Origin of the sequence: Nonomuraea sp. NPDC050478, assembly GCF_044458265.1 — a bacterium.
GTDB lineage: Bacteria > Actinomycetota > Actinomycetes > Streptosporangiales > Streptosporangiaceae > Nonomuraea > Nonomuraea ferruginea.
Genome location: NZ_JBITHT010000001.1, coordinates 1,096,615 through 1,150,931, shown reverse-complemented (window position 1 = coordinate 1,150,931; position 54,317 = coordinate 1,096,615). Strand labels below are relative to the sequence as shown.

At 71.1% G+C, this 54,317-nt stretch carries 59 protein-coding genes, 2 tRNA genes, 1 other RNA gene and 1 pseudogene (2 of these 63 only partly in view); 33 read left to right on the top strand and 30 right to left on the bottom strand.

Going from position 1 to position 54,317, the window contains the following annotated elements; all coding sequences use genetic code 11:
* Nucleotides 1-644 carry the 5' portion of a class I SAM-dependent methyltransferase gene (locus ACIBF7_RS05465; RefSeq protein WP_397196507.1) on the bottom strand. Its footprint begins 37 nt before the window's first position, so 644 of the gene's 681 nt are visible here — the first part of the coding sequence; the start codon lies at nt 642-644; its stop codon lies off the left edge, out of view.
* A gap of 275 nt (nt 645-919) precedes the next feature.
* Here ACIBF7_RS05465 and ACIBF7_RS05460 point away from each other — a divergent pair, with 275 nt between their 5' ends.
* On the top strand, nt 920-2,170 hold the full coding sequence (locus ACIBF7_RS05460; RefSeq protein WP_397196506.1) for an LCP family protein: 1,251 nt from the start codon (nt 920-922) through the stop codon (nt 2,168-2,170).
* A 3-nt stretch (nt 2,171-2,173) separates the two neighbouring features.
* Here the strand turns inward: ACIBF7_RS05460 and ACIBF7_RS05455 are convergent, their stop codons facing one another.
* The gene (locus ACIBF7_RS05455) at nt 2,174-2,635 is read right to left on the bottom strand and encodes an ATP-binding protein (RefSeq protein WP_397196505.1); all 462 of its coding nucleotides are present in this window, start codon (nt 2,633-2,635) and stop codon (nt 2,174-2,176) included.
* 323 nt (nt 2,636-2,958) lie between these two features.
* Between ACIBF7_RS05455 and ACIBF7_RS05450 the strand changes: the two genes are divergently transcribed.
* On the top strand, nt 2,959-3,888 hold the full coding sequence (locus ACIBF7_RS05450) for an ATP-binding protein (protein WP_397196504.1): 930 nt from the start codon (nt 2,959-2,961) through the stop codon (nt 3,886-3,888).
* Nucleotides 3,889-3,976: 88 nt separating this feature from the next.
* Nucleotides 3,977-4,363 carry an SCO5389 family protein gene (locus ACIBF7_RS05445; RefSeq protein WP_397196503.1) on the top strand — a complete coding sequence of 129 codons (387 nt, stop codon included), beginning with the start codon at nt 3,977-3,979 and terminating at the stop codon, nt 4,361-4,363.
* Nucleotides 4,364-4,391: 28 nt separating this feature from the next.
* Here the strand turns inward: ACIBF7_RS05445 and ACIBF7_RS05440 are convergent, their stop codons facing one another.
* Genes ACIBF7_RS05440 through ACIBF7_RS05430 form a run of 3 tightly spaced genes read right to left on the bottom strand, consistent with a single transcriptional unit; the run spans nt 4,392 to nt 7,019 of the window.
* Nucleotides 4,392-5,387, bottom strand: coding sequence for an LLM class flavin-dependent oxidoreductase (locus ACIBF7_RS05440; RefSeq protein ID WP_397196502.1), 996 nt, complete (start codon nt 5,385-5,387; stop codon nt 4,392-4,394).
* Between the two features lie 13 nt (nt 5,388-5,400).
* Entirely contained in the window at nt 5,401-6,072 is a 672-nt protein-coding gene (locus tag ACIBF7_RS05435) for a ribonuclease HII (protein ID WP_219549870.1), read from the bottom strand.
* Between the two features lie 11 nt (nt 6,073-6,083).
* The gene (locus ACIBF7_RS05430; RefSeq protein WP_148036014.1) at nt 6,084-7,019 is read right to left on the bottom strand and encodes a LysR family transcriptional regulator; all 936 of its coding nucleotides are present in this window, start codon (nt 7,017-7,019) and stop codon (nt 6,084-6,086) included.
* Nucleotides 7,020-7,098: 79 nt separating this feature from the next.
* On the opposite strand from ACIBF7_RS05430, the gene ACIBF7_RS05425 reads away from it, so the two are divergent.
* Both ACIBF7_RS05425 and ACIBF7_RS05420 read left to right on the top strand, forming a co-directional pair.
* The gene (locus ACIBF7_RS05425; protein WP_271277305.1) at nt 7,099-8,346 is read left to right on the top strand and encodes a pyridoxal phosphate-dependent aminotransferase; all 1,248 of its coding nucleotides are present in this window, start codon (nt 7,099-7,101) and stop codon (nt 8,344-8,346) included.
* A gap of 255 nt (nt 8,347-8,601) precedes the next feature.
* Nucleotides 8,602-11,622 carry an AfsR/SARP family transcriptional regulator gene (locus ACIBF7_RS05420; protein WP_271277306.1) on the top strand — a complete coding sequence of 1,007 codons (3,021 nt, stop codon included), beginning with the start codon at nt 8,602-8,604 and terminating at the stop codon, nt 11,620-11,622.
* Between the two features lie 300 nt (nt 11,623-11,922).
* Here ACIBF7_RS05420 and ACIBF7_RS05415 read toward each other — a convergent pair whose 3' ends face one another.
* Nucleotides 11,923-13,320, bottom strand: a complete 1,398-nt coding sequence (locus ACIBF7_RS05415; RefSeq protein WP_219549862.1) for a class I SAM-dependent methyltransferase — start codon at nt 13,318-13,320, stop codon at nt 11,923-11,925.
* Between the two features lie 154 nt (nt 13,321-13,474).
* Here ACIBF7_RS05415 and ACIBF7_RS05410 point away from each other — a divergent pair, with 154 nt between their 5' ends.
* Nucleotides 13,475-13,777, top strand: a complete 303-nt coding sequence (locus tag ACIBF7_RS05410; RefSeq protein WP_261808992.1) for a hypothetical protein — start codon at nt 13,475-13,477, stop codon at nt 13,775-13,777.
* 3 nt (nt 13,778-13,780) lie between these two features.
* Here the strand turns inward: ACIBF7_RS05410 and ACIBF7_RS05405 are convergent, their stop codons facing one another.
* Together ACIBF7_RS05405 and ACIBF7_RS05400 are read right to left on the bottom strand one after the other, a co-directional pair.
* A complete protein-coding gene (locus ACIBF7_RS05405; RefSeq protein WP_271277308.1) occupies nt 13,781-14,380 on the bottom strand; it encodes a TetR/AcrR family transcriptional regulator in 600 nt (199 codons plus the stop codon).
* On the bottom strand, nt 14,377-14,913 hold the full coding sequence (locus ACIBF7_RS05400) for a GNAT family N-acetyltransferase (RefSeq protein WP_271277309.1): 537 nt from the start codon (nt 14,911-14,913) through the stop codon (nt 14,377-14,379). Before ACIBF7_RS05400 ends, ACIBF7_RS05405 begins: the two co-directional genes overlap by 4 nt.
* Nucleotides 14,914-14,973: 60 nt before the next feature.
* On the opposite strand from ACIBF7_RS05400, the gene ACIBF7_RS05395 reads away from it, so the two are divergent.
* The 4 genes from ACIBF7_RS05395 (at nt 14,974) to ACIBF7_RS05380 (ending at nt 18,568) form a co-directional block, all read left to right on the top strand.
* Complete coding sequence (locus ACIBF7_RS05395) at nt 14,974-15,435, top strand: helix-turn-helix domain-containing protein (protein ID WP_364233838.1); 462 nt, start codon at nt 14,974-14,976, stop codon at nt 15,433-15,435.
* Between the two features lie 42 nt (nt 15,436-15,477).
* Nucleotides 15,478-16,266 carry an SURF1 family protein gene (locus tag ACIBF7_RS05390; RefSeq protein WP_148036007.1) on the top strand — a complete coding sequence of 263 codons (789 nt, stop codon included), beginning with the start codon at nt 15,478-15,480 and terminating at the stop codon, nt 16,264-16,266.
* A gap of 10 nt (nt 16,267-16,276) precedes the next feature.
* Nucleotides 16,277-17,005, top strand: coding sequence for a tyrosine-protein phosphatase (locus ACIBF7_RS05385; protein ID WP_364233842.1), 729 nt, complete (start codon nt 16,277-16,279; stop codon nt 17,003-17,005).
* A gap of 363 nt (nt 17,006-17,368) precedes the next feature.
* Nucleotides 17,369-18,568 carry an amidohydrolase family protein gene (locus ACIBF7_RS05380; protein WP_148036005.1) on the top strand — a complete coding sequence of 400 codons (1,200 nt, stop codon included), beginning with the start codon at nt 17,369-17,371 and terminating at the stop codon, nt 18,566-18,568.
* On the opposite strand, the gene ACIBF7_RS05375 is transcribed toward ACIBF7_RS05380, so the two are convergent.
* From ACIBF7_RS05375 to ACIBF7_RS05365, 3 genes are all read right to left on the bottom strand, one after another.
* Complete coding sequence (locus ACIBF7_RS05375; protein WP_397196501.1) at nt 18,565-18,927, bottom strand: YkvA family protein; 363 nt, start codon at nt 18,925-18,927, stop codon at nt 18,565-18,567. The two genes, ACIBF7_RS05380 and ACIBF7_RS05375, sit on opposite strands and share 4 nt — an antisense overlap.
* A gap of 62 nt (nt 18,928-18,989) precedes the next feature.
* Entirely contained in the window at nt 18,990-19,946 is a 957-nt protein-coding gene (locus ACIBF7_RS05370; RefSeq protein WP_148036003.1) for an LLM class F420-dependent oxidoreductase, read from the bottom strand.
* Between the two features lie 33 nt (nt 19,947-19,979).
* Nucleotides 19,980-20,648 carry a TetR/AcrR family transcriptional regulator gene (locus ACIBF7_RS05365; RefSeq protein WP_219549848.1) on the bottom strand — a complete coding sequence of 223 codons (669 nt, stop codon included), beginning with the start codon at nt 20,646-20,648 and terminating at the stop codon, nt 19,980-19,982.
* 284 nt (nt 20,649-20,932) lie between these two features.
* On the opposite strand from ACIBF7_RS05365, the gene ACIBF7_RS05360 reads away from it, so the two are divergent.
* A complete protein-coding gene (locus tag ACIBF7_RS05360) occupies nt 20,933-21,655 on the top strand; it encodes a hypothetical protein (protein WP_397196500.1) in 723 nt (240 codons plus the stop codon).
* 24 nt (nt 21,656-21,679) lie between these two features.
* On the opposite strand, the gene ACIBF7_RS05355 is transcribed toward ACIBF7_RS05360, so the two are convergent.
* The 5 genes from ACIBF7_RS05355 to ACIBF7_RS05335 form a co-directional block, all read right to left on the bottom strand.
* Complete coding sequence (locus tag ACIBF7_RS05355) at nt 21,680-22,738, bottom strand: aspartate-semialdehyde dehydrogenase (protein ID WP_364233852.1); 1,059 nt, start codon at nt 22,736-22,738, stop codon at nt 21,680-21,682.
* Nucleotides 22,735-24,009, bottom strand: coding sequence for an aspartate kinase (locus ACIBF7_RS05350; protein WP_148035999.1), 1,275 nt, complete (start codon nt 24,007-24,009; stop codon nt 22,735-22,737). The genes ACIBF7_RS05355 and ACIBF7_RS05350 overlap by 4 nt, the downstream gene beginning before the upstream one ends.
* 83 nt (nt 24,010-24,092) lie before the next feature.
* Nucleotides 24,093-24,623 carry a DUF5063 domain-containing protein gene (locus ACIBF7_RS05345; RefSeq protein WP_148035998.1) on the bottom strand — a complete coding sequence of 177 codons (531 nt, stop codon included), beginning with the start codon at nt 24,621-24,623 and terminating at the stop codon, nt 24,093-24,095.
* Entirely contained in the window at nt 24,616-25,215 is a 600-nt protein-coding gene (gene recR / locus ACIBF7_RS05340; protein WP_148035997.1) for a recombination mediator RecR, read from the bottom strand. Before recR ends, ACIBF7_RS05345 begins: the two co-directional genes overlap by 8 nt.
* 2 nt (nt 25,216-25,217) lie before the next feature.
* Nucleotides 25,218-25,568 (bottom strand): YbaB/EbfC family nucleoid-associated protein, encoded by a 351-nt coding sequence (locus ACIBF7_RS05335; protein WP_187281561.1) that lies wholly within the window; start codon nt 25,566-25,568, stop codon nt 25,218-25,220.
* 340 nt (nt 25,569-25,908) lie between these two features.
* On the opposite strand from ACIBF7_RS05335, the gene ACIBF7_RS05330 reads away from it, so the two are divergent.
* Nucleotides 25,909-27,348, top strand: coding sequence for a helix-turn-helix domain-containing protein (locus ACIBF7_RS05330; RefSeq protein ID WP_187281560.1), 1,440 nt, complete (start codon nt 25,909-25,911; stop codon nt 27,346-27,348).
* 1,584 nt (nt 27,349-28,932) lie between these two features.
* Here ACIBF7_RS05330 and ACIBF7_RS05325 read toward each other — a convergent pair.
* Nucleotides 28,933-30,912: pseudogene (locus ACIBF7_RS05325) on the bottom strand (DNA polymerase III subunit gamma and tau); the annotation flags it as partial.
* A 29-nt stretch (nt 30,913-30,941) separates the two neighbouring features.
* An RNA gene (gene ffs, locus ACIBF7_RS05320) (signal recognition particle sRNA small type) lies at nt 30,942-31,040 on the bottom strand.
* An 82-nt stretch (nt 31,041-31,122) separates the two neighbouring features.
* Between ffs and ACIBF7_RS05315 the strand changes: the two genes are divergently transcribed.
* Nucleotides 31,123-31,207 (top strand) — tRNA-Ser (locus ACIBF7_RS05315).
* Nucleotides 31,208-31,321: 114 nt separating this feature from the next.
* Here ACIBF7_RS05315 and ACIBF7_RS05310 read toward each other — a convergent pair.
* Nucleotides 31,322-31,867: a sigma factor-like helix-turn-helix DNA-binding protein gene (locus tag ACIBF7_RS05310; protein WP_397196499.1), complete on the bottom strand. Its 546-nt coding sequence runs from the start codon at nt 31,865-31,867 to the stop codon at nt 31,322-31,324.
* Between ACIBF7_RS05310 and ACIBF7_RS05305 the strand changes: the two genes are divergently transcribed.
* From ACIBF7_RS05305 to ACIBF7_RS05285, 5 genes are all read left to right on the top strand, one after another.
* The gene (locus ACIBF7_RS05305; RefSeq protein WP_397196498.1) at nt 31,855-32,502 is read left to right on the top strand and encodes an amidohydrolase family protein; all 648 of its coding nucleotides are present in this window, start codon (nt 31,855-31,857) and stop codon (nt 32,500-32,502) included. The two genes, ACIBF7_RS05310 and ACIBF7_RS05305, sit on opposite strands and share 13 nt — an antisense overlap.
* A gap of 51 nt (nt 32,503-32,553) precedes the next feature.
* Complete coding sequence (locus ACIBF7_RS05300) at nt 32,554-33,630, top strand: threonine aldolase family protein (RefSeq protein WP_397196497.1); 1,077 nt, start codon at nt 32,554-32,556, stop codon at nt 33,628-33,630.
* Nucleotides 33,631-33,688: 58 nt separating this feature from the next.
* Nucleotides 33,689-34,099, top strand: a complete 411-nt coding sequence (locus ACIBF7_RS05295; protein WP_219549836.1) for a VOC family protein — start codon at nt 33,689-33,691, stop codon at nt 34,097-34,099.
* Nucleotides 34,100-34,165: 66 nt separating this feature from the next.
* On the top strand, nt 34,166-36,550 hold the full coding sequence (locus ACIBF7_RS05290) for an excinuclease ABC subunit UvrA (RefSeq protein ID WP_271279877.1): 2,385 nt from the start codon (nt 34,166-34,168) through the stop codon (nt 36,548-36,550).
* A 46-nt stretch (nt 36,551-36,596) separates the two neighbouring features.
* Nucleotides 36,597-36,929, top strand: coding sequence for a YbaB/EbfC family nucleoid-associated protein (locus ACIBF7_RS05285; protein ID WP_148035991.1), 333 nt, complete (start codon nt 36,597-36,599; stop codon nt 36,927-36,929).
* On the opposite strand, the gene ACIBF7_RS05280 is transcribed toward ACIBF7_RS05285, so the two are convergent.
* The 4 genes from ACIBF7_RS05280 to ACIBF7_RS05265 form a co-directional block, all read right to left on the bottom strand.
* Complete coding sequence (locus ACIBF7_RS05280) at nt 36,922-37,875, bottom strand: hypothetical protein (protein ID WP_271279876.1); 954 nt, start codon at nt 37,873-37,875, stop codon at nt 36,922-36,924. The two genes, ACIBF7_RS05285 and ACIBF7_RS05280, sit on opposite strands and share 8 nt — an antisense overlap.
* Before the next feature lies 1 nt (nt 37,876).
* Nucleotides 37,877-38,257 carry a hypothetical protein gene (locus ACIBF7_RS05275; protein ID WP_219549830.1) on the bottom strand — a complete coding sequence of 127 codons (381 nt, stop codon included), beginning with the start codon at nt 38,255-38,257 and terminating at the stop codon, nt 37,877-37,879.
* A 107-nt stretch (nt 38,258-38,364) separates the two neighbouring features.
* Nucleotides 38,365-39,066 (bottom strand): DUF4097 family beta strand repeat-containing protein, encoded by a 702-nt coding sequence (locus tag ACIBF7_RS05270; protein WP_271279875.1) that lies wholly within the window; start codon nt 39,064-39,066, stop codon nt 38,365-38,367.
* Nucleotides 39,067-39,135: 69 nt separating this feature from the next.
* The gene (locus ACIBF7_RS05265; RefSeq protein ID WP_246640995.1) at nt 39,136-39,735 is read right to left on the bottom strand and encodes a LysE family translocator; all 600 of its coding nucleotides are present in this window, start codon (nt 39,733-39,735) and stop codon (nt 39,136-39,138) included.
* A gap of 127 nt (nt 39,736-39,862) precedes the next feature.
* Between ACIBF7_RS05265 and ACIBF7_RS05260 the strand changes: the two genes are divergently transcribed.
* Both ACIBF7_RS05260 and ACIBF7_RS05255 read left to right on the top strand, forming a co-directional pair.
* The gene (locus ACIBF7_RS05260; protein ID WP_148035986.1) at nt 39,863-40,693 is read left to right on the top strand and encodes a neutral zinc metallopeptidase; all 831 of its coding nucleotides are present in this window, start codon (nt 39,863-39,865) and stop codon (nt 40,691-40,693) included.
* A gap of 48 nt (nt 40,694-40,741) precedes the next feature.
* The gene (locus ACIBF7_RS05255) at nt 40,742-41,038 is read left to right on the top strand and encodes a type II toxin-antitoxin system VapB family antitoxin (RefSeq protein ID WP_148035985.1); all 297 of its coding nucleotides are present in this window, start codon (nt 40,742-40,744) and stop codon (nt 41,036-41,038) included.
* A gap of 98 nt (nt 41,039-41,136) precedes the next feature.
* Here ACIBF7_RS05255 and ACIBF7_RS05250 read toward each other — a convergent pair.
* The 4 genes from ACIBF7_RS05250 to ACIBF7_RS05235 form a co-directional block, all read right to left on the bottom strand.
* Nucleotides 41,137-41,226 (bottom strand) — tRNA-Ser (locus tag ACIBF7_RS05250).
* 10 nt (nt 41,227-41,236) lie between these two features.
* Nucleotides 41,237-41,674, bottom strand: a complete 438-nt coding sequence (locus tag ACIBF7_RS05245) for a nucleoside deaminase (RefSeq protein WP_148037197.1) — start codon at nt 41,672-41,674, stop codon at nt 41,237-41,239.
* Between the two features lie 14 nt (nt 41,675-41,688).
* Entirely contained in the window at nt 41,689-42,165 is a 477-nt protein-coding gene (locus ACIBF7_RS05240; RefSeq protein WP_345482881.1) for a tRNA adenosine deaminase-associated protein, read from the bottom strand.
* A gap of 14 nt (nt 42,166-42,179) precedes the next feature.
* Entirely contained in the window at nt 42,180-42,689 is a 510-nt protein-coding gene (locus ACIBF7_RS05235; RefSeq protein ID WP_148035983.1) for a tRNA adenosine deaminase-associated protein, read from the bottom strand.
* Between the two features lie 153 nt (nt 42,690-42,842).
* Between ACIBF7_RS05235 and upp the strand changes: the two genes are divergently transcribed.
* From upp to ACIBF7_RS05200, 7 genes are all read left to right on the top strand, one after another.
* Entirely contained in the window at nt 42,843-43,481 is a 639-nt protein-coding gene (gene upp, locus ACIBF7_RS05230) for a uracil phosphoribosyltransferase (RefSeq protein ID WP_219549824.1), read from the top strand.
* A 130-nt stretch (nt 43,482-43,611) separates the two neighbouring features.
* Entirely contained in the window at nt 43,612-43,836 is a 225-nt protein-coding gene (locus tag ACIBF7_RS05225) for a three-helix bundle dimerization domain-containing protein (RefSeq protein WP_148035981.1), read from the top strand.
* A 97-nt stretch (nt 43,837-43,933) separates the two neighbouring features.
* Nucleotides 43,934-44,092, top strand: a complete 159-nt coding sequence (locus ACIBF7_RS05220) for a hypothetical protein (RefSeq protein WP_187281558.1) — start codon at nt 43,934-43,936, stop codon at nt 44,090-44,092.
* Nucleotides 44,089-44,622 carry a PH domain-containing protein gene (locus tag ACIBF7_RS05215; protein WP_148035980.1) on the top strand — a complete coding sequence of 178 codons (534 nt, stop codon included), beginning with the start codon at nt 44,089-44,091 and terminating at the stop codon, nt 44,620-44,622. Before ACIBF7_RS05220 ends, ACIBF7_RS05215 begins: the two co-directional genes overlap by 4 nt.
* A gap of 96 nt (nt 44,623-44,718) precedes the next feature.
* Entirely contained in the window at nt 44,719-46,050 is a 1,332-nt protein-coding gene (locus tag ACIBF7_RS05210) for a helix-turn-helix transcriptional regulator (RefSeq protein WP_219549822.1), read from the top strand.
* A 103-nt stretch (nt 46,051-46,153) separates the two neighbouring features.
* A complete protein-coding gene (locus tag ACIBF7_RS05205) occupies nt 46,154-46,828 on the top strand; it encodes a FadR/GntR family transcriptional regulator (protein ID WP_148035978.1) in 675 nt (224 codons plus the stop codon).
* Between the two features lie 16 nt (nt 46,829-46,844).
* A complete protein-coding gene (locus ACIBF7_RS05200) occupies nt 46,845-47,300 on the top strand; it encodes a MarR family winged helix-turn-helix transcriptional regulator (protein ID WP_397196496.1) in 456 nt (151 codons plus the stop codon).
* On the opposite strand, the gene dnaN is transcribed toward ACIBF7_RS05200, so the two are convergent.
* The 3 genes from dnaN to ACIBF7_RS05185 form a co-directional block, all read right to left on the bottom strand.
* The gene (gene dnaN / locus ACIBF7_RS05195) at nt 47,283-48,380 is read right to left on the bottom strand and encodes a DNA polymerase III subunit beta (protein ID WP_271279664.1); all 1,098 of its coding nucleotides are present in this window, start codon (nt 48,378-48,380) and stop codon (nt 47,283-47,285) included. The genes ACIBF7_RS05200 and dnaN overlap by 18 nt on opposite strands.
* A 63-nt stretch (nt 48,381-48,443) precedes the next feature.
* Nucleotides 48,444-49,094: a response regulator transcription factor gene (locus ACIBF7_RS05190; RefSeq protein WP_148035973.1), complete on the bottom strand. Its 651-nt coding sequence runs from the start codon at nt 49,092-49,094 to the stop codon at nt 48,444-48,446.
* A complete protein-coding gene (locus ACIBF7_RS05185) occupies nt 49,094-50,524 on the bottom strand; it encodes a sensor histidine kinase (protein ID WP_397196495.1) in 1,431 nt (476 codons plus the stop codon). Before ACIBF7_RS05185 ends, ACIBF7_RS05190 begins: the two co-directional genes overlap by 1 nt.
* 110 nt (nt 50,525-50,634) lie before the next feature.
* Here ACIBF7_RS05185 and ACIBF7_RS05180 point away from each other — a divergent pair, with 110 nt between their 5' ends.
* The 6 genes from ACIBF7_RS05180 to ACIBF7_RS05155 form a co-directional block, all read left to right on the top strand.
* Nucleotides 50,635-51,540, top strand: coding sequence for an ABC transporter ATP-binding protein (locus tag ACIBF7_RS05180; protein ID WP_397196494.1), 906 nt, complete (start codon nt 50,635-50,637; stop codon nt 51,538-51,540).
* Nucleotides 51,537-52,271, top strand: coding sequence for an ABC transporter permease (locus tag ACIBF7_RS05175; RefSeq protein WP_397196493.1), 735 nt, complete (start codon nt 51,537-51,539; stop codon nt 52,269-52,271). The genes ACIBF7_RS05180 and ACIBF7_RS05175 overlap by 4 nt, the downstream gene beginning before the upstream one ends.
* Nucleotides 52,272-52,281: 10 nt before the next feature.
* On the top strand, nt 52,282-53,001 hold the full coding sequence (locus ACIBF7_RS05170) for a metallophosphoesterase (RefSeq protein ID WP_397196492.1): 720 nt from the start codon (nt 52,282-52,284) through the stop codon (nt 52,999-53,001).
* Between the two features lie 10 nt (nt 53,002-53,011).
* Nucleotides 53,012-53,491, top strand: a complete 480-nt coding sequence (soxR, locus tag ACIBF7_RS05165) for a redox-sensitive transcriptional activator SoxR (protein WP_397196491.1) — start codon at nt 53,012-53,014, stop codon at nt 53,489-53,491.
* 120 nt (nt 53,492-53,611) lie between these two features.
* On the top strand, nt 53,612-54,094 hold the full coding sequence (locus tag ACIBF7_RS05160) for a hypothetical protein (RefSeq protein WP_397196490.1): 483 nt from the start codon (nt 53,612-53,614) through the stop codon (nt 54,092-54,094).
* A 30-nt stretch (nt 54,095-54,124) separates the two neighbouring features.
* A protein-coding gene (locus tag ACIBF7_RS05155; RefSeq protein WP_397196489.1) for an HAD-IC family P-type ATPase crosses the window boundary here: on the top strand, nt 54,125-54,317 show its start. Its footprint extends 4,100 nt past the window's final position; 193 of the gene's 4,293 nt are visible here — the first part of the coding sequence; it begins with the start codon at nt 54,125-54,127; its stop codon lies off the right edge, out of view.

Sequence of the window (54,317 nt, the reverse complement as noted above, 5' to 3'; positions counted from 1 at the left end):
CACGGCCCGCCGTACCAGTACCGCCGGCCCAGGTCGCGGCTGTGCACGTCGCGCGCGCCGAGCCCGCGCAGGACGGCCTCGTACGCGGGCACGTGCCTGACGTCCGCGACGAGCAGCAGCCCGCCGGGGCGCAGCACCCGGTACGCCTCGCGCAGGGCCTGCTCGCGCCCGGCGGCGCCGGGGACGCGGTGCAGGGCGAGCGCGGACACGACGACGTCGAACCGCTCGTCGCCGAACGGCAACTCGTGCAAATCGGCGGTGACCAGGTCGACGCGTTCCGAGACGCCTTCGGCCTCGGCGTTGGCCCTGGTGAGCGGCTCGCCGGTGGAGCGCCACGGGTCCACGCCGGTGGCCCGGCCTGACGACAGCCGCCGGGCGGCGAGCAGGAGCACGGCGCCGCGCCCGCAGCCGAGGTCCAGCACGTCCTCGCCGCCTTCGAGCCGGTCCAGCTCCTCGCCCCACACGGCGAACCTGCCGCGCCGGGTGGTGTAGAGGTGGCTGGCGGCGCTGGCGAGCGTGTAGACGGCACCGCTGGTGAAGACCACACCGGTGACGAGGATCCCGGTGACGAACGAGAAGGCGGCCAGCGCGACCAGCAGGACCGTCCCGAGTATGAGGCCGGTCAACGCCCAGGGTGCGTCCAAACCGTACTTTCCGCGTCCATCACCCACATGGACGTTATAACGCAAAGAATCTCTTGACCCCATGTTTGGTGTTTCGTGTCATCAGGTGAGGTCAATCGGCCGCAAAGCTCATTAGCGTTGGAGAGATCTGCGGACACCAGGGGGTTTGACCAGGCATGAGAGGTAGGAAGCGCGGCTTCGGACTCGGTTCCAGCCTCGGGCTGACCCTGGGGTCCGCTCTGTTGTGGGGCGTCGCTCATTTGGCGACGCAGCGGCATCGCACCGCATTCGTGCTCATGTCGGTGCAGATCGTACTGATCGCCGCGATCCTTACGGTGCTCACCGCGTTCAGCACCCAGTTGCTGTCGCTGGCCGTCCAGCCGGGGTGGATGACCGGGCTGGCGCTCATCCTGGCCGCCGTCGCGATCGCCTGGACGGCCGTGATCATCTGGTCGTACATGCTGGTACGGCCCGCCGCGTCGGGCATGCCGGGCCGCGCCCTGGCCGCCGGCCTGGCCGTCTCCCTGTGCGCGCTGGTGCTGGCCCCGACCGCGTACGCGGCGCGGATGGCGTACGTGTCGCGCGACCTGGTGCACCACCTGTTCGCCGGCAACATGGGCCCGGTCGTGGCCGACGACCCGTGGAGCGGCACGCAGCGGGTGAACTTCCTGCTCATCGGTGCCGACTCGGCGCCGAACCGGCCCGGGGTGCGCACCGACAGCATGACCGTGGCCAGCGTGGACACCGCGACCGGCGCGACCACGCTGCTCGGCCTGCCGCGCAACCTGGAGGAGGTGCCGATGCCCGCGGGCCCGGCCCGCGCCAGGTTCCCCTACGGCTTCACCGGCGACGGCCTGGACTCCCCCGGCCTGCTCAACGAGGTCTTCCAGTACGCCGAGAACCATCCGGAGGTGGTGCCGGGCGTGCCGGACGGGCAGCGCGGCCCGGCCCTGCTGAAGGAGACGGTCGGCGGCGTGCTGGGCATCCCGGTCCGCTACTACGCCATGGTCGACATGAAGGGCTTCGCCGAGATGATCGACGCCGTGGGCGGCGTGCGGATCACCGTCGAGGAGCCGATCGTGTACGGCAAGTACCGCGAGGGCCTGCTACCGGCGGGCACCCGCCGCCTGAGCGGCGAGGAGGCGCTCTGGTACGGCCGCTCCCGCACCGACAGCGACGACTACGTGCGCATGGGCCGCCAGAAGTGCCTGATCAACGCGGTGGCCAGGCAGGCCGACCCGGTCACGCTGCTCAACAGCTTCGACGGCCTGGCCACGGCCACCAAGCGGGCGATCTCCACGGACGTCCCGCAGGACCTGCTCCCCGCCCTGGTCGAGCTGGCGCAGAAGGTCCGCGACAACCCGATCAAGAGTCTCAACTTCGTCCCCCCGCTGATCAACACCGCCTACCCGGACTGGCGGTTCATCAGGCACAAGGTCAACGAGGCGCTCACCCCGGTGGCGCACACGCCCGCGCCCGCCGCCCAGGCGGCCCGCCCGACCGCGTCCCCCGAGGGCCCGGTGACCCTCGACAAGACCTGCGGCTGACGGTCAGGCCAGGGGCGCTCCCGGCGGCGCGCCCGCGCCGGCCGTCTTCGTCTCGCCCGCGGCCGCGCGCGGCACGGGGTAGGCGACGTGCATGCGCAGCAGGGAACGGTCGCCGGACCGTTCGACGACGACCTCGTCGCAGAGCCTGCGGATGATCCAGAGACCATAGCCCCGCGACGCCGCCGGAGGCGGGTCGGCGCCCTGCCGGTAGAGGTCGCCGGCCGTCAGCGTGCCCGCCGAGTCGGCCACGTCGATCCAGATGCCCCGGTCGTCGGCCCAGGCGTCCAGACTGCCGGATCCGCCGCCGTGTTCGAGCACGTTGTCGGCCGCCTCGTTGACGGCGATCACCAGGTCGTCCAGCCGCGAGCCGGACAGCCCCGCCGCGCTCGCGAAGGCGCGCACGTGCTCACGAAGCAGGCCAAGGTCAGCGGTGATGGGGCAGCTCAGCGCTGTCTCCTCGCCCATGCTCAACTCCCGGCATGATTCGGCCCGGCTGCTTGCTGCCCGCTCCTCGTGGACGCATACATCGAGCGATCCTGACCTGGCCTCTTGCGCGTGCGGGCGCGCTCACACCGGGATCCCCCCGGCATCCGGACCACAGCGGAAGTTACACCGTCTGCACCGGCTTTTCCGAGCATTACGCCATATCGCGGTCATATCGACACTCTTTCCGCATGTCACCGCCCCGACATGACGCTCGATCGCCACTCCCGGCGCCGGCTCCTGTGGCATGATGAGGACGCGACAGTGGAAACGGTTTTCATAATCGTGATCAGGAGGGACAAACCGTGAGAGTGGCCTTCGTCGGCAAGGGCGGCAGTGGCAAGACCACGCTGTCGGCGCTGTTCGCGAGATACGTGGCGAGCCGGGGAGCCCCGGTGGTCGCCGTCGACGCCGACATCAACCAGCACCTGGCGCTGGTGCTGGGCCTCGACCGGCCGCCCGAGCCACTGGGCGCCCACCTCGGCGAGATCAAGGATCTGCTGCGCGGCGACAACCCGCGCATCCCGTCGGCCGACGCCATGGTCAAGACCACCCCGCCCGGCCGCGGCTCCCGGCTCCTGCGCTTCCGCGAGCTCGCCGCCTACGAGCACGCGGTCACCACCTCCGAGGGCATCAGGCTCATGGCCACCGGCCCGTTCGAGGAGGACGACCTGGGCGTCGCCTGCTACCACTCCAAGGTCGGCGCGGTGGAGCTGCTGCTCAACCACCTGGTCGACGGTCCCGGCGAGTACGTGGTGGTCGACATGACGGCCGGTTCCGACTCGTTCGCCTCCGGCCTGTTCACCCGCTTCGACCTGACCTTCCTGGTCGCCGAGCCGACCCGCCAGGGCGTGGGCGTCTACCGGCAGTACCGCGACTACGCCGCCGACTACGGCGTGGCCCTGGCCGTCGTCGGCAACAAGGTGCACGGCCCGTCCGACGTCGACTTCCTGCGCGAGCACGTCGGCTCCGGCCTGCTCACCTGGATGGAACACTCCGGGGCCGTGCGCGCGATGGAGCAGGGCCGCGCGTTCGCCCTCGACGACCTGGAGCCGGCCAACTCCGACGCGCTCGCCGTGCTGCTCAAGCACCTCGACGAGCAGGAGAAGGACTGGGCGCGGTTCGGCAGGCAGGCGGCCGAGTTCCACCTGCGCAACGCCAGAGCGTGGGCCAACGCCAAGACCGGCGTCGACCTCACCGGTCAGATCGACCCCGGCTTCGTCTACGGGCCCTGACCACACGACTGTCCCCCTCCAGCCATCTGGAGCGTTTCCAGATGCTCACCTAGCGTCAAAAGGCGATGTTCTTCTGAAAGGAGACAGCATGTCGCTGACCGTTCCGAACGATCTGCTCGACCGGGCCCGTGCGGGCAACGTCGACGACGCGGCCTTCGTGGCCTGCGTGCGCGACTCCCTGCCCTACGCCTGGTCGGTGATCAGCGAGCTGGTCGAGCAGCGAGACAAGACCGGAGCCGAGTTCGCCGACAACCAGGTGCCGCCGCCGGACGAGCAGGCGCGCGGGGAGCTCCTGCGCTGCCTGGCCAGCGATGCCATGCGCGGTGCCCTGGAGCGTCACTTCGGCGTTCGGCTCGCCTTCCAGAACTGCCACCGGGTGGCCGTGTTCGCGCCGTCCGCCGGCGAGGCGCTGCGCGAGTTCGTCACGCCCCGCGCGCAGATCCTCAACCAGAAGCCGGAGCTCGTCGACTGCTAGCTCCGCGCGCCTCCGGTGGGCGACCCGCCTACCGGAGGCGCGGCAGCACCTCCGCGCCCAGCCGCCGGACGTTCTCCACCACCCGCTCCCGGTCTCCCGCGCCCTCCACCATGAGCAGGAACCTCTCGACGCCGGTCGCCTCGGCCGTGCGGGTCAGCCGTTCCACGCAGAGCTCCGGTGAACCGACCGGGTGGATGCGGGTGAGAAGGTCCACGTACGCGCCGACGTCCCTGGGCGGGCGCGGCCGGCCGTCCACCGGCACGTAACCGGCGAGCCCCGGCTCCAGCCAGGCGGGCATCGCCCGCTTCAGCTCCCCGACCGCCTCCGGCGTGCTGTCGGCGACGTGCGCCACCGCCGCCGCCACGTGCCCCGGGCCCGCCGCGGCGTGGCCCGTCCCCTCGGCTCGCCGAGCGTAGTCGCCGACCATGGCGGCCTTCTCCGCGTCCCCGACGTGCATGCCGAGCAGCATCGGCAGGCCCCGGTCGGCCGCCAGCGCGGCCGTCGCCCCGGACGTGCAGGCCACGACGGGCCGCATCCGGGCCGCGGGCACCAGGTTCACCTCACGGAAGGCGAAGAACTCGCCGCCGGCTTTCACCGGCCCGCCCGACAGCGCGGCGGTGAGCAGGTCCAGCGCCTCGGGGAAGCCGCGCTCGAACCGCGCCGGCCCGGTGCCGAACACCTCCAGGTCCACCCACGGCCCGCCCCTGCCGACGCCCAGCGTGAACCGGCCGCCCGACAGGTGGTGGAGCATCGCCGCCTGCTCGGCCAGCGCGATCGGGTGCTGCGTGGACAGCACGCTCACCGCGGTGCCGAGGCCGATGCGCGAGGTCCTGCCGGTCGCCACCGCCGCCAGCGTGGTGGGCGACGGGCAGACGCCGTAGGACATGAAGTGGTGTTCGGCGATCCACGCCTCGTCGAACCCGGCCCGCTCCGCGGCCACGATCAGGTCGACGGTGTCGGCCAGGACCTGCCCTGGCTCGCGGCCGGGGAAGCCGGCCGCGATGAGGAAGATGCCGATGCGCACCTCTCCGATGATGTCAGCCGAAGAGGCTGACCTGCCCCTCCCCCACGGCTGGATCCCGGTGTCGCTTCAGGTGCCGCCACGCGGGCAGGTCGTCGAGGTACGACCAGGAAAGCCGGTGATGCGGTGTCGGCCCGAGCCTGGCCAGCGCCTCCTGGTGGAGCGGCGACGGGTAGCCGGCGCTCTCCGCGAACCCGTACTCCGCGAACCCGATCGCCGCCATGTGGGCGTCCCTGCGGACCTTGGCCAGCACCGACGCGGCGGCCACCGACACGCTGGCCGCGTCGCCCCTGACCTCCAGCCGCACCCGCCAGGGCGGGCCGATGTAGTCGTGCTTGCCGTCGAGGATCACCGCGTCGGGCCTGACCGGCAGCGCCTCCAGCGCCCGCCTGGCCGCCCTGCGCAGCGCCTCGGTCATGCCCAGCTCGTCGATCTCCAGGTGGGACGCCTCGCCGAAGCCGACGCCCGCCGCCCACGGCTCCAGCTCGGCCGCCACCGCCTCGCGCCTGGCCGCGGTGAGCCGCTTGGAGTCGGTCAGCGCGGCCGGCGGCTCCCCGTCGCCCGCGACCACGGCGCAGACGGTGACCGGGCCCGCCCAGGCGCCCCGGCCCACCTCGTCCACGCCCGCGACCGTGCGGATGCTCGGCTGGGACAGCAGCAGGTGCTCGATGTCGTACGAGGGCGGCATGGCCCCAGAGGCTACCGGGCCGCGAGCTGTACGGCGGCGAGGTCGGCGGCGATGAGCCGGGCCGCGACGTGGATCGCGCGCAGCGTGACCGAGACCGAGGGCCGGTTCACGCTGGAGGCGCGGGCGACGGCGAGCACCTCGCGGGCCACCGGGTTGCCGGGGAAGTCGCGCACCGACAGCCCGCGCACCCCGGCGGCCAGCGCCAGCGCGGGCACGGCGGCGATGCCGATGCCCTTGGCCACCAGCGACAGGATCGTGCCGAGGCCCTCGAACTCCCACGGGACCGGCTTGGTGCCGCCCACGTCCATCAGCAGCCGGTCCATCGCCAGCCTGGACGGCTCGCCGTCGGGGGTGGCCATCCACGGCTCGTCGCGCAGTTCGCGCAGGTCGAGCGGCACTTCCGGGTCGGCGAGCCGGTGCTTGCGCGGCACCACGAGCACGAGCGGGTCGGACAGCAGCGGGAAGACGCGCAGGTTGTCGCTGTCGGCGGCTCGCCCGTACCAGTCGTCGACCAGGGCGATGTCCACCTCACCCGATTGCACCTCGCGCATTCCCCGTCCGGACCGGCTCTGCCGCAGGCGGAGCGTGAGTTCGGTGTGGCGGCGGAGGGAGCGGGCGAGCGCCGGGGCGAATGCCACCGCCGCTGTGGGGAAGGCGGTGACCACGACGCGCCCGGCGGGACTCCCCGCGTGGGCCGACAGGTCTGATTCCGCCTCTTCGACCATGGAAAGGATGCGTTCCGCGTGGGCCACGAGCCGCCGTCCGGCGTCGGTGAGTTCAGCGCTTCTGGCCGTCCGGTCGATGAGGGCGGTGCCCGCCTCGCGTTCCAGCGCCGCCAGCTGCTGGGAGACCGCGGAGGGGCTGTAGCCGAGGGATTCGGCGGTCCCGGCGATGCTGCCCCGGCGGGCGAACTCGCAGATCAACATCAAACGCCGCAGATCAAGCATCAGACTTCCTTATGCCTACCCACAACAAGCCTCGCTTGTACTGATGCCTTCATCCAACCACCCTGGGAACGTGACAAACATGGCTGTGACTCTGTCTGCCACCCTGGCGGCGAACGAGGACATCGAGCGAAGACGACGCGCCGGGGAACGCGTGCTGAACCTGGCCTTCGGTGAGGCCGGTCTGCCCGTCCACCCGGCGCTGCGCGAGCAGCTGGCCGCCGCATCCCATCGCAACGGCTACGGGCCGGTCGCGGGGGCGGCCGGACTCCGCGGCGCGGCAGCGGGCTACTGGACTCGACGGGGGCTCATCACCGACCCCGAGCAGGTCGTCTGCGGGCCCGGCAGCAAGTCGCTGCTGTACGGGCTGCTGCTGGCGATCGGCGGTGACGTCGTCCTGACGATGCCCAGCTGGGTCAGCTACGCGGCGCAGGCCGATCTGGTCGGCTCCAGCCCGATCCTGCTGCCCCCGCCGCCGGGCGAGGGCGGCGTGCCGGATCCCGACCTGGTGGCCGAGGCCGTGCGCGGCGCCCGCGCGCGGGGCAGGACCGTACGCTCCGTGCTGGTGACACTGCCGGACAACCCGACGGGGATGCTCGCGCCGAGGCGGACCATCAGCCGGCTGGTGGAGGTCGCCCGCGAGCTGGACCTCTACGTCATCTCCGACGAGATCTACCGCGACCTGCTGCACGATCCCGGCCAGGAGTACACCTCGCCCGCCGACCTCGCGCCCGAGCGCACGCTGATCACCACCGGGCTCAGCAAGAGCCTGGCGCTGGGCGGCTGGCGGATCGGCGTAGCCAGGCTCCCCGACGGCGCCGACGACCTGCGCGGACGGTTGCTCGCCGTGGCCAGCGAGATCTGGTCAGCGCCGGCCGCGCCGGTGCAGGAGGCCGCCGTCTACGCCTTCACCGATCCGCCCGAGCTGACCGAGCGCATCGCGCGCAGCGGGCGCCTGCACGGCACCGTGGCGCACGCCGTCCGCGACCGGTTCCTGGCGATCGGCGCGTCCGTGCCGGCCCCGCAGGGCGGTTTCTACCTCTACCCCGACCTGGGCCACCTGGGCCTCGGCGGCTCGGCGGAGATCACCCGGCTCCTGCTCGACACGCACGGCATCGGCGTGCTGCCCGGCCACGCGTTCGGCGACGACCCGGCCGCCGCGCGGGTCCGCGTCGCGGTCAGCCTCCTGTACGGGGATACGCACGAGGAGCGCATGGCCGCGCTGGAGAGCTCCGACCCGCTCCGGCTGCCGTGGATCAAGGCCAGCCTGGACCATCTGGCCCTGGGCCTGGCGGAGCTGTCGCTGACGCGCCCCGCCCTGGTCTCCTGACCCCCTTCAGACATGCGGAGGCCCCGCCCTGTCCCCCCAGGGCGGGGCCTCCGACGTCTCGGCTGATATGCGCTCCCGATGCGGCCGCCCCCGCGGGCCACACCGTCCTTGTCTGAAGGGTCGCCCGTGGGGCTCAACGGGGAATCAAAGCCGGATCAACGCGAGAATGAAGGAATGGGTTCCTTTCTAGGTGCCGGCTGAGGTTGGATCTATCATTTGGTACCAATTCGTTCCATTGCTGTGGGGACAGGCGGCATGGCTGGTCAGGGAGTCGAGGGCGGGCTGCGGTTCGCCGTGCTGGGTCCCGTCCGTGCCTGGCGCCACGGGCAGGAGCTCGACCTCGGCACCCCGCTGCAGCGCTCCATCCTCGGCATGCTGCTGCTCAAGGAAGGGCGGGCGGTCACCCCCACCGAGATGATCGACGCCATCTGGGGCGAGGAATCACCGCCGCGCGCGCTGGGCGCGCTGCGCACCTATGTCTCCCGGCTGCGTACGGTGCTGGAACCCGACCGGCCCGCCCGCTCGCGCCCGGAGCTGCTGACCTCCGTCGGCAAGGGCTACGCGCTGCGGCTGGCGGCCGACGCCCTGGACCTGACCAGGTTCGAGCGCGGCATCGCGGCGGCCGAGTCCGCCCGCAAGAGCGGCCGCCCGCGCGAGGCCGCCGAGAAGATGAGGGCCGCGCTCGCGCTGTTCGAGGGCGAGCCGCTGGCCGGAGCCGTCGGCCCGTACGCCGAGCACCAGCGCGACCGCCTCGTCGAGCGGCGGCTCGGCGTGGTCGAGGCGCTCATGGACGTGGACCTGGAGCTGGGCGACCACGCGGCGGTGGTGGCCGAGCTGATCGCGCTCACCGCCGACCACCCGCTGCGCGAGCGGCTGCGCGCCCAGCTGATGCTCGCCTACTACCGGTGCGGACGGCAGGGCGACGCGCTCAACGTGTTCACCGAGACGCGCGAGGCGCTGATCGACGAGCTGGGCGTCGAGCCGGGGCCGGAGCTGACCGCCCTGCACCAGCGCATCCTGGCCGCCGACCCGACCCTGGCCGCCCCGGCCGCGCCCGCCCACGGGGCCGCCGCCGAGGCCGGGCAGGACGCGCCCGAGCCCGACGAGGAGCCGGCGCCCGAACTTCCCAGGCCCGCCCAGCTCCCGGCGGCCGTCAACGACTTCACCGGGCGCAAGGAGGTCGCCGGGCGGCTGCGCTCGCTGCTGTCGGCCCAGTCGTCGGCCGAGGGCGTGCCGGTCGTGGCGATCTGCGGGATAGGCGGGGTGGGCAAGACCACGCTGGCGGTGCACGTGGCGCACGCCACCGGCGACCTGTTCCCCGGCGGCCAGCTCTACGCCGACCTGCGCGGCTACACCGACGAGGCGGCCGACCCCACGTCGGTTCTGGGCTCGTTCCTGCGCGCGCTGGGCATCCCGGCCGACGTGATCCCCGAGAGCCCGGCCGACCGGTCGGCGCTCTACCGGTCGATCCTGGCCGACCGGCGCATCCTCGTGCTGCTCGACAACGCCCGCGACGCCTCGCAGGTCAGCCCGCTGCTGCCGGGCTCACCGGGCTGCGCGGCGATCGTGACCAGCCGGTCCAAGCTCGCCGACCTGCCCTCGGCCAGGCTCGTCGACCTGGACGTGATGGAGCCCGACGAGGCGCTGTCGCTGTTCGCCGCGGTGGCCGGGCCCGAGCGGGTCGCGGCCGAGCACGGCGCCGCCATGGACGTGGTCGCCGCCTGCGGGTTCCTGCCGCTGGCGGTGCGGATCGTCGCGGCCAGGCTGGCCGCCCGCCCGTCGTGGACCGTCGCCTCGCTGGTGCCCCGGCTGGCCGACGAGCAGCGCCGGCTGGACGAGATGCGGGTCGGCAACCTGGCCGTGGAGGCCACGTTCGCGCTCGGCTACGGCCAGCTCGACCAGACGCAGCAGCGCGCCTTCCGGCTGCTGTCGCTGCCCAACGGGCCGGACATCTCGATCGGGGCGGCGGCCGCGTTGCTGTCGATGACCGCGATCGAGGCGGAGGACGTGCTGGAGTCGCTGGTCGACGCGAGCCTGGTGGAAGCGCCCGCGCCCGGCCGCTACCGGTTCCACGACCTGCTCAAGCTGTTCGCCCGGCGGGAGCTGGACAGGGCCGAGCGGCAGCAGGCGCGCACGCTCGCGCTGCGCCGCCTGCTCGGCTTCTACCTGGCCTCGACCCAGTCGGCGCACCGGCTGGCCTACGAGGGCAGCATGATCTCCGACAACCTGGTGGTGGTCGGCAGCGGGCGCACGTTCGGCACCGCCGACGAGGCCGTCGCCTGGCTGATCGTCGAGGGCGACGCGCTGTTCGCCACCATCAACCAGGCCGCCGCCTCCGCCCGCGCGGGCGAGCAGCTGCTGCCCGCCGGCGACCTGCTGGTGGCCATGGAGCCGCTGCTGGAGTCCGGCACCCACACCCGCGAGTTCGACCACGGCACCCGCGCCGTGCTGGCCACCGCGCTCCGGCTCGGCGACCGGGGCAGCGAGCTGCGTGCCCGGTACGTGCTCGGCCGGGTGCTGTTCGCCGGCAACCGGCTGCCGGAGGCCGAGGAGCAGTTCACCCGGGTCCACGAGCTGTCGGCGACCCGCGGGGAGAAGATCGTCACCGGCGAGGTGCTCAACGCGCTGGCCGTCGTGGTGGGCCGGCAGCGCCGCCACACCGAGGCGCTGGCCTGGTTCGAGGCGGCGATGCGCTGGTACCGGGAGAACGGCGTGCCTGCGGGCGAGGCGCTGGTGCTCAGCTACTCGGCCCGCGACCATCTCGGCCTGGGCCGGCCCGAGGACGCCATCGCGGCGGCGGAGAAGGGCCTGGCCATCTTCACCGAGATCGGCAGCGGCGCCGGCACCGCCAGGGCCCGCTACCACCTCGGCATCGTGCTGTCCCGGGTGGGCCGGCTGACCGAGGCCGTCCACCACCACGCCGAGTGCCTGGCCTTCTTCCGGGCCGGCAAGCAGCGGGTGTGGGAGCAGCGGGTGTGCTCGCGGCTGGCCGAGACGTTCATCGCCGCCGAACGCTACGAGGACGCGGTGCGCCACGCCGAGCAGGCGCTGGTCGTCTCCCGCGAGATCGGTCATCCGTACGGGGAAGCGCTGTCGCTCACGGTGCTGGGCCGCGCGCTCAAGGGGCTGGGCAGCGCGGCCAGGAGCGCCGAGTGCCTACGTGGGGCCCTCGCCATCTTCACCCGGCTCGGCGCTCCCGAGGCCGGCGACGTCAGGAGCCTGCTCGACAGCGTCCCCGTCGCCGGGAAGGCCGGCGGGAAGGTCGTCGAGTCCTGAGTACAGCTCGTCGTCCAGACGTGTCATCCACACATGGTTAAACAAGGCTGTCCTTTGGGAGTCACGAACCCCCGTGGTCCGTACAGGTGGATCGGCGGCCCGGCCGGCCGCCTGACCACCGCGCGTCGCTAGGGGGCCCGGTCATCCGGATGCTCCGCGCGGCGGCTAGCCGCCTCACAACGGCGACCGGCCGGACCCGACACGGTCCTCGAACCCCCCAGGGCCGCGTCGTGGTCAGAAGTTTCCACGGCGCCGGTCAACAGCCGATCAACGCCGGATCGCAGCCCTCCGGCGAAGCGGTCAGAGGAGGAAGTAGCCCTCGGCGATGAGGGGGCGGATGGCCTCGGTCTGCGGGGCGCCGCCGTCGCCGACCAGTTCGGCGATGACGTTGAGCAGGGGCCCGAGCGCCAGCTCGCCGTCGCACACGCCGGCCAGCGCCGCCTCGACCGTGCCGACCTCGCGGGTGCGGCGCAGCCCGGTGGTCTGGCGCAGCACGATGCGCATCGGGTCCTCCGCGCCGGGCAGCCCGACGCGCTCGTCCAGCAGGCCGTCGGCGGTGCGCAGCCGGACCGACGGCAGGTCGCGCACGCGGTGGGCGGCCGCGATCGCGTCGAGCACGCCGTCCACGTAGTCGCCGACCGGCAGCGCCACCTGGTGGGTGAGCTGCTCGACGCGGACCACCGGGTCGAGGGTGCCGGAGTTGCGCATGCTGATCCAGCCGAAGCCGACCGCCTCGACCTTGTGCTCCTCGAACCAGGCCAGCCACCGGTCGTAGCGCTCGGTGTAACCGGGGGTGCCCTGCTCGGCGGCGTCGCGCAGCCACAGCTCGACGTACTCGGCCGGGTCCTGCACGTCGCGCTGCACCACCCAGGCGTCGCAGCCGCCCTCGCGCAGCCAGCCGCCCACCCGCTCGCGCCAGTCTTCCCCCTCCACGTGCAGCCAGCTGGCCAGGAAGTGGGCCTGGCCGCCGGGGCTGAGATGGCGCGGCGTCTCCCGTACGAGATCGCGGCAGAACGCGTCGCCGCCGGCGCCGGTCTCGCGGTAGGTCAGCGTGCCGCCCGGAGAGATCACGAACGGCGGGTTGGCCACGATCAGGTCGTAGTGCTCGTCCGCGACCGGCTCGAACAGCGAGCCGACGCGGGCGTCCACGCCGGACACGCCCGAGAGCCGCCAGCTGAGCCGGGCCAGCTCGATCGCCCGCGGGTTGACGTCGGTGGCCGTCACGTGAGAGGCCCGGCCGTCGAGCGACACCACCTGCACGCCGCAGCCGGTGCCGAGGTCGAGCGCCCGGTCGGCGGGGCGGCGGGTGACGAGCTGGGCGAGGTTGGCGGACGCGCCGCCCGCGCCGACCACGTGGTCGGGGCGGAGCGCCGGGTCGCCGGGGCGCACCTTGCGGTCGGAGACCACGTAGCCGTCGCTCTCCCAGGGCTGCAGGTGCACGTCGGCGCGGACCGTGTCGCCGTCGGCACTGACCAGCCCGGACTCCAGGACCACCGCCGGCAGGCTCGCGGCCTCGACGGGAACGCCGAGCCACCAGAGCCGGATCAGCGCGCCGAGCGGGTCGCCGTCGGCGGTGGCGCGCAGGGCCGGGACCAGCTCTTCGCGGGCGAGCGCGGAGGCCGCGACGTCGCCCAGCCGGTCGCGCACGCCGTCCACTGTGTAACCGGTCTCCAGGAGATGATCGCGCAGTCGTTCCACGACACCATCCTTTCACCGTGAACCAACACGCATGATCCGATACTGTCAGTGATCATACTGTTACGAGATACCGCAGCATTCTCCAAGCGAGGCACAAGTGTGGCGGGGTATCTCTTGGATGCTCTCCCCCGCCGTTCGAAGAGGAGCGGATCCCGTGCTCATCCCCTGTCTGGCCTGCGAGGCGCGTTTCGTGCCCGACGACTACTTCGCCGCCTGCTCCGACTACAACCGCGGCCTGGACCTGGTGTCGTGGACGTGCCCGCACTGCGGCAACCGCGACGACCTCCGGGTGCTGCCCGGCGAGCTCGGGTTCGGCTACTCGCGCGGCGGGCGCTTCGACGTCCAGGACCGCGTGCGCGTGCCGGGGCTGCGCCGGCAGCGGGGAGAGCTGCGGTTGGACATCTCGCTCGACGCGGCGAGCTGGAGGGTGCGGACGCGGGTGCGGCAGCCCGCCTGACCGCTAGTCCTCGTCGCGCTGGCGCAGGCTGTGCCAGGCGGCCTCGGCCAGGCCCTTGACCTCTTCGTCGGTCGGGGTGTGCGCGCCGGCGAACCACAGCCGGCAGATCTCCTGCGCCGGCCCGAGCCACAGCACGTAGCACATGGTCGGGGAGACGGGCTGGAGCATGCCGTTCCTCATGTGCGGCCGCCACCAGTCGGACACCTGGCGGAAGAACTCGCGCCGGGCCTCGGCCACCTCGGCGCCGCCCGGCTCCTGCTTGCGCGGCGGGCGCTCGCTGACGAGCAGCCTCGCCCGCTCGGGGTGCTCGCCCGACCAGCGCATGTGGAAGGCGACCACGGCCTCCACACCGTCGCGGGCGTCGTCGTGGCGCCTCAGCTCGGCGACGAACTCCTGCTGGTAGGCCCGGAGCGTCTCGGCGTAGAGCACGCCGAAGACGTGCTCCTTGCTCGCGAAGTGGTGGTAGAAGCTGCCTACGCTCACACCACTCTCGTCACGGAGGCTGGCCAGGGTGGTGGCCGACACCCCATCCTGGCTGAATCGGCGGAGGGCCCCCTCGATGATCCGGGTCCGGCCGTCGCGTCCGTTCTTGGCACTCTTCACACTGTCAATGGTGAGCCACCAGAACCTTGTTCCGCAAATATCTGGGCCTCTCGGATCATAGCGGTCACCTCCACCGATCCGGCGGATACTTTCATCTGCGCGCCCGGCCAGATCCTGCGGATCATGCCCAGCACCTTGCGGTTGTCACCGAGCACGTCCATGCCGACGGTGCTGGCCCCGCGCACGGTCGCCCTGGCCAGCAGCGTGTCGATCAGCGCGGGGCCGAGCCCGAACCCCTGCCACTGGTCGGCCACCACCACCGCGATCTCCACGTCGGTCTGGCCGCCCCGGTAGCTCATGGCGTGGCCGACGATCTCTCCCTCCAGCACGGCGACGAGCGCGTCCCTGGTCTCGTTCACCTCGATGAGCGCGCACACCAGACTCGCCGCCGGACGGCTGACGCCGGCGAAGAAGCGCAGGGTCTGCGTGTGCAGGGATAGGCCCGTCAGGAAGCGCCGGACGCGCTCGGCGTCGTCGCTCACGGCCGGACGGATCAGCACGCCGCACGGAGGTTCCCCCTGAGTTCCAGACATGAACTCAGCTTGCTTCAGCAGACCTGAGTCTGTCAATTGAACTCAGGTAGAATGTGCGGCATGAACGTGCCTTTCCGGGTGAACAACTGCTCGATCGAGAGCACCCTGGACGTCGTCGGGGAGAAATGGACCTTCCTCGTGCTGCGTGAGGCGTTCAGCGGCGTGAGACGGTTCGCCGACATGCAGTCCAACACCGGCGCGCCGCGCCAGGTGCTCAGCGCCCGGCTGACGCGCCTGGTCGACGAAGGGCTGCTGCGCAAGGTCCCCTACCGCGAGCCGGGCCAGCGGCAACGCGACGAGTACCGGCTGACCGAGAAGGGGCGCGACCTCTATCCGCTGCTGGTCGCGCTCATGCACTGGGGCGACAAGTACCTCACGGGCGAGGAGGGGCCGCCCGTGCTGCTCTCCCACCGCGACTGCGGCGCCCTCGTCGAGCAGCACTTCCGGTGCGCCGAAGGCCACGAGGTGGCCGGCCCGAGCGAGGTCACCCCGCTGCCGGGAGCTGCGCGGAAGACCGCCTGAGCCGCGTGCGGGACCACCCGCCGCGGTGCCTACCCTTGAAGCGTGTACCGGTTCCTGCTCACACCCCGGTGGATCGCGCTCCACGTCGTCGTGCTGCTCGTGATCCCCGCCTTCGTGCTGCTGGGGCAGTGGCAGTTCGGGCGCTTCGAGGAACGCTCGGCCAACAGCGACCTGGTCACCCGCAACATCGAGAGCGCCCCGGTGCCCCTGGAGACCCTCGTCCAGCCGGGCCGGCCGGCCAAGGAGTCCGACCGGTTCAAGAACGTCACGGTCACCGGCACGTACGACCCCCAGCAGGAGCTCGTCGTGCGCCGGCGGCCGCAGGGCGGGCGGCCGGGCTACTACGTGCTCACTCCCCTGTCCATCGGCGGCGGCCACGCCGTTCTGGTCAACCGGGGCTGGGTCAAGGCGGGCGCCACCGCCGACGAGTATCCCGCGGTGCCGCCGCCGCCCACGGGTGAGGTAACTGTCACCGGGAGGCTACGCCCGAGCGAGACCGAGGCCGGCAGCGGCATCAGAGAGCGGTCCGGGCTGCCGCCCCGGCAGGTGCTGCTCATCAACCCGGCCTCGATCGGCCGGTCCCTGCCGTATCCCCTGCTCGACGGGTACGTCGAGCTGACCGGGCAGGAGCCCGCGGGCGCCGCCGCCCCCGAGCCGGTGACCGAGCCCGACGTGGGCGCGGGCGGCGGGCTCAACCTCGCCTACGGCGTGCAGTGGTGGCTCTTCATCGGCATCGCGATCGGCGGCTGGGTCCTGCTCATCAGGCGCGAGGTGGCTGACAGGAAGGCGCAGGAGTCCGTACCCGAGCCGGAGGAAGTCCGCGCCGATTAAGGTGTTGGACGTGATCCGGCACATCAAATTCGCCAACATCCACAATTTTCGTGACGTTGGCGGATATGCCACCGCCGACGGCCGGTCCGTCCGCTGGCAGCGCCTCTACCGCGCCGACTCCCTCGGCTGGCTGGCCGGCGAGGACCTCGACACGTTCCGGGCGCTGCGCGTGCGCACCGTCATCGACCTGCGCAACCCCTTCGAGGCGGAGAAGTACGGCCGGGTCCCCGAGGAGCACGGGCTGGCCTACCACAACCTGCCCATCGAGGGCCGCCGCTGGGACTTCGCCCTCTACGAAGAGGACCGGGGCGTCGCCCGCTACCTGGCGGACCGCTACCTGGAGGTGACCGAGGACGGGGTCGCCAACCTGCGCACCGCCATGGAGACGATCTGCCGCGCCGACAGCGCGCCCGTCGTCGTCCACTGCGCCGCGGGCAAGGACCGCACCGGCCTCCTCCTGGCGATCGTGCTGTCCCTCCTGGGCGTCGCCGAGGACGACATCGTCACCGACTACGCCCTGACCGGCCTGGCCACCGACCGCTTCATCGCCGACTGGACGGCCCGCCACCCGGACGGAACACTCTGGCCCGGCTTCGGCCTGGCCCCGGCGGAAGCCATGCGCCTGTTCCTCACCGACTTACGCGCCCGCCACAACTCCATAGAGTCATACGCGACGAAAACCCTCCACCTCACCCCCGACGCCCTCACCGAACTCCGCCAACACCTCCTCACCAACTGACGGGCAGTGCCGGTGCCTGGACTGAGGAGGGAGGGAGCCCCGCGAGGAGCGCCGGTGTCTGGACTGAGGAGGGAGGGAGCGAAGCGACCGAGCGACGAGGGAAGACGCCGGGTCTGAGCGACGAGCCGCGATCCGCAGGATCGCCATAAGCACAGCGACTGAGCGACGAGGGAAGACGCCGGGTCTGAGCGACGAGCCGCGATCCGCAGGATCGCCATAAGCACAGCGACTGAGCGACGAGGGAAGGCGCCGGGTCTGAGCGACGAGCCGGCGATCCGAAGGATCGCCAATCAAACACAGCAGATCGCAATTAGAGACCTCGCAGCTTGTTCCACGTTATCCAGCCGTCGTACGGTTACCTGCGTGACTACGCCGCTGCTTCCCGACCCAGAGCCGAGGCGGCGCGACTACGTGATCATTTCCGCCGACGATCATCTGATCGAGCCCCCCGACCTTTTCGAGGACCGGGTGCCGGAGAAATTCGCCGACGTCGCGCCGAAGGTGGTGGAGACCGAGGCCGGTCACCAGGTGTGGCGCTATGGAGGCGCCACCTATCCCTGCGCGGGGCTCGACGTCGGCGCCGGCCTGCCGCGCGAGCAGTGGACGCTCGACCCGGTCAGGTTCGAGAACATGCGCCCCGGCTGCTACGACATCGAGGCCCGCGTCAAGGACATGGACACCGCGGGCGTGTGGGCCGCGCTCTGCTTCCCCGGCATGGTGGCGGGCCAGTCCGGCATGGCCTTCGCCAGGACCCGTGACCAGGAGCTCGGCCTGGCCCTGGTCAAGGCCTACAACGACTGGCACATCGACGTCTGGGCCGGCACCTTCCCCGAGCGCATCATCGGCCTGCAGCTGCCCTGGCTCCCCGACCCCGACGTGGCCGCCAAGGAGATCAGGGCCAACGCGGCGCGCGGTTTCAAGGCCGTGGTGTTCCCCGAGTTCCCGACGCGGCTGCGGCTGCCGTCCATCCACAGCGGCCACTGGGATCCGTTCTTCGCGGCCTGCGAGGAGACCGGCACCGTGGTCGCCCTCCACACCGGCGCGTCGAGCTGGTCGCCGGTGCCGTCGCCCGACACGCCGATCGAGGCGATCACCACGCTGATGCCGACCGGCGCGATGTTCGCGTGCGCCGACTGGCTGTGGTCCGGGCTGCCGCTGCGCTTCCCCAACCTGCGGATCCTCATCGTGGAGGGCGGGGTGGGCTGGCTGCCGATGCTGGCCGATCGGGCCGACTACGCGCTCGACCACCCGGTGACGGGCGGCGAGACGTCGTGGGAGGGCGGGCTGAAGCCCAGCGAGGTGCTGCGCCGCAACTTCTTCTTCGGCACGCTCAACGACCACGCGCTCTCGGGGGTGCGGCTCGCGGTCGGCCTCGACCACGTGCTGCAGGAGAGCGGCTACCCGCACTCCGACTCGACGTGGCCCGACACGCAGAAGGCTGTGGCGCGCAACCTCGGCCCGCTGCCGCCGGCCGACATCGCCAGGGTCGCGTACGGGAACGCGGCGCGGTTGTTCGGCCACCCGCTCCCGTCACGCGCCTGGCTGCGCATGGAGGAGATCTAGCCTTCCTGCGGCCGGGCCTCCACGTGCCCGGTGACGACCTTGCGCTGCTCCCAGTCGACGTAGCGGCCGCTCTCCCCGAGCAGCGACGCCATCAGCCACAGGAACACCCCGAAGTCGTCGGCGACCCCGATCAGGACGAGGAAGTCGGGCACCAGATCGATGGGCGAGATCATGTAGACCACGCCCATCGCCATGAGCCCCAGCTTGCCCTTGCCGAGCCCGTCGTACCGGCCGCGCATCACGTCGCCGATCATGCGCGGGATCGCCCGCACTCTCGTCATGAAGGACGGGGAGCCCGGCTTGCTCACTTCGCGGTACGTCCGATAGACCGCGGCGGCGCGTGCTGGTTTCGGCTTCATGTGATCCCCTTACCCCGGTTTCACGACATAACGTGTTACCCACGGGGATTGGTTCCTAACGATCAGGCTTTCGGCGCGAGGTCCCGGACGGCCTGGGCGATCGGGGTCTCGCCGGGGATGGGCGCCAGCACAGGCGTGTCCAGGCCGTTGTCCACGTACTCCTGGATCCTGGCCCGGCAGGTGGCCGCGTCGCCGTGCACGATGAGCGCGTCGACGACCTCGTCCGGGATGGCCTGGAGCGCGGCCTTGCGGTCGCCGGCGGCCCACGCCTCGTGCAGCGGGCGCAGCTGCTCGCCGCGGCCCAGCCAGTCGTGGAAGGCCGCGTAGGCGGGCACCGTGAGGTAGCTGGCCAGCATCCAGCGCCCGCGCTCGCGTACCGCGTCCGCGTCCTCGCTGACGCAGACGAACAGGCGGGCGATCAGCTCGGTCTCCGGCCGGACCTCCGCGCGGACCTTGCGCACGTCGTCGGGCGAGAGCCAGTTCGTGATCGCGCCGTCGGCCTCCTCGGCGGCCAGCCGGAGCATCCGGGGCCGGAGGGCGGCGAGCACGATCTTCGGCGCGACCTTCGGCGCCCGCTCCAGCTTGAACCCCTTGACCGCGAATGTCTCGTACGTCTCCGACACCTTTTCGCCGGCCAGGGCGGCCCGCAGGAAGCGCAGGGTGTCGCGGGTGCGCGCGTACGGCTTGGTGAACTCCATCGCGTTCCAGCGCTCCACGATGGCCGGCGAGGACGAGCCGATGCCCAGCACGAACCGCTCCGGCGCCAGGTCGGCCAGCGTCGCGGCGGACATCGCCAGCAGGCCGGGGCCGCGCGTGGAGACCGGCACGATCGCGCTGCCGAGCCGCGTTCCCGGGGCCCACTGCGAGGCCAGGGCCAGGGGCGTGAACCCGTCGGCGCCGTTCACCTCCGCGGACCACAGATCGGTGTAACCGAGCGACGGCAGCTCCTCGATCAGCTCCTTCGACGCGGCGAGCGAACGGTCGTAGAAGGGGATGGTCATGCCCCAGTTCTGCGTCATGCACCGCACCATACCAATCGGTATGTGGTACGCCTATGCCCTGAGCTCGTGCATCGCCGCGATGAAGTCCTTGGTGATGCCGCGCAGCCCCGGCAGGTGTGACATCCCCACCAGCCGGTCGACCAGCGGCACGGTCACCTCGATCAGCCGGTACGTGCGCGCGCACCCCGGCGAGGTGTCGTGCACCCAGAACAGCACCATGCCCATCGACAGCAACCAGAGCAGCTCGGGCAGCTCCTCGCGCAGCTCGGCGTCCATGCGGTCGGCCGCGCCCTCGACCACCTGACGGTAGATGGCGATCGACGCCTCCCTGGCCGGGGAGGACTGGGCGCTGAACGGGCTGAGCGGGTTGGCCGGCTCGGCCGCGTGCTTGAAGAACTTGACGGCGAACGCGTGGTACGGCTCCGAGACCCGTACCCACTCCCGCAGCACGCCACTCAGGCGGGCCGCGAAGGCGCGCTCGGTGGCCAGCAACTCCGCGCAGGCCTCCTCGTGCTCGGCCTGGGCGCGGTCGTAGTACGCCTGGACAAGCGCTTCCTTGCTGTCGAAGTAGTAGTAGGCGTTGCCCACCGACACCCCGGCCTCGGCGGCGATGGCCCGCATCGTCGTCGCCTCGAAGCCACGCTCCCGGAACAGCCTGAGGGCCGTCGCGACGATGACCTCCCGGGTGCTCTCCGATCCTCGGTTTCGGGCTTCGGCCACGTTCGTCACTTTACGGCTTGATGCGGGGTTAGGTCATGAACCCGCACGGTGATCGCAGACACAGGGCAAAGATGCCGCTGAGACAGGGGTCATCTCATGTGAACCGTGGGATTGATGATTCCAGCGGAAGGGCTATTCCGCGAAAAGGCACAGACATGTGGATACGTAGGACAGTGCGGCTCTGCGTGGTCGCGCTCTTTGCTATAGAAACTTCCATAATCGCCATGGCCACCGCCGCCTCAGCCACTCCGATCCCTCCCGGTAAGGACCTGGGAGAGGAGCTGGTGCCGATCATTCGCATCGAGGACGCGTTCAAGGCTCCCCGCTGGATCGACTCACTCGAGAACAGAAACGACGGCCTGGACTGGACGTACGGCGGCGCCCGCTCGCTGGCCCCTCGCCACGAGCATGCCGCGCACCGGATCCGCGAAGCCGGACGGCACGTCCGGGACATCGGCTGGTCCGGCTACCGCGCGGGCCCACCGGCCCACAGGACCAGGTGGCACGACTACGAAGCAGGCTGGCGGTCCCGGGCCCACGAGGCGCTGGAGGGCACCGACAGCCGCGGCAAACGGCGCGTGAAGCTGGCCCGGGTCAAGCCCAGGTACGCGACCATGCACCTGTCGCACAGCCACGCCACCCGCTGGCTCAAGCAGGCCGGCCTGCGCTGGACCTCGTCGGGCGGCTGCGCGAACCGGCACGTCCGCCACTGCACCTCGCTCGAATCCGTACGCACCGCGACCGTGCAGCGGATGGTCCAGCTCAAGAAGCGCAGCGGCTGCTCCGTCACCGTCACCGGCGGCACCGAGACCGGGCACGCGCCCGGCCGCTTCAGCCACGGCAGCGGCCACAAGCTCGACATCGGGCACAACAAGTGCATCGACCGCTACATCAAGAAGATCGCCGAACCGGCCGGGGTGCGGGGTGACGGCGCCCGGTTGTACCGTTCGCCGTCAGGCACCGTCTTCGCCGACGAGGGCGACCACTGGGACATCCTCTTCAGGTGACGGGCCCGTACCCCGGCCGCTCGGTCAGAACTCGGCGGCGACCAGCTCCGCGATCTCGGCCGCGTTCAGCGCGGCGCCCTTGCGGAGGTTGTCACCGCAGACGAACAGGTCGAGCGTGTTGGGGAAGTCGACCGCCTGGCGGACCCGGCCGACATAGGTCGGGTCGGTGCCGACGACGTCGGCCGGAGTGGGGAAGACGCCGTTGGCGGGGTCGTCCATCAGGACCACCGTCGGCGCCGCCTCCAGCACCCGGTGCGCGTCGGCCACCGTGATCTCGCGCTCGAAGCGCGCGTGCACCGCCAGCGAGTGGGTGGTGATCACCGGCACCCGGACGCAGGTCGCGGAGACCTTCAGGCCGGGGATGCCGAGGATCTTGCGGGACTCGTTGCGGAGCTTGAGCTCCTCCGAGGCCCAGCCACCGTCCTTGTAGGAGCCCGCCCACGGCACCACGTTGAACGCGACGGGCGCGGGGAACGGCGAGTCGTCAGGCAGCTTGTTGGCCAGCGCCTTGCGCACGTCGCCCGCCGCCTGGCCGATCGACCGGTCGCCGGCCAGCGCCTCGACCTCGTCGTAGAGCCTGGCCGAGCCCGCCACGCCGGCGCCGGACACCGCCTGGTAGGAGGCCACCACGAGCTCCTGGAGGCCGTACTCGGCGTGCAGGGCGCCCATGGCCGCCATCATCGACAGCGTGGTGCAGTTGGGCGTCGAGATGATGTTGCGCGGGCGCCGGCGCGCGTCGTGCGGGTTGACCTCCGGCACCACCAGCGGGACGTCGGGGTCCATCCGGAACGTGCCGGACTTGTCGATCACGATCGCGCCCCGCTCCGCGGCGATCGGCACCCACTCGGCCGACACCTCGTCGGGCACGTCGAAGATGGCGATGTCGATGCCGTCGAACACCTCGGGCGCGAGCGCCCGCACGACGACGTCCTCGCCGCGGACCCGCAGCACCTTGCCCGCCGAGCGCGGGGAGGCGACCAGGCGGACCTCGCCCCAGACGTCGTCACGCGACGAGACGATGTCGCGCATGACGGTGCCCACGGCACCGGTCGCGCCGATCAGGGCCAGATTGGGTCTGCTCATCGTCCGGTACCTCCATACACAACGGCTTCGACCTGGTCGACGTCGAGGTCGAAGGCGTGGTGGGCGGCGGCGACCGCCGAGTCCACGTCGTCCTGCCCGACGACCACGGAAATCCGGATCTCCGAGGTGGAGATCATCTCGATGTTGACCCCCGCGTCCGCGAGAGCCGCGAAGAACGTGGCCGTGACGCCGGGGTGGGAACGCATGCCCGCGCCGATCAGCGAGACCTTGCCGATCTGGTCGTCGAACAGCAGCGACTCGAACCCTATCCGGGCCTGGATCTTCTTCAGCGCCGTGAGCGCCGTCTGGCTGTCGGCCGTCGGCAGCGTGAAGGAGATGTCGGTGCGGCCCGTCGCAGCGGCCGAGACGTTCTGCACGATCATGTCGATGTTGACCTCGGCGTCGGCCAGGGTTTTGAAGATCGCGGCAGCCTCACCGACCTTGTCGGGGACCCCGACAACAGTGATCTTGGCCTCGCTCCGGTCGTGTGCCACGCCGGAGATGATCGGCTGCTCCATCTCGGTTCCTTCGGAGTAGGGGTCGGAGACGACCCACGTGCCTTCCTTGTTGCTGTACGAGCTGCGTACGTGGATCGGCAGGTCGAAACGGCGAGCGTACTCGACGCAGCGCAGGTGGAGGATCTTCGCGCCGCAGGCCGCCATCTCCATCATCTCGTCGTAGGAGATGCGCGGGATCCGGCGGGCGGCCGGCACGATGCGCGGGTCGGCGGTGAAGATGCCGTCGACGTCGGTGTAGATCTCGCACACGTCGGCCTCGAGCGCCGCCGCCAGCGCGACCGCGGTGGTGTCGGAGCCGCCGCGGCCGAGCGTGGTGATGTCCTTGGTGTCCTGCGAGACGCCCTGGAAGCCGGCCACGATCGCGATGTGGCCCTGGTCGATGGCCTCCTGGATGCGGCTCGGCGTCACGTCTATGATGCGCGCCTTGCCGTGGGTGGAATTGGTGATCACACCCGCCTGCGAGCCGGTGAACGAGCGCGCCTCGTGGCCGAGGTTGGCGATCGCCATCGCCAGCAGCGCCATCGAGATGCGCTCGCCCGCGGTCAGGAGCATGTCGAGCTCGCGGCCCTGCGGCAGCGGCGACACCTGCTCGGCCAGGTCGAGCAGCTCGTCGGTGGTGTCACCCATGGCGGAGACGATGACGGCGACGTCGTTGCCGGCTTTTTTCGTCGTGACGATGCGCTGCGCCACCCTTTTGATGGAGGACGCGTCGGCAACGGACGAACCACCGTACTTCTGCACAACGAGTGCCACGAGAGTCTCCCGATCTGGACTGTGAAAGCCCAGTCTACTTGGGACGTCTCATGCCACTGATGTGCCAACCACTATGTGGACACCTACCCGGTCGTGACCTCTTCCGCCACGTCGAGCCGCGAGTGCGCGGCCAGGGCCTGCAGTGCGCGCATGGCCGCGCCCGCGTGGTTGCCCCAGGTGTTGAAGTAGGAGTATTGCCACCACCACAGCGCCTCGTGCGGCCGGCCCGCCTGATAGTGGCGCAGTCCGTGGATGAGATCGGCGGCCACCGCCGTCAGGTCGTCGGACAGACGGTAGGGAGTCACCCCGGTGTCCTTGTACGGGTCGAACACCTCGGCGTAGTCGTCGACCGGGCCGAGCCGCTCGGCCAGGGCCGTGCGCACCCCGTCGATGTCGGGATCCTCGCTCAGCGGCGGTTCGTAGTTGCCCGAGAGGATCACGTCGCGGTTGGCGCCGAGCTTGGCGCCCGCCAGGCTCACCTGGGCGACCTCGACCAGGAGCAGCGACCAGATGGCGTCGCCCCCCTCGCCGCCCGCGACCCTCGCCAGGCCGTCGACGTAGTTCTGCGCGTGACCGGCGATCTCCTCCGCCAGCGCTCCCCACTCGTCAGACATCCAGCAGCCTCCGTCCTTCGAACGCGCGGCCCAAGGTCACCTCGTCGGCGTACTCGAGATCACCGCCCACGGGCAGACCGCTGGCCAGTCGTGTCACTTTCACACCCATCGGCTTGACCAGACGGGCAAGGTAGGTAGCCGTCGCCTCACCCTCGAGATTGGGGTCTGTGGCGAGGATGAGCTCCGTCACCCGGCCGTCGGCCAGCCGGGTCATGAGCTCGCGAATCCGCAGGTCGTCGGGGCCGACACCGTCGATCGGGCTGATGGCACCGCCGAGCACGTGGTAGGTGCCGCGGAACTCGCGCGTCTTCTCGATCGCGACGACGTCCTTCGACTCCTCCACCACGCAGATCACGTGAGTGTCGCGGCGCGGGTCGCGGCAGATGCGGCACTCCTCCTCGGAGGCCACGTTGCCGCACACCCGGCAGAACCGGACCTTCTCCTTGACCTCCAGCAACGCGTGCGCCAGCCGCTTGACGTCGGCCGGGTCGGCCGCCAGCAGGTGGAAGGCGATGCGCTGCGCGCTCTTGGGACCTACGCCGGGCAGCAGGCCCAGCTCGTCGATCAGATTCTGGACGACCCCTTCGTACATCGCTAGAACCCTGGCAGCTGGCCGAGGCCGCCGCCGCCCAGCCCCTGGGCCAGCGGCCCGAGCTTCTCCTGCTGCAGGTCGCCGGCCGCCCTGACGGCGTCGCGCACGGCGGCGATCACCAGGTCGGCGATCGTGTCGGCAGTGTCCTGCGCGTCTCCGGCATCGATGACACTCGGATCGATCTTGAGCTCCAGCAGCTCGCCCGAGCCGTTGACGACGGCGGTGACCATCCCGCCGCCGGCCGAGCCCTCGATCTGCGCGTCGTTGAGCTCCTGCTGGGCGCTCACGAGCTGCTGCTGCATGAGCTGGGCCTGCTCCAGCAGCTGCTGCAGGTTGACATCCCCTGGGTTCACCGTCGTGCGCTCCTCGTGGCTCCGCGTTCTTGACTGCCACGAGCCTACGGTGTTTGGGCCTCGGCATGTACTGGAGGCTTGCAGGTGTTTCGCTCTCGGGCCGTGAATCCGGACATCTTCTTGGCCGGGTCCCGGCCCCCCTCCAGCGTCCGGGACCCGGCCAATCGCGTCGACCGGAGCGGCCGCACCACGCCGACGCGGTACGCCGGAACGCTAGCGGCAGTGACGTTGCACACACGTTGCTATCGTTCAATCACCCTCGGCAATCCCCTGAACTGCTTGCGCGGGCGGCACCCCAACGCGGATGCTCCCCCTAGGGGACGATTACTTGGAGTGGCTGATGAGTTACGCTCACCTTGACGCATACTCCCGCCGTCTGCAGGCCGCGCACGAGGTGGTGACCGCTGCCGCCCCGGTTCCCGCAGGCCCGCGCAAGCTGATCCGCGACTCCTGGCGCCGCTCGCTCGCCGCCGGCATCGACCCCGACGCCCCCGGCGCGCCCGCCGCCCACGACCCCGGGCAGGTGAAGAACGCGTTCGAGACCCACCCCCTGCGGCCCCTGCTCCCGCTCATCAAGCAGACCCTGCGCACGGTCGCGGACGAGGGCGAGCACATCATGGTCCTCACCGACCGCGAGGGCCGCGTCCTGTGGCGCGACGGCCACACCGCCACCATGCGCCGCGCCGACGAGGTCGGCCTCGCCGGCGGCTACCGCTGGGCCGAGGAGGCCGCCGGCACCAACGGCATCGGCACCGCGCTCGCGCTCAGGCGGCCTGTTCACGTCTACTCCGAAGAGCACCTCATGCGCGTGCTGCGCGTCTGGTCCTGCAGCGCCGCCCCCATCACCGACCCGGAGACCGGGCAGCTCCTCGGCTGCGTGGACGTCAGCGGCACCGCGCCCAGCCTCCACCCCGCCACCGTCGCCCTCGTGGCCGCCACCGCGAAGCTGGCCGAGACCCAGCTCGCGCTCCGCATGCGCGACCACGACGATTCCCTGCGCCGCCGCTACGAGTCGCTCCGCGCCCGCCCCGCCGTGCTGCTCTCCGCCGGCGGCCGGGTCATCGCCGGCGACCCCGGCGGCCAGCTCGGGCCGCGCCTCCAGCTTCCCGTCACCGGCGAGCGCATGATCCTGCGCGACGGGCGGATCGCGCTCCTGGAGCCGTTCTCCGACGGCTACCTGCTGCGCGCCACCTCCAACACCGCCTCCACACCCGCCGCGCTCGCCCTCACCTTCCTCGGCGACGGCCCGCCGACGGCCATCGTCGGCGGCCGCAAGGTGCTGCTGTCCCTCCGCCACGCCGAGATCCTCGCCATCCTGGCGCTCCACCCGCGCGGCCTCACGGCCGAGCAGCTCTCCTTCCACCTGTACGGCGACCTCGGCAATCCGGTCACCATCCGCGCCGAGATCCACCGGCTGCGCACCCAGCTGGACGTCCCCATCGACGCCAAGCCCTACCACCTGGCCTGCCCCGTCGAGGCCGACTTCCTGGACCTGCGCCGCCTCCTGGCCGCCGACCACCCCGCCTCCCTGGTGGCCCGCGCCTACCCCGGCCCCCTGCTGGCCCGCTCCGAGTCCCCCGAGATCCGCCGCGAGCGCGACGAACTGGAGGTCCTGGTACGCACCTGCCTCCTCCAACGCGGCGCCCCCGAGGACCTGTGGACATACGCCCAGACGATGAACGGCCGCGAGGACTTCCAGCTCCTCGAACGCCTCACCTCCAGCCTCCCCCAGGCGGACCCCCGCGCCGCCGCCGCCCGCGCCCGCCTGCGCGCCCCATGACTCCTCACACACCGCGGAACCCCTACGGCGCTCACTGAAGTCACATCCCGCCGCCCGCCCCCCGAACACTCCCCGCACGGCCGTCACCCACCTCAGACCTGAGAACCCCCGCGGCACTCACCCCACGACCCCCGCGCGGCCCCATTTGCCGTCTCCGCCCGCACGGCAAGCCCCGCGCCGAATCACAAACACGCCGCGCCCGTACGACCGGGAGTACAAGCATCCAGAAGCCCGACCTGCGGCCATGTGAAAGGTGGGACCGGTTACCGGCTCCGACGTGCCGCCCGTACAGCTACCGACCCTTCCGTACGACCGCGAACGCGAGTATCAGGAAGACGCATCCGAAGCTCGACCGGCGGCCCTCTGGAAGGTCAGATCGGCCACCAGCTCCAACGCTTCGCCCGTACGGCAACCGGTCCCTTTCCGTACGAACGCGAGCATCGGGAAGACGCACCCGAAGCGGCCCTCTTAGGAAGTCCGAGCGGTCCCAACTCCGACGTGCCGCCCGTACGGCAACCGGTCCCTTACGGCCGGGAGTGCGGTATCGGAGGAGGTCGGCCCTCGGGAAGGGCTGGCGGCTCGCTGTCAGGAGTGGTCGATCTCGCCGATGACCTGGGCGCCCAGTTCACGTTGCAGGAGAGCCATCCCGGAGAGCTCGTCCACGTCGGCGTCGGCGTCGTTCAGCGGGTCCACGTCATCCGTGTCGGGAGCGCTGCCTCGCTTGGGGATGGCGCTGGGCCACCCGGCCGAACCGCCTCCCTGCCTGGCGGCCGGAACCCGGGGGCCCGCCTGCGCCGCCGCTCTGGCCGCCGAACGAGCGGCAGCCAGCCCGGTCCCGGTCATCACACCGGCGGGAGCCGCCTGCGACGGATCCGGCCCAGGCGGGGACCCAGGGCCGGGTTCGTCGGGAGCCGACGGCCAGGACTCGTCCGTCGTCGGCCGCTGCTGGGACCCGCCCTGCGCACCGCCCGCCGCCTGAACGCCTCCAGCCTCCGCGAACTGTCCAGACGACACGGCACCCACGGCACCGCCCGGCCCTGAGCCGACGCGACCGTCCGTCCCAGCTCCGGCGCCATGCGCCGCAGAGCCGGCGTGACCATTCGCACCGGTCGCCCCGGAGCCCGCCCGGCCATCCACACCGGTCGCCCCGGAGCCGGCGTGACCATCCACACCGGTTACCCCAGAGCCGGCGCGGCCATCCACACCGGTCATCCCAGAGCCGGCGCGGCCATCCACACCGGTCATCCCAGAGCCCGCGCGGCCATCCACACCGGTCATCCCAGAGCCCACGCGGCCATCCGCAGCGGTCATCCCAGAGCCCGCGCGGCCATCCGCAGCGCCCGCGTGCCCGCCAGCGTCGGGCATCCCGGCACCGGCGCGACCCTCAGCACCGTGCGTCGCGGAGCCCGCGTGGCCATCCGTGCCAGGCGTTCCCGCCCCGGGGCCGCCGGTGGACGGCCGCGTACCGCCGGAGGCATGGGCGCCAGGGGAACCGGCGGCGTCACCCCAAGAATCTTGGGAACCCCCGTACGGCCCAGCGGCTCCTCCCGGAGAGCCCGCAGGCCCCGAACCCCCGGAGTGGGTCCCACGAGACGGCGGAGGCCCGTTGCCGACCACGGCCTCGACCCGCCACGTGCCCCCCAGCACGTCGGCGAGCGCCGTGGCCACGACGGCGTCCTTGCCGCCGCCGGTGAAGTTCTTCATCGCGCCGATCTGGGTGAACCCGAGCGTCACCAGGTTGCCCTCGACGCCGACCACCTGCGCGTTGGTGCTGACGTTCGCCCACACGACGATGCTGCGCTGCTTGAGCGCCGCCAGCACCGCGGGCCACTGCTGCTGCAACGCCGCCGTACCGCCGCCCGACTGCGCAGCCCCCGCCTGTCCGGAAGCCTGGGGACCACCATGAGCCGGACCACCCTGCTCCTGGCCGCCGCTCTGGGATTGCCCACCGTACGCGGGAGCAGCACCCGAGCCGGAGCCCGGCCGAACGGTCTCGGGCCAGTCGTCGGCCACAGGCCCACCGGTCCGGGCCGGGTGAGGCCCGTCCAGCGCCTGACCGCTCGGCGTCGCGACGGTGCCCGGCCCTCCCGCCTGCGAGGCCGCGGGCACACCACCACCGGCATGCCCCGTACCGACGCTCCCGGAAGCACCGTGACCAGACGAGGCCCCCGCAGCCCCGGACGAGGCGTGCCCAGAAGCGGCAGGCCCGGAAGCGGCAGGCCCAGAAGCGCCAGGCCCGTGGGCCGCGGGCCCGGAACCCCCCGGCCCAGAAGCCGCAGGCCCGTAGGCCCCCGGCCCAGAAGCCGCGGGCCCGGACGAAGGGTGCCCCGTGGCGGTGGGCCCGGACGAAGGCGGCCCGGCGGACGGAGACGCGGCCGGGACCGAGCGGGCGGCCATGCCGGCGACGGCGCTGCCGCGTTCGAGGCGCTCCAGGCGGACCAGCAGGGCGGCCTCGCCCTGTTCGGCCGCCGGGAGGAGGACGCGGGCGCACATCAGCTCCAGGAGCAGACGCGGCGAGGTGGCGCCGCGCATCTCCGTGAGACCGGCGTTGAAGATCTCGGCGGCCCTGGTCAGCTCGGCCGGCCCCATCGAGGCCGCCTGCTGGACGAGCCGCTCCAGCTCGTCGGCGGGCCGGTCGAGCAGGCCGTTGGCGGCCGCCTCGGGGACGTTGGCCAGGATGACCAGGTCGCGGAAGCGTTCGAGGAGGTCGGAGGCGAAGCGGCGGGGGTCGTGGCCGCCTTCGACGACCCGGTTGACCGCCTGGAAGACCTGGCCGCCGTCGCGGGCGGCGAACGCGTTGACCACCTCGTCGAGCAGGTCGCCGTCGGTGTAGCCGAGCAGGGAGACGGCGCGGGCGTAGGTGATGCCGTCGTCGCCGGAGCCGGCGAGGAGCTGGTCGAGGATCGACTGCGAGTCGCGGGCGGAACCGGCGCCCGCGCGGACGACGAGCGGCAGCGCGGCGGGCTCGAACGGGACGTTCTCGGCGGTGAGGATCTCTTCCAGCAGCGCGCGCAGCGTCGCCGGCGGGATCAGCCGGAACGGGTAGTGGTGGGTGCGCGACTTGATCGTGCCGATGACCTTTTCCGGCTCGGTCGTCGCGAAGATGAACTTCAGGTGCGGCGGAGGCTCCTCGACGAGCTTGAGCAGCGCGTTGAAACCCTCGCGGGTCACCATGTGCGCCTCGTCGATGATGTAGATCTTGAAGCGCGCCGACACGGGGGCGAAGAACGCCCGCTCACGCAGGTCACGCGCGTCGTCGACGCCGCCGTGGGAGGCCGCGTCGATCTCGATGACGTCGAGGTGACCGGGCCCGGTCGGGGCGAGCGCCACGCACGACTCGCACTCGCCGCAGGGGTCGGGGGTCGGGCCCTTCTCGCAGTTGAGCGAGCGCGCCAGGATGCGCGCGCTGGAGGTCTTGCCGCAGCCGCGGGGCCCGCTGAAGAGGTAGGCGTGGTTGATGCGGCCGGTGCGCAGCGCCTGCCGCAGCGGGTCTGTGACGTGTTCCTGACCCTTGACCTCCGCGAAGGTCCCGGGTCGGTACTTGCGGTAAAGCGCAAGGCTCATGCGACCATCCCGCCTGCGAGGGGCTTCCCAACGAAGGAACCCCTCGCACACCCGCCAGAGCCCGCTTATCCTTGCTGCCTTCCGGCCCTGGGGAGGTTCACAGGATGACGCCGCGCGAGGGGTCCGGGGACAGTCTATCCACATGCGGCAGTGCTCGCTGCCACGAAATGGTGGTCCCGAGACCCTGCCGAGTCCGGTAAGCTCGTCGGCGGAGGATTCGCCTAGTGGCCGAGGGCGCACGCTTGGAAAGCGTGTAAGGGGCAACCCTTCGGGGGTTCAAATCCCCCATCCTCCGCGCCTGGTTGAGGCAGTAAACGCGAAGGGGCCGACCCTATCCAAGTCGGCCCCTTCGCTGTTTTCCGACCTCATCATGCGCGCAGCATGCCGAGGGCGCTGACCCGGCGGCGCGTCAGGTTCGGCGGATCCCGGTGAGCTTGTCGGGGTTGGTCACCGAATAGATGCCGGCGATCCGGTCGCCGTCGGGCGTGAGGTCCACGACGACGACGGCCAGCGGGCTGTCGCCGGAGAAGACGAGCGCGCACGGGTCGCCCGCCACCCGCCGGTAGCGGATGTCCAGCCCGCCGTCGGGCAGCGTCGCGGCGACCGACACGAACAGCGCCGCCACCCGGTCGCGGCCGTGCACGGGACGCAGGCTGGTGGCGGGCCCCTTGCCGCCGCCGTCCGTCCACAGGGTCACGTCCGGCGCCAGCACCTCCAGCAGCGCCCGCAGGTCCCCGCCGAGCGCGGCGGCGGCGAAGCGCTCGGTGACCTGGGCGTGGACGTCCGGCTCGGTCCGGTGGCGGGGGCGGCGCGCGTGCACGTGGCGGCGCGCGCGGGCCGCGAGCTGGCGGACCGCCGCCGGCGTGCGGCCCAGCATGCCCGCGATCTCCGGATGGCCGAAGCCGAACACCTCGTGCAGGACGAACACCGCCCGTTCGAGCGGTGACAGGGTCACACGGCGCCGACCTCCCCGCGACGACGCCGGACGTGGCCACCGCCCTCACCGAGGCGGCGCACGACGCCGGGCTGCGGGTCGTGGCCCACGCGATCACCGCGGCCGAGGTGGGGATCGCGCTCGACGCCGGCGCCGACGGCCTGGCCCACGTGTGGACCGACCTCGCGCCCGGCGACCCGGCTTCCCGGCGGCTGGCCGAGCGGGTACGCGCCCAGGGCGTCTTCGTCGTGACCACGCTCGCGTACTTCGAGGCGATCACCGCGCAGCACGTCGAGACCGCCGACCGCGCGCGTCCCGGCAGCTCGGCCGGGGCCACCGGCGCGCTGCGGGACCTGCACCGGGCCGGGGTGGCCCTGCTCGCGGGGACCGACGCCACCCCGTTCGCGCCCGCCCACGGGGCCGGCCTGCACCGCGAGCTGGAGCTGCTCACCGAGGCCGGGCTCAGCGCCGAGGAGGCGCTCGCCGCCGCGACCGGCCTGCCCGCCCGGCACTTCGGCCTGGACGACCGGGGCCGGATCGCCCCAGGTCTCCGGGCGGACCTGGTGCTGGTCGAAGGCGACCCCACCCGTGACATCACCGCCACCGGCGCCATCGTGGACGTCTGGCGCCGAGGGGTGCGCCAGACCCGTCGGTGACGCACTGTACCTTTCTCCTTATTGCACATGGATTGCAATAAGGAGGCCCTCATGTCCGACACCAGCCCGCCGGTCCGGCGCTCGCTGTTCCTGCACGCGCCGATCCGGCGGGGGCCGCGCATGATGCTGGAGCGGATGCTCGCCCTGGTCGACGACGACACCCCGGCCGACGGCCCCGAAGGCCCCGTCGCGGTGCTGGAGCGGCGGCTGGCCGAGCTGCTCGGCAAGGAGAGCGCGCTGTTCTTCCCCAGCGGCACGATGGCCCAGCAGACCGCGCTGCGCGTGCACGCCGACCGGCGCGGCCGCCGCACGTTCGCCGCGCACCCGAGGTCGCACCTGGACGTGTGGGAGGAGCAGGGCTACAACGCCGTCCACGGCCTGCAGTTCCGCAGGGCCGGCGACCCGCACGAGCTGATGACCGCGGAAGACCTGGCGGCGATCGGCGAACCGCTCGCGGCAGTCGTCTGGGAGCTGCCGCAGCGCGACCTCGGCGGCCTGGTGCCCGGCTGGGACGACCTGCGCGAGCAGGTCGCGCTCGTACGCGCCACCGGCGCCGCCACGCACCTGGACGGCGCCCGGCTGTGGGAGGCCCAGACCTACTACCGGCGGCCGTTCGACGAGATCGCCGCACTGTTCGACACCGTCTACGTCTCCCTCTACAAGAGCCTGCAGGGCGTGCGCGGCGCGGTGCTCGCCTCCGACGCGGCCACCGTGGAGGTGGCGAGGGTGTGGCGGCAACGACTCGGCGGCGGCATCGGCGACGCCTGGCCGCTCGCCCTGGCCGCGCTGGTCCACCTCGACACCCTGGCCGGCGAGATGCCCGCGTACCGCGAGCACGCCATCGCCATCGCGGCCGCGATCAACGCGGACGGCGCCGCCCGCACCTGGCCCGACCCGCCGCAGACGCCGCTGTTCCACATCCACCTGCCCGCCGACCGGCGCGCCGTCGAGCGGGCCGGCGCGGAGATCCTGGCCGAGCGCGGCATCCAGCTCTGGGGCCGGGTACGGTCCGCGTCCGAGCCCGGCCGCTGCGCCTTCGAGGTCAGCGTCGGCGAGAACGCCATGGAGTTCACCCCCGGCGAGGTGGTCGCCCTCATCCGCGACCTGCTCGCCCGCGCCGCCCCTTGAGCGACACGATCAGGAATCGAGAAGCGTCGCCGGGCGCGGCACGCCTAACGTGGCAGCCATGGACATCACCATTCACGCGAGCTTCCTCCCGCACTCCGACCCCGACGCCTCGCTGGCCTTCTACCGCGACGCCCTCGGCTTCGAGGTGCGCAACGACGTCGGCTACGAGGGGATGCGCTGGATCACGGTCGGCCCCGCCGGCCAGCCCGACACCTCCATCGTCCTGCAGCCCCCGACCGGCGACCCCGGCATCACCGACGACGAGCAGCGCACCATCGCCGAAATGATGGCCAAAGGCACCTTCGCCGGTATCGTCCTGTCAACCGACGACCTGGACGGCACCTTCGCCCGGCTCCGCGACAACAGCGCCGAAGTGATCCAGGAGCCGACCGAGCAGGACTACGGCGTGCGCGACTGCGCGGTCCGTGACCCCGCGGGCAACATGATCCGCATCCAGGAACGGCCCTGACCCTCCGGCGTTCACCGCGGTGGCCGCCCAGCTGACGAGCGACCACCACGTACCCATGGAGACACGATGACCACGAGAACGGACACGCGGTCGCCCGAGCCGCACGCCGCCGACACCCACGACCTGATCCGCGTGCACGGCGCGCGGGTGAACAACCTCAAGGACGTCAGCATCGAGATCCCGAAGCGCCGGCTGACGGTGTTCACCGGCGTCTCCGGCTCGGGGAAGAGCTCGCTGGTGTTCAGCACGATCGCCGCCGAGTCGCAACGGCTGATCAACGAGACCTACAGCGCCTTCGTCCAGGGCTTCATGCCGGTGCTGGCCCGCCCCGAGGTCGACGTGCTCGACGGGCTGACCACCGCGATCATCGTCGACCAGCAGCGGATGGGCGCCGACCCCCGCTCCACCGTCGGCACCGCCACCGACGCCAACGCGATGCTGCGCATCCTGTTCAGCCGGCTCGGGGAGCCGCACATCGGCTCGCCGCAGGCCTTCTCCTTCAACGTCGCGACGGTACGGGCGAGCGGCGCGATCACGGTCGAGCGGGGCGCGCGCAAGACCGAGAAGGCGACCTACACCCGCATCGGCGGCATGTGCACGCGCTGCGAGGGCCGCGGCACGGTCTCCGACATCGACCTCACCCAGCTCTACGACGACTCCAAGTCGCTCTCCGAGGGCGCGTTCACCATCCCCGGCTGGAAGTCCGACAGCTTCTGGACGGTGCGGGTCTACGCCGAGTCCGGCTTCGTCGACCCGGACAAGCCGATCCGCGACTACACCAAGAAGGAGCTCCAGGCCTTCCTCTACAAGGAGCCGGTCAAGGTCAAGGTCGACGGCGTCAACCTGACGTACGAGGGCCTGATCCCCAAGATCCAGAAGTCGTTCCTCTCCAAGGACCGGGAGGCGATGCAGCCGCACATCCGCGCGTTCGTGGACCGGGCGGTCACCTTCACCACCTGCCCCGAGTGCGACGGCACCCGGCTCAGCGAGCTGGCCCGCTCCTCGCGCATCCGCGGCGTCAGCATCGCCGACGCCTGCGCGATGCAGATCAGCGACCTCGCCGCGTGGGTCCGCGACCTCGACGAGCCGTCGGTCGCGCCGCTGCTCGCCAAGCTGCTGCACACCCTCGACTCGTTCGTGGAGATCGGGCTGGGCTACCTCTCGCTCGAACGGCCCGCCGGCACGCTGTCGGGCGGCGAGGCGCAGCGCACCAAGATGATCCGCCACCTCGGCTCCGCGCTCACGGACGTGACGTACGTGTTCGACGAGCCGACCATCGGCCTGCACCCGCACGACATCCAGCGGATGAACGACCTGCTGAAGCGGCTGCGCGACAAGGGCAACACCGTCCTGGTCGTCGAGCACAAGCCGGAGACGATCGCGATCGCCGACCACGTCGTGGACCTCGGCCCCGGCGCCGGCACGGCGGGCGGCGCCATCTGCTTCGAGGGCACCGTCGAGGGACTGCGGGCCAGCGGCACCATCACCGGCCGCCACCTCGACGACCGGGCGTCGCTCAAGCCGGAGGTGCGCACCCCCACAGGGAAGCTGGAGATCCGCGGCGCCACCCGGCACAACCTGCGCGACGTCGACGTGGACATTCCGCTCGGGGTGCTCTGCGTGGTCACCGGCGTCGCCGGCTCCGGCAAGAGCTCGCTGATCCACGGGTCGATCCCGGCCTCCGCGGGCGTGGTCGCGGTCGACCAGTCGGCGATCAAGGGCTCACGGCGGAGCAACCCGGCGACGTACACCGGGCTGCTCGACCCGATCCGCAAGGCGTTCGCGAAGACCAACGGCGTGAAGCCGGCGCTGTTCAGCGCCAACTCCGAGGGCGCCTGCCCCGACTGCAACGGCGCCGGCGTCATCTACACCGACCTGGGGATGATGGCGGGCGTCGCCACCACCTGCGAGGAGTGCGGGGGGAAGCGCTACCAGGCGTCGGTGCTGGAGTACCACCTCGGCGGCAAGGACATCAGCGAGGTGCTCGCGATGTCGGTGACCGAGGCCGCCGAGTTCTTCGGCGCCGGAGAGGCGCGCACGCCGGCCGCGCACGCCATCCTCGGCAGGCTCGCCGACGTCGGGCTCGGCTACCTCAGCCTCGGCCAGCCGCTCACCACGCTGTCCGGCGGCGAGCGGCAGCGGCTCAAGCTGGCCACCCACCTGGCCGACAAGGGCGGCGTCTACGTGCTCGACGAGCCGACCACCGGCCTGCACCTGGCCGACGTGGAGCAGTTGCTCGGCCTGCTCGACCGGATCGTGGACTCCGGCAAGTCCGTGATCGTCATCGAGCACCACCAGGCGGTCATGGCGCACGCCGACTGGATCGTGGACCTCGGTCCCGGCGCGGGCCACGACGGCGGACGGGTCGTCTTCGAGGGCACCCCCGCCGACCTGGTCGCCGCCCGCTCCACCCTCACCGGCGAGCACCTGGCGGCCTACGTCGGCGCCTGATGCGCGTTCGTAGCATGATTGACATCCGCGCGCAGGACAATGCCTCATGGCCGAACGAGAGCAGCGCACCGGCGACCCCGAGCTCGACCGCGTCATGGCGGAGTTCCGGGCGAACTCCACGGAGCTCGCCGACGTCATGGGCGCGGTCGGCGAGGTGACCGGCCACGCGGCCACCCCGGACGACAAGATCAAGATACGGGTCTCGGCGTCCGGGCAGCTGGCCGCGCTGCACATCGACCCCCGGGCGATGAGGATGGGCTCGCGCGAGCTGGCCGACACGATCGTGGACCTGTCGCGCCGGGCCGCCGAGGACGCGGCGCGACGGCTGGTGGAGGTGACGCGGCCCTACCTCGGCGAGGGCGACCGGAAAGTCACTTGAGTCGCGGGATCAGGCTCCGCGTGCCGTGGACGATGAACTTCTGGTACATCTCCTCCTCGGTCAGCCCGTGCTCGGTCCCGGGCAGGGGGTTGTCGCCGCGCTGCGCGTCCAGGGACATCGAGTACGCGGTCGAGCCGGCCAGTCTGGGGACGAAGTTGCCGGTGTTGAGTGTCGTCCCGTTCGGCAGGGTCAGGTTGGCGGTGACGGCCCGCAGCCCGGGCACCTTCGCCATCAGCGCCGCCGTGCCGTCGAGGACCCCGTTGAAGGTCATGTTGGCCACGAAGTGCTCGCGGAACGCGGTGAGGTTGTGGCCGAGTGACCTGACGTCGTTGCCGGACAGGTCGGTCTTGATGCCGCCCGCGTAGTTGAGCGCCAGGGGCAGCGCCACCTCGCCGGTCGCGTACGACACGCTGTCGGCCACCCAGTAGGAGAAGGTGGGCAGCAACAGGGTGACGAAGCGGTGCGCGCCCAGTCGGAGCAGGATCGCCTGCCTCTTCATGATCGCTTGCAGGAGCTTCCAGGTGAAGACCTGATAACCGATGGTGTACATCATGTCCACGGTCAGGATCCAGCACAGCACGTGCAGCGCGTGGTTGACCTTTTCCACGACGTCGGCGTAGGCCCGGCAGGCGTTGGCCGCGTTGCGGTGTTTGAGCGAGACCGCGAGAACCGCGGGGCCGTATTCCTCCTGCCAGAACTTCTTGAACGCGTCGACCGCCTCGTCGGAGCTTTTCTTCCATACCGTTTCCGCGGCCGTGTTCGCCTCCCGGAAACGCAGGTCGATCGCGTCGGCGATGTCGTCGAGGACGTCGGCCGCCTGGCGGATCCGTTCGGGGTCGCCTTCGAGATAGGAGATGCCGAACAGCACCTCGGGTGCCAGCGCACCGGCCACGCCGGCGCCGGCCATACCGCCCAGGGCGACCTTGGTCGCGAGGCCGACGGGCATGTCAGGCCCTCTCCACCGGGGTGGTGGGCACGCTGACCTCGTCGTTCTCGCGCTCGGCGAAGGCGACCAGGTCGCGCACGGACGCGTTCCGGTCGACCATGCTCGCCCAGTCGGCCGCCTTGACGTTCTTGCTCATGGCCACGACGGCGGACCCGATGTCCCGGTACGCCTTGCCGAGGTTGTCCACGGCGGTGCTCAGGTCCTCGTAGGCGCTGTCGAAACCGGGGTGACCGTCGGCGCCCCTGCGGAAGATCCGCGCGGCCTCGTCGCTCGCCGGGTTTCCGAAGTAGGGAATGAGCGGCTCCAGTTCGGCGTGGAGCCGGCTGATCTTGCGGGCGAAATCACCATCCTCGCCGTGGATCGCCTTGCCGCTGCTCTCCATACTGGAATGGTCGATATCCAAGGTGGTCGCCTCCTCAGATGGCAATCAGCGGCCAGCCTTCACCTCATGTGTTACTCGTGGATGACTTCTCAGTTTCCGTTTGTGCGCTATCGCGCGGGCAGGACTTCGAGGGCGCCGGAATCGCTACGCAGGGTGATCTTGCGCGGGGCGGCGCCGTCGTGCGCGGCGTCGACGCGCCTGCGGCCCGAGTCGGTGGTGGCGGTGATGTCGTACGGGCCCTCCGGCACGCGTACGACGCTGGAGCCGGAGTCCGAGTTGGTCTCGACCTTGTCCGGCGCCGCGGCGAAGGACAGGGAGATGCCGCCCGAGTCGGTCCCGGCGACGACCTGCTTGCCGGTCAGGTCGGTGGCCTCGATCCGGCCGGAGTCGGAGTTCGTCTCGACCTCGCCGGACAGCCCGCGCAGCGTCACGGCGCCCGAGTCGGTGCCGGCCTTGACGCGCAGCCCGCGGGGGATCTCGACCTTGTAGCCGACGTCGCAGTGGAGCATGCCTCCCCAGCCGGTCGGGCAGGTGTAGGCGAGCACGAGCGTGCCGCCCTTGACCTCGTGGGTGGGCTGGGGAGGCCGGTCGCCGGTCCAGGTGAGCGTCTCGGTGACGTGCACGCCCTGCCTGTCGGACTCGATCACCTCGATGGCGCCCCCGTCGGCCCCGACGTCGAGCGCGGTCACCGTGCCGGTGACGTCGTAGGAGGCGGTTTCCGTGTTCTCGGGACCGCCGATGCCGCAGCCCGCCGTCACCGCCGCCAGCCCGAGCAGGCCGGCGATCATCGCTGTTCGCCTGACGTCCATGGGCTCAAGTGTCGTGGGTCAGGGTCCGGGGGACCTCAGGTGACTCCCTGAGACTTCCCCTGAATCCGGCTAGGCGGTCGTCAGGGCTCTGGACCGGTCGGTCGCCAGATGGACGGCCATGCCGCCGAGCACGGTGCCCATGAAGTAGCGCTGGACCCTTACCCAGACCGGGCGGCGGGCGAGGAAGGCGGCCAGGCCGCCGGCCGAGATGACGATGAGCCCGTTCACCAGCGTGCCGACGGCGATCTGGGCGGAGCCGAGCACGAGGCTCTGCAGCATGATGTGGCCCATCGAGGGGTCGATGAACTGCGGCAGCAGCGACATGTACAGAATGGCGATCTTGGGGTTGAGCAGGCAGGTGAACAGGCCCATGGCGAAGAGCCGGCGGGCCGGCTCGACCGGGAGCTCGCGGGGCTCGAAGGCGGAGGTGCCGCCGGGCTTGATGGCGCTCCAGGCGAGGTAGAGCAGGTAGGCGGCGCCCGCCAGCTTGAGCGCGGTGTAGGCGGCGGGGACGTACGCGAAGATCGCCGTCAGGCCGAGACAGGTGGCGGTCAGGTAGACGCTGAACCCGAGGAAGACGCCGACCAGGGAGATGAGGCCCGCCCGCCGGCCCTGGGTGATCGACCGGGAGACCAGGTAGATCATGTTCGGCCCCGGGGTGAGGACCATGCCCAGGGAGACCAGTGCAATCCCTACTATTCCGCCCGTCATAGGGGAAGACTAACGGAACAACATAGGGATGACCATCTGCCCAGGGGGAAGCAGTGATCCACCCCCACGGAAGGGACACCGGGCAATGGACTTCAGGGACGACGTCAATCTAGACCCCTCACAGGTGGAGGACCGCGGCGGCGGGGGCGGCGGCGGCCGGTTCCCCGGCGGCATGGTCGTCGGCGGCGGCGGGATCGTCAGCCTGATCGCGCTCGTCCTGGTCTTCGTGCTCAACAATGTGGGCGGCGTGGACACCGAGCCCGGTCAGGGGCAGCCGCCCGCCAACCTGGCCGAGGAGTGCCGCACCGGCAAGGACGCCGACCAGGCCGGGAAGTGCCAGGTCGTCGGCGTGGTCAACAGCATCCAGGACTACTGGAAGACCGAGCTCCCGGAGTACCGCCTGGCCAAGACCGTCCTGTACTCCGGTGGCGTGCGCACCGCCTGCGGCGCCGCCGACTCCTCCGTCGGCCCGTTCTACTGCCCCGGCGACCAGCGGGTGTATCTCGATCTGACCTTCTTCGACGACCTGGAGACCCGGTTCGGGGCCAAGGGCGGCCCGTTCGCGCAGGCGTACGTGATCGCCCATGAGTACGGTCACCACGTGCAGAACCTGCTCGGCGCCCTCGACTCCGGCAGCTCGGTGGCCGTCGAGCTGCAGGCCGACTGCTACGCCGGGGTGTGGGCGAAAAAAGCGTACGAGGGCGGCTTCTACGCCGCCGAGTTCACCGCGGCGGAGATCGCCGAGGCGCTCGACGCGGCGGCCGCGGTCGGCGACGACCGGATCCAGCAGCGCAGCGGCGGCCGGGTCGATCCCGAGTCGTTCACCCACGGCAGTTCGAAACAGCGGACGGCGGCGTTCCAGCGCGGTTACGACACCGGAAATCCGGGCCGATGCGAGGGCGCCGAGCTGATGTGAGGAGTGCGGAGAACACGAGCGTGCGAAATCCGGCCTAAAATCGGGGGGGTGATCTTCAAGATGGTCGGCGACGGACGCCCTTATCCCGAACACGGATTGTCCAACCGCGATTGGGCCCAGATACCACCGCGGCAGGTCCGGCTCGATTCGCTGATCACCACCAAGGCCATGCTCGACCTGCACTCGCTGCTCGCCGCCGATTCCACGTTCTACGGTGATCTCTTTCCGCACGTCGTGCAGTGGCAGGGCGAGCTCTATCTGGAAGACGGCCTGCACCGGGCGTTGCGCGCGGCCCTGCACCAGCGGTCCATCCTGCACGCCAGGGTTCTCGAACTTCACAGCTAGGGGAAAGCGCGCTCTTTTCTTCCGGGCCGCGGCGGCCCGGTCATTTCGCGCGGCTGAAAGGCGAAGGGGCCCCCGCTCGACGCGGAGGCCCCTTCGGGTGGCGGTGGTGGTGGGATTTGAACCCACGGATGAGTTGCCCCATCACACGCTTTCGAGGCGTGCGCCCTCGGCCACTAGGCGACACCACCGCCGACGAGCTTACCGGATCCGGCGAGTGCCGAAGAACTTCTTGAGGACGGCCGCGGACTCCTCGGCCAGCACGCCCATGACGACCTCGGGCCGGTGGTTGAGCCTGCGGTCGCGGACGACGTCCCAGAGCGAGCCCACGGCCCCGCCCTTCTCGTCGACGGCTCCGTACACGATCCTGTCGACGCGCGCCAGGACGGCGGCTCCCGCGCACATCGTGCAGGGCTCCAGCGTGACGACGAGCGTGCAGCCGTCGAGCCGCCAGGCGCCCCTGCGGCGGGCGGCGGCGCGGAGCGCGAGGACCTCGGCGTGGCCGGTGGGGTCGGCGGCGGACTCGCGGTCGTTGCCCGCGGCGGCGAGCACCTCGCCCGAAGGGCCGAGCACCACCGCGCCGACGGGCACCTCGCCGCGCTCGCCGGCGGCGGCCGCCTCGGCGAGCGCCTGCCGCATCGCGGCGGTCCAGGTCACCGCAGGCGGTCGAGCTCGTCGGCGAACGACAGCCGCTCGGCCAGCACCGAGACGATGTCGGCCGGGAGCATGTTCTCTTCCATGCTGAGTTCGAGCAGCTCCTCTGAGCTGATGCCGAGGTCGCTCAGCAGCTCGAAGTCGCCGGCCGGGCGCACTCCCAGCTCGTTGCCCTCCTTGTCGGGCGCCACGCCGGCGAACTCGGCGAACAGCTCACCCAGGTGGTCGGACATGATCGCGTGAGCGTCGGAGAGGAACACCCGCGGCTCCTCGTCGCCGCGGTAGCGCACGATCGCGAACCATTCGTCCTCGACCTCGACGCAGAGCAGGGCCAGCTCGTCGCCGACCAGCCCGAGCGCCTCCGTCACGGCGTCGCCGAAGTCGTCGACGATCTCGGTGGCGGACAGGTCGACCTCGGCGCCGCTCCAGCCGTCGGAGGTCCTGACGAAGGCCGCAGAGAAGGTGTTCGCCGCCATGTGCGCTCCAGGGGTCAGTCGAAGACCGATTCGATGGCACGCTCGAACGGCTCGGAGAACCCGAGCCGCGCCGCGATGCTGGACAGGACCTCGTCCGGCAGCAGGTCGACGTCGCCGGAGAGGATGCCGAGCTCCATCTCGTCCAGCCCGAGGTCCGCGAAGATCGACAGGTCGCCGGCCGGGAGCGCGGTGTCCTCGTCCTGGAGGATCTCGTCGAGCTCCTGCTCGTCGGGCACCGGCACGTCGAGGTAGTCGAGCACCTGCCTGGCCAGCGGGAAGTCCCACGAGGCGGCGATGTCGGAAAGGAAGACATCGACCCGCTCACCCAGGACCCGCAGCGCCACGAAGAACTCATCCCCCACGGCCACGAGGCCAATCGTGCCGCTCTCGCTCGGCTGCTGGCGGAGCGCCTTGACGAGCCCCTGCAGATCGGACGTGAGCGCCACGGGGAGCAGCTCGGCGTCCCAGCGCTCGTCCTCTCGATAGACCACGATGGCGAAATCGAGTGCCTCTTCGTCTGTCATCGCGATCCCCCACCCGACCCTGACACCAGAGTCTTCACAGGTTTCCAATCGTTCCAGACCAGGCTGCCCGTCGTGGGCCGCTCCGACCAAATTGTGATCAAAACCAAGACCGGGACGTGCCGGTACGTAACACACAAGATAGCGTTGTCCCTTATGGAAACCCTCGTCGTCGATCATCCGCTCGTGGCCCACAAGCTCACCGCGCTGCGCGATGTCCGCACCGACTCCCCCACCTTCCGCAGGCTGGCGGACGAGCTGGTGACGTTGCTGGCGTACGAGGCGACCCGCGACGTCCGCGTGACCGAGGTGACGGTGCAGACCCCCGTGTCCCCCGCGCGCGGCCTGCGGATGGCCAAGCCCCACCCGCTGGTGGTCCCGATCCTGCGGGCCGGGCTGGGCATGCTCGACGGCATGACCCGGCTGCTGCCCACCGCCGAGGTCGGCTTCCTCGGCATGATCCGCGACGAGGAGACGCTCCAGGCGGAGACGTACGCCACCCGGCTCCCTGACGACCTGTCGGGCCGGCAGTGCTACGTGGTCGACCCGATGCTGGCCACGGGCGGCACGCTCGCGGCGGCGATCAAGTTCCTGTTCGACCGGGGCGCGGTGGACGTGACGGCCATCTGCCTGCTGGCCGCGCCGGAGGGCCTGGCCTACATGGACAAGGTGTTCGCCAACTCCGGCAAGCCGATCCGGGTCGTCACCGCGGCGCTGGACGAGCGGCTCAACGAGTACGGCTACATCGTGCCGGGTCTCGGCGACGCCGGCGACAGGCTCTACGGCGTGGTCTGACCTGCGCCAATCCCCCACCCAGGGTGGCCACTTCGTTACATACTGTGATTGCATGGGTACGTAGAGCCATGAAAGACACTGGGGTGTGGGGGATCACCATGTGCGTTTGTCCGAGCTCCGGAGTGTGCTCGTGAACGGTCACACCGAGTCGGAGCCGAGCCCGTACGCGGAGGTCGAGGCGGCGCTGTGCGACGAGTTCGCCGGCGTCCACTCCGCGGCCACCGTGACGAGATGTGTCGAGGCGGCACATTACGGCGCGCTGGAGGTCACCGGGTTCGCCCACCCCAACCTTGTGGAGCGGATCGCTCGCAAGCATCTCCACGTGCTCGCCCTCGTGGCCAGCGACCGTGGCTAACAAGATCGGAACCAAACCGTCGAGTCACCTTTACCCCGGCATGGGGGTGGGTAATGTATGAGACGGGTGGAGTGGGTAAGTCGGTTCGGAGGCGACAGTGCAGGTCAAAAAGGTCCTCACATACGGCGGCATCGGTTTTGTCGCCTACTACCTGTTCGCACGGCCCGCTGACGCCGCTGACGCGGTCAGAGGGGCGTTCGACACCGTGTTCACCGCGGCCGATTCGCTGGCCCAATTCGTGAACAACCTCGCATGAGACTTGTGACCCACGGGGACTCTGCTCCGTCGTCGGTCAACCGCTACCTTCTCCCCCACGAGCAACAAGTCATCATGGTGCGGCGCCACCCCGCCGTGCTGCTCCGCCCCGTCGCCGAGGTCTTCGGGGGCCTGATCGTCGCCGGACTCCTCAGCCGGTTCTTCAGCGGCGAGGGCAGCGCCGGCACGGCCCTGGTGGTCGTCTGGTGGCTGTGGCTGCTGTTGTTGATCCGTTTTGTCTGGAAAGTGGCTGAGTGGTCGGTTGACTACTTCGTCGTGACTTCCAAACGGATGCTCTTGACCACCGGGCTGATCACGCGCAAGGTCGCGATGATGCCGCTGGGAAAGGTCACCGACATGAGCTTCCAGCGATCTCTGCTGGGGCGCATGCTCGGCTACGGTGAGTTCATCCTGGAGTCCGCCGGCCAGGACCAGGCACTCTCCACCGTGGAGTACATTCCGTATCCGGAGACCCTGTACCTGGAGGTCTGCTCGATGCTTTTCCCGGGCAAGGACGACGGAGACGATTAATCTCCAGGTAGAGAATTCTTCACGCGGGTATACCCCATTCGGCTACTTCATGCAATCATTGCGGGGTGTTGACCCTTCCCCGCCTTGAGAGATGAGATGCCGAGTCAGGGAACCATCGGTGACCGCGTCCGAGGATTGCGGCTTAACAGGCGGATGTCGCAGGCCCAGCTGGCCGGACCCGACCTGTCGGACAGTTACGTCTCGCTCATTGAGTCGGGCAAGCGCACGCCGACTCCCGTCGTCGCCCGGCTTCTGGCCGAGAGACTCGGCTGCACCACCGAGTTCCTCCTCCATGGCATAGAGCCCCGCCAGCGCATCGACACCGAGCTCGGCCTGCGTCATGCGGAGCTGGAGCTGCACCACGGTGATCCCGCCGTAGCGGCCGACCGATTCACGGAGATCGTCAAGGCCGCCGACGAGGAGAACGCCATGCTGACGGCGCAGGCCCGCTTCGGCAGGGCTCGCGCGCTGGAGGCCCAGGGCAGGCTCGGGCAGGCCGTCGAGGCCTTCGAGCGGCTGCGCAGGGAGGCCTCGGCCCACCCTGAGCGGCTGGCCGACCTGCCGATCACGGTCGCGCTCAGCCGCTGCTACCAGCGGGCCGGCGACCGGCTGCGGGCCCGCGACCTGGCGTCGAAGGCGCTGGAGCAGGCCGAGCGGATGTCGATCGTGCAGGGCGAGCTCGCCGTCGACCTGGCCTGCGCGCTGGTGGCGCACGCCGGCCGCGAAGGCGACTCCCCCGAGCTCGTCTACGTCAAGAAGGTGCTCGACGTCGCTGGCTTGTCTGATGTTATGGACCGTTCCGGAGAGGTCCGCGCTCTCTGGCGGGCGAGCGGCGAGGCGGCCGCGGGTGAGGACTCCGCGCTGGCGGTGCGCCTGGCCGACGACGCCATCAGCGCAGGTCGCGACGGCCGGATCGCGCTTCAGCTGGCTCGCCTGGGCATGCACTGGGCGCGGCTGGAGTGGGCTCCGGCGGACGAGGCGGAGCGGTTCGCCGCCGCGGCCGCCCGCACGTTCGCGTCGGCGGGCCTCGGTCACGAACGGGGCGAGGCCCTCATCGTGCTGGCCCGGGTCATGCTGCGCGCGGCCGATCCGGACCGCGCGGCCGAGCTCGCCGCAGAGGCGCTGGGGCTGCTCGGCGGCGGCAGCGCCGTGGCCGAGGCACACCTGGTGAGCGCCACGGTGGCCGTCAGGCGCCAGGCCGACCCGGCCGACCACCTCACCGCCGCCCGCGTCGTCCTCGACGGAGCAGGCCGCCAGCCGTACGGCGCCGACCGGGTCTCCGCCCGGTGCTGGCGTGAGCTGGGCGACCTGTTCGGCCAGGTCGGCGACCGGGCCGAACAGACGGCCGCCTACCGTAAGGCCCTGGAAGCCGCCGGGGTGCGCTCGATGATGGCGGGGCTGACCGTCGACACGACGATCGCCCGCTGACCGCCGAGGGGGGTTCCAGACTCGGGCATTCCCGGGTCTGGAATACACTGGGGTTCCAGTCATTGACTCATAGGATGATTGGTTTCCCCAGAGGAGGCGGACTGTGAGTCTGCGTACGGCGCAGCGGGCTTCGCTCGTCGACCAGGTGATCGATCAGCTCAAGGAGCAGATCACCACAGGGTCGTGGCAGATGAACGGCAAGATCCCGACGGAGACCGTGCTCGCCGAGCAGCTCGGTGTCGGGCGCAACACCGTTCGGGAGGCCGTGCGCGCGCTCACCCATGCCGGCCTGCTGGAGTGCCGCCAGGGCGACGGCACCTACGTGCGCGCCACGAGCGAGCTCTCGGGGGCCATGCTCAGGCGCCTGCGTCAGGCCGAGCAGCTGGAGATCTTCGAGGTCCGCCGCGCGCTGGAGGTCGAGGCCGCCCGGCTGGCCGCCACCCGCCGCACCGACGAGGACATCGCGCTCATCGAGGCGGCGCTGGCCGAGCGCGACCACGCCTGGGAGCAGGACGACCCCGCCCGGTTCGTGGAGACCGACCTGGCCTTCCACATGGCCGTCGCCTACGCCACGCACAACCGGGTGCTCATCGACCTGTACGAAGACTTCTCCGCGGCGCTGCGGGCCAGCATCACCGCGGCCGGCACGTCGCTCAACAAGACCTACATCCCGCATGACGCGATCGCCCGCGCCATCGCCGCCGGCGACGCGTCCGCCGCCGAGCGCGCCGGACACGCGTGCATGGAACACATCCTCATCGCGCTCACCGAGGGCTGACCTGGCAGGGAGGGTCATGCGCCGGAGCCAGCGTAAGAAAGCCGACCCCGATCTGGGCATGCTGAGCGGCCGCACCCTCTTCAGCCTGCAGAAGGAGTTGTTCGCGGCGCTGGCCGAGCAGGGGCACCCGCGGCTGCGGCCGCGCCACGGCGCCGTGCTCGCGTACCTGGACGAGGAGGGCAGCCGGGCCACCGACCTCGCCGCCCGCTCGGGGCAGCACAAACAGGTCATCGGCACGCTCGTGGACGAGCTGGAGGAGCTCGGTTACGTGGAGCGGCGGCCCGACCCGGCCGACCGGCGGGCGAAGCTCATCGTGCCGACCGGCAGGGGCCTGGACCAGATGGCGCGTTCGGAGGAGATCCTGGCCGCCATCGAGGAGCGGCACGCCGAGGCGGCGGGCGCGGCCGACTACGCGACGTTCAAGCGGGTCTTCAGGCTGGTCGCCGAGCGCCAGTCAGGTCAGGCGGAGTGACATCACGAGATAGCGGAAGTCGGGGCCGGCGTCGCCGGGCACGTCCTGGATGAGGGCCGGCCGGGTCGTGGACTCCATGTTGATGCGGGCCAGCTCGGTCTCGATGCCGGTGAGCCCGTCGAGCAGGAACTGCGACTGGAACGCGATCTGGATGTCGTCGCCGCGCAGCTCGCAGTCCACCACCTCGGCGCCGCGGCCGATGTCGCCGCCGCCCGCCTGGATGAGCACCTGGCCCTGGCTGAACGACAGCCGGATCGCGGTGTTGCGCTCGGCCACCAGCGCCACCCGCTTGATGGCCGCCACGAACGGCGCCACCCGCACGTCGGCCCTGATCGACCACTGCGAGGTCAGCCTGCCCCGGTAGTCGATGAACTGCTCGTCGAGCAGCCGCACGGTGGTGCTGCGGCCCACGCTCTCGAACCCGGCCACCCCGTCGCCGAGCGCGACCTGCACCTCGCCGCCGCGCAGCGACCTGGCCACCTCCACCAGCACCCGGGCGGGCACCATGGCGGAGACCGCGGCGTCGGGGCTGACAGGGCGCCAGCCGAACTCGCGGGCGGCGATGCGGTAGCGGTCGGTGGCGGCCATCGTCACCGACTCGCCCTCCACGTCGACCCGGATGCCGGTGAGCATGGGCAGCGTGTCGTCGCGGCTCGCCGAGGGCGCCACCTGGCCGACGGCGGAGGCGAACACGCCACCGCCGATGGCGCCGATGGCGGGCGGCATCGTCGGCATGGTCGGGAAGTCTTCGACCGGCATGGTGATCAGGCCGAACTCGGCGCTGCCGCAGGTCAGCACCGCCTCCTGGCCCTCGGTGAGGATCTCCACGTCGTCTTCGGGCAGGCTCCGGCTGATCTCGGCGAGCAGCCGGCCGGGGATCAGCACGCGGCCGGACTCCGCCACGTCGGCGTCGACGGCGGCCCTGGCCGAGACGTCGTAGTCGAACGCGGACAGGCTCAGCTCCTCGCCCGCCTCCAGCAGCAGGCCGGACAGCACGGGGGTCACCGGGCGGCTGGGCAGAACCCTGGCGGCCCAGGCGACGGCGTCGGCCAGCACGTCACGGTTAACCCGGATCTTCACCTGATCGACCCTTTCTTCTCGGCATGCCCTTAGAAGGTATCCGAGGCCACCGACAAAGCCCGCCTAGCGGTTGTTGAGGTAGGCGAGGACCGCCAGCACCCGGCGGTTGTCGTCGTCGGACGGGGCCAGGCCGAGCTTGCCGAAGATGCCCGCCGTGTGCTTGGCCACGGCGCTCTCGCTCAGGTAGAGCCGCTGGGAGATGGCGGCGTTGGAGCGGCCCTCGGCCATCTGCTCCAGCACCTCGCGCTCGCGCGGGGTGAGCGCGGCCAGCGGCTCGTTCTTGGCGTTGCTGGCCAGCAGCTTGGAGATGACCTCGGGGTCCATCGCGGTGCCGCCCGCCGCGACCCGGCGCACCGCGTCGATGAACTGCTCGGCGTTGAACACCCGGTCCTTCAGCAGGTAGCCGATGCCGCCCGAGCCGTCGGCCAGCAGCTCGCGCGCGTAGAGCTGCTCGACGTGCTGCGACAGCACCAGGATCGGCAGCCCCGGCACCTTCTTGCGCGCCTCCAGCGACGCCTGGAGCCCCTCGTCGGTGAGCGTCGGCGGCAGCCGCACGTCCACCACCGACACGTCGGGACGGAGCTCCAGCAGGCCCTTCAGCAGCTCGGGGCCGCTCTCCACGGCGGCGACCACGTCGAACCCGTGAGCCTGCAGCAGGTGGACCAGCCCGTCTCTGAGCAGGTAAAGGTCTTCGGCGACGAGCACCCTGTTCATCAGCAGAACCCTACGCCCTCAAGCGGGTTGCGGGGCGCCAAGGGGTGGTCCTTGTGGTGGGCCGGGATGGCGACCGCGGTCGCGTACATGGCCGTGCCGAGCAGGATCATGAACGCGATGCAGGGCCACTGCCACGCATCGGGCAGGTGCAGCGCGAGGAACCAGGCCTTCTCGTCGAAGCCGACCAGTTTGAAGATGCCGGCCACGACGCCCTGTGGGAACAGCGGGCACCAGGCCGTCCCGTACAGAGCGATCACGGTGGCCATCTTCCAGCGAGGCAACTTGGCCACGTCTCCGGCCCAGTGCTGGGGCAGCACCTTCGGCAGCTCCAGGGTCACCGTCGTCGGCCCGCCCGCCGGGCTGTGGATCACCATCACGCCGTCGAAGGCCGCCAGCCGGCGCTCGATCCCGGTCAGGCCGCTGCCCTTGGACGGGTCGGCGCCGCCCCAGCCGTCGTCGGTGACCGTGATGCGCAGGTTGGCTCCGCTGGTGCTGATGTCGATCTCCACCGACTCGGCCCCGCCGTGCCGGGCGGCGTTGGACAGCAGCTCGCTGACCGCGAAGTACGCCGCCGCCTCGACCGGCGCCTCGGGCCGGTGCGCCAGCTCCACCTGGACCGACACCTTCAGGGCGCTGTCCATCGCCAGCGCCCGCACCGCGTCGCCGAGGCCGCGCTCGGCCAGCACCGGCGGGTGGATGCCGCGGATCACCCGGCGCAGCTCGGTGAGCGTCTCCGCCGACGCCTCCCTGGCCTTGGCCATCAGTGCCCTGGCCGCCTTCGGGTCGGACTCCATGAGCTGCTCGGCGGCCCCGATCGTCATGCCGAGCGCCACCAGTCTGGCCTGCGTGCCGTCGTGCAGGTCACGCTCGATCCTGCGCATCTCGGCGGCCTGCGTGTCGACGGCGAGGTTGCGTGCCCGGTTGAGACTGCTGAGCTGGCCGGCCATCCGGCTGGACGCGGTCGCGGCCAGCAGCAGCTCGCACCAGAGCCCGTACACGCGCAGCCCTCGGCCCGGCAGCAGGATCAGCAGCGGCAGCAGCACCATCTTGACGCCCGGGTCGAGCAGCAGCCAGAACCCGTCGCGCCAGGTCGCCGGGTCGGTGAGCATCCACTTCCAGCGGTCGTTCCAGGCCGGCATCCGGGGCGTCTTGTAGAGCGTGCGGTGCGACCGGTAGAGCCCGTCGGGCTGCCGCTGCGGAGGCGGCGGCTTCGGCAGGTACGGCGGCTCGATCACGATCCCGGACGAGGAACGCACCAGATAGCGCGCCATCCCGGTCACCCATCTGATCAACCGCACCTGCGGCGGGAACAGGAACACCATGCCCAGGCCGAAGCAGAGGACCAGGCACAGGAACGTCGACACCAGCGTCAGGAGCTGGACGACGACGAGCGCGAGCAGCGCGAGGACGTGACCGATCTTCCGCACCATGACAACCAGTGTGCGCGATGGAGCGGGATGCGCACACTGCACCTAAGTACACCTATGCCCGGCAATCAGCTCGATTCCCCCGCAGAACCGGCGTCCCTAGCGTCGTAGACATGAACGTCATCGAGGTCAAGAACCTCCACAAGCGCTACAAGGACCACGTGGCGGTGGAAGACGTGTCGTTCGAGGTCCGGGCCGGTGAGATCTTCGGCATCCTCGGCCCGAACGGCGCGGGCAAGACCACCACCGTGGAGTGCGTGTCGGGCCTGCGCGTGCCCGACGGCGGCACCCTGCGCGTGGCCGGCATCGACCCCGTCCAGGACAGGGACGGGCTCCGGCGCGTGCTGGGCGTGCAGCTGCAGAGCTCCGCGCTCCCCGAGAAGATCAAGGTGTGGGAGGCGCTCGACCTGTACGCGTCCTTCTACCAGGACCCGGCCGACTGGCCGGAGCTGCTGGAGCGGGTCGGCCTGGGCGCCAAGCGCGACGCCATGTTCGGCAAGCTGTCCGGCGGGCAGCGCCAGCGGCTGTCCGTCGCGCTCGCGCTCGTCGGCAAGCCGCGCATCGCGGTGCTCGACGAGCTGACGACCGGGCTCGACCCGCAGGCCCGCCGCGACACCTGGGAACTGGTCGAGCAGGTGCGCGACTCCGGCGTGACGATCGTGCTCGTCACCCACTTCATGGAGGAGGCCGAGCGGCTCTGCGACCGGATCGCGCTCATCGACTCCGGCCGCGTCGCCGCTATCGACTCGCCCGCCGGGCTCGTCGCCCGGGTCGGCGGGGAGCAGAAGGTGCGGTTCAGGCCGTCCGCGCCCGTGGCCGACTCGGCGCTGACGTCGCTGCCCGAGGTCAAGGAGATCAGCCGCACGGGCGACCAGGTGGTCGTCACCGGCATCGGCAACCTCGCCCCCGCCGTCACGCTCGCGCTCGCCGAGCAGCGGATCGTCCCCAACGACCTGCGGATCGAGCAGGCCACCCTGGACGACGCGTTCCTCGCACTCACCGGAAGGAAGCTGGCATGAAGAAGATCCTGCTCGTCGAGACCAAGCTGCTGGCGCGTGACTGGCTCGGCGTCGCGCTCTCGCTGGCGCTCCCGGTCGGCCTGCTGCTGGTCCTGGGGCAGATCCCGGACCTGCAGAAACCCGACCCGAACCTGGGCGATCAGCGGTTCGTCGACGCCCAGCTGCCGGCCCAGATGATCCTGCTCGCCCTGCTGACGACCGCCTTCACCATCCTGCCCGGCGCCATGGCCACGTATCGGGAACAGGGCGTGCTGCGCCGGATGTCCACCACGCCGACGCACCCGGCGCGGCTGCTCGGCGCGCAGCTCCTGCTCAACCTGATCATCTCGCTGTGCAGCGCCGTGGTGGTGATCGTCGCCGGGTGGCTGGTGTTCGGCTCGCAGCTCCCCGGGCAGCTCTTCGGGTTCCTGCTGGCGTACCTGCTCGGCGCCGCCGCGATGCTGGCGCTCGGCCTGGTGATCGCCGCCGTCGCGCCCAACAGCAAGACCGCGCCCGGCATCGGGTCGGTGGCGATGTTCCCGCTGCTGTTCGTGGCCGGCATGTGGATCCCGCGCGAGATCATGCCCGACACGCTGCGCACGATCAGCGACTTCTCCGTGGTCGGGCCGTTCGTCAACGCCATGCGCGACACGTGGGCGGGCGACTGGCCGCAACTGCCGCACCTGGCCGTCATGGTCGGCGGACTGGCGCTGTTCAGCGGGCTCGCCGTGCGCCTGTTCAAGTGGGAGTAGTTTGTTTCCCATGGTGGCCTTCGCACAGATCAGCGACATCCACATCGGCGGCTCGCCGGCCAGCGAGGAGCGAGCCGCCGCCGTCCTGCGCCATGTCGACTCCCTCGGCCTCGACGCGATCCTGGTCACCGGCGACATCGCCGACCACGCCCTGCCGGAGGAGTACGACACCGCCGCCGCGCTGATGCGCGTCGGCACCCCGCTGATCGTCTGCCCGGGCAACCACGACTCGGTGCCCGAGTTCGACAAGCGGATCGGGCCGGCCAACCAGGTGCTCAGGCTCGACGCGGTGACGTTCGCGCTGGCCGACTCCAGCGTCCCGGGCGAGGCGTACGGGTTCCTCGCCGACGAGACGCTGGCCTGGCTCGACGAGGTGCTGGCCGAGCGGCCGGGGGTGCCGGCCTTCGTGGGCCTGCACCATCCGCCCGTCCCGCTCGGGATTCCGTACGTGGACAGGATCGCCCTGCGTGAGCCGGAGCGGCTCGCCGGCCTGCTGGCCCGCCACCCGCACGTGACGGCGGTGCTGGCCGGGCACGCGCACACCGCCGTCCAGGCCCGGTTCGCCGGGCTGCCGCTCGTCGTCGCGCCCGGCGTCGTCTCGACCTGCCTGACGAGCGTGGAGACCGCCGACACGTTCCCTGTCTCGTACGAGCTACCACCCGCGTTCGCGCTGCACCTGTTCGACGGCGGCAACCTGGTCACCCACTTCAGGCCGGTCGTCCTCAAGTAATGTCGAGGTCGTGACCAAGGTTGCCTGGAACTCCAAGGAACTGACCGTGGGCCAGCTCGCCGAACGCAGCGGCGTCGCCGTCTCGGCCCTGCACTTCTACGAGGCCAAGGGCCTCATCTCCAGCCGGCGCACGGCCGGCAACCAGCGCCGCTACACCCGCGACACCCTGCGCAGGGTCGCGTTCATCCGGCTCTCCCAGCGCCTCGGCATCCCGCTCAAGACCATCAAGGACGCCCTCACCGAGCTGCCCGAGGGCCGCACCCCGACCAGGGGCGACTGGGCCCGGCTGTCGGCCGCCTGGCGCGGCGAGCTCGACGACCGCATCGAGCAGCTCCAGCGGCTCCGCGACGACCTCACCGACTGCATCGGCTGCGGCTGCCTCTCGCTCGACCGCTGTGTGCTCGCCAACCCCCATGACCGGCTCGGCACCGAAGGGCCGGGCGCCCGGCGCATCGACACCCGGATCTGTCCCCCCAGCACCTGCCGCTAGCCCGGCCGGGGACCATTCGGCAGGGGACGGCAAAAAGGTCAAATACCTCCTGTCCGGATTATGGGGTGAGGCCGAGGAGAAAAACCGAGAGGTACCGGCATTCGCGCCCAAGGAGGAGTCATGGCTGATACCCAGACGCAGCCGTCCACAGCCCAGGACAAGAAGGTCACGCTGGACCTGCCCATGATGTCCATCCAGCTCCACAAGCCCGACATGAAGCTGCCGCACGTCCCGATGCCGCACATCAGCAAGCAGGAGATGGGCCACGCGGTCGACGTCGCCAAGTCGATCCTGCCGCCGCCGGAGCGCGTCGCCTACTACGGCGCGCTCGGCGCGCTCGCGGTGTTCGGCGTCGTCGAATGGCCCGTGGCGGCCGCCATCGGCGTGGGCACCGTCATCGCCCAGCGCGCCCGCAGGAACGGCAACGGCAAGCCCACCTCGGCCCGCAAGCCCGAGAAGCCCAAGCAGAACGAGATGGAGTCGAGGCAGAAGACGGCGAGCAAGGCGGCCGAGGCCGCCACCGCGAAGAACAAGGCCGCGGCGGTCAAGAACGCCTTGACCCGGCAGAAGGAAGCGGTCGAACGCACCCGTCCGAGCAAATAGGCCGAACCAGCCGAGAGAACAGGGGGCGGCATGCCGGCGTTCGGCCTGTTCTCCGCTGACACCTTGCTGGACCTCCTTCCTGAGCCGGTACGCGGCCTCGTCCCGCGCCCCCGCCGGGTGCGGGCGTGCCCCGGCGGGACCCGCGTGGAGCTGCGCCACCTGGGCGGGCCGGGAACGGAGGAGCGCGTCCGCGAGCTGGAAGGGCGGCTGCTGGCCCACGGCG

Excerpts from the sequence above, each read along its gene's own strand:
- ACIBF7_RS05235 (WP_148035983.1), bottom strand. The coding sequence starts at position 42,689 with ATGACAGACGAAGAGGCACTCGATTTCGCCATCGTGGTCTATCGAGAG.
- ACIBF7_RS05330 (WP_187281560.1), top strand. The coding sequence starts at position 25,909 with ATGAGTTACGCTCACCTTGACGCATACTCCCGCCGTCTGCAGGCCGCG.
- ACIBF7_RS05455 (WP_397196505.1), bottom strand. The coding sequence starts at position 2,635 with ATGGGCGAGGAGACAGCGCTGAGCTGCCCCATCACCGCTGACCTTGGC.
- ACIBF7_RS05170 (WP_397196492.1), top strand. The coding sequence starts at position 52,282 with ATGGTGGCCTTCGCACAGATCAGCGACATCCACATCGGCGGCTCGCCG.
- ACIBF7_RS05345 (WP_148035998.1), bottom strand. The coding sequence starts at position 24,623 with ATGTCTGACGAGTGGGGAGCGCTGGCGGAGGAGATCGCCGGTCACGCG.
- ACIBF7_RS05215 (WP_148035980.1), top strand. The coding sequence starts at position 44,089 with ATGAGACTTGTGACCCACGGGGACTCTGCTCCGTCGTCGGTCAACCGC.
- ACIBF7_RS05275 (WP_219549830.1), bottom strand. The coding sequence starts at position 38,257 with ATGGAGAGCAGCGGCAAGGCGATCCACGGCGAGGATGGTGATTTCGCC.
- ACIBF7_RS05460 (WP_397196506.1), top strand. The coding sequence starts at position 920 with ATGTCGGTGCAGATCGTACTGATCGCCGCGATCCTTACGGTGCTCACC.
- upp (WP_219549824.1), top strand. The coding sequence starts at position 42,843 with ATGGAAACCCTCGTCGTCGATCATCCGCTCGTGGCCCACAAGCTCACC.
- ACIBF7_RS05190 (WP_148035973.1), bottom strand. The coding sequence starts at position 49,094 with ATGAACAGGGTGCTCGTCGCCGAAGACCTTTACCTGCTCAGAGACGGG.
- ACIBF7_RS05400 (WP_271277309.1), bottom strand. The coding sequence starts at position 14,913 with ATGTCTGGAACTCAGGGGGAACCTCCGTGCGGCGTGCTGATCCGTCCG.
- ACIBF7_RS05300 (WP_397196497.1), top strand. The coding sequence starts at position 32,554 with ATGTCCGACACCAGCCCGCCGGTCCGGCGCTCGCTGTTCCTGCACGCG.
- ACIBF7_RS05180 (WP_397196494.1), top strand. The coding sequence starts at position 50,635 with ATGAACGTCATCGAGGTCAAGAACCTCCACAAGCGCTACAAGGACCAC.
- recR (WP_148035997.1), bottom strand. The coding sequence starts at position 25,215 with ATGTACGAAGGGGTCGTCCAGAATCTGATCGACGAGCTGGGCCTGCTG.
- ACIBF7_RS05245 (WP_148037197.1), bottom strand. The coding sequence starts at position 41,674 with ATGCGGCAGGCGCTCGCCGAGGCGGCCGCCGCCGGCGAGCGCGGCGAG.
- ACIBF7_RS05185 (WP_397196495.1), bottom strand. The coding sequence starts at position 50,524 with ATGGTGCGGAAGATCGGTCACGTCCTCGCGCTGCTCGCGCTCGTCGTC.
- ACIBF7_RS05210 (WP_219549822.1), top strand. The coding sequence starts at position 44,719 with ATGCCGAGTCAGGGAACCATCGGTGACCGCGTCCGAGGATTGCGGCTT.
- ACIBF7_RS05265 (WP_246640995.1), bottom strand. The coding sequence starts at position 39,735 with ATGGTCCTCACCCCGGGGCCGAACATGATCTACCTGGTCTCCCGGTCG.
- ACIBF7_RS05425 (WP_271277305.1), top strand. The coding sequence starts at position 7,099 with ATGGCTGTGACTCTGTCTGCCACCCTGGCGGCGAACGAGGACATCGAG.
- ACIBF7_RS05260 (WP_148035986.1), top strand. The coding sequence starts at position 39,863 with ATGGACTTCAGGGACGACGTCAATCTAGACCCCTCACAGGTGGAGGAC.
- ACIBF7_RS05355 (WP_364233852.1), bottom strand. The coding sequence starts at position 22,738 with ATGAGCAGACCCAATCTGGCCCTGATCGGCGCGACCGGTGCCGTGGGC.
- ACIBF7_RS05240 (WP_345482881.1), bottom strand. The coding sequence starts at position 42,165 with ATGGCGGCGAACACCTTCTCTGCGGCCTTCGTCAGGACCTCCGACGGC.
- ACIBF7_RS05395 (WP_364233838.1), top strand. The coding sequence starts at position 14,974 with ATGAACGTGCCTTTCCGGGTGAACAACTGCTCGATCGAGAGCACCCTG.
- ACIBF7_RS05175 (WP_397196493.1), top strand. The coding sequence starts at position 51,537 with ATGAAGAAGATCCTGCTCGTCGAGACCAAGCTGCTGGCGCGTGACTGG.
- ACIBF7_RS05435 (WP_219549870.1), bottom strand. The coding sequence starts at position 6,072 with ATGCCGCCCTCGTACGACATCGAGCACCTGCTGCTGTCCCAGCCGAGC.
- ACIBF7_RS05445 (WP_397196503.1), top strand. The coding sequence starts at position 3,977 with ATGTCGCTGACCGTTCCGAACGATCTGCTCGACCGGGCCCGTGCGGGC.
- ACIBF7_RS05420 (WP_271277306.1), top strand. The coding sequence starts at position 8,602 with ATGGCTGGTCAGGGAGTCGAGGGCGGGCTGCGGTTCGCCGTGCTGGGT.
- ACIBF7_RS05375 (WP_397196501.1), bottom strand. The coding sequence starts at position 18,927 with ATGAAGCCGAAACCAGCACGCGCCGCCGCGGTCTATCGGACGTACCGC.
- ACIBF7_RS05270 (WP_271279875.1), bottom strand. The coding sequence starts at position 39,066 with ATGGACGTCAGGCGAACAGCGATGATCGCCGGCCTGCTCGGGCTGGCG.
- ACIBF7_RS05370 (WP_148036003.1), bottom strand. The coding sequence starts at position 19,946 with ATGACGCAGAACTGGGGCATGACCATCCCCTTCTACGACCGTTCGCTC.
- ACIBF7_RS05290 (WP_271279877.1), top strand. The coding sequence starts at position 34,166 with ATGACCACGAGAACGGACACGCGGTCGCCCGAGCCGCACGCCGCCGAC.
- ACIBF7_RS05160 (WP_397196490.1), top strand. The coding sequence starts at position 53,612 with ATGGCTGATACCCAGACGCAGCCGTCCACAGCCCAGGACAAGAAGGTC.
- ACIBF7_RS05280 (WP_271279876.1), bottom strand. The coding sequence starts at position 37,875 with ATGCCCGTCGGCCTCGCGACCAAGGTCGCCCTGGGCGGTATGGCCGGC.
- ACIBF7_RS05295 (WP_219549836.1), top strand. The coding sequence starts at position 33,689 with ATGGACATCACCATTCACGCGAGCTTCCTCCCGCACTCCGACCCCGAC.
- ACIBF7_RS05430 (WP_148036014.1), bottom strand. The coding sequence starts at position 7,019 with ATGCTTGATCTGCGGCGTTTGATGTTGATCTGCGAGTTCGCCCGCCGG.
- ACIBF7_RS05200 (WP_397196496.1), top strand. The coding sequence starts at position 46,845 with ATGCGCCGGAGCCAGCGTAAGAAAGCCGACCCCGATCTGGGCATGCTG.
- ACIBF7_RS05285 (WP_148035991.1), top strand. The coding sequence starts at position 36,597 with ATGGCCGAACGAGAGCAGCGCACCGGCGACCCCGAGCTCGACCGCGTC.